52 protein-coding genes and 1 pseudogene (1 of these 53 running past the window's edge) are annotated in these 57,017 nt (G+C 69.1%); 32 read left to right on the top strand and 21 right to left on the bottom strand.

Features of this window, described 5'->3' with window-relative positions:
• A pseudogene (gene nhaA, locus Q0L11_RS00615) lies at positions 1-473 on the top strand (Na+/H+ antiporter NhaA); its annotated part reaches 325 nt to the left of the window's first position; the annotation flags it as partial.
• A 94-nt stretch (positions 474-567) separates the two neighbouring features.
• Here the strand turns inward: nhaA and Q0L11_RS00610 are convergent.
• Complete coding sequence (locus tag Q0L11_RS00610; protein WP_296594901.1) at positions 568-891, bottom strand: SDR family oxidoreductase; 324 nt, start codon at positions 889-891, stop codon at positions 568-570.
• On the opposite strand from Q0L11_RS00610, the gene Q0L11_RS00605 reads away from it, so the two are divergent.
• From Q0L11_RS00605 to Q0L11_RS00585, 5 genes are all read left to right on the top strand, one after another.
• Entirely contained in the window at positions 876-1,673 is a 798-nt protein-coding gene (locus tag Q0L11_RS00605; RefSeq protein WP_296594900.1) for an SDR family oxidoreductase, read from the top strand. The two genes, Q0L11_RS00610 and Q0L11_RS00605, sit on opposite strands and share 16 nt — an antisense overlap.
• A 106-nt stretch (positions 1,674-1,779) precedes the next feature.
• Positions 1,780-2,592, top strand: coding sequence for an SDR family oxidoreductase (locus tag Q0L11_RS00600; protein ID WP_296594899.1), 813 nt, complete (start codon positions 1,780-1,782; stop codon positions 2,590-2,592).
• Between the two features lie 3 nt (positions 2,593-2,595).
• On the top strand, positions 2,596-3,171 hold the full coding sequence (locus Q0L11_RS00595; RefSeq protein WP_296594898.1) for a YbhB/YbcL family Raf kinase inhibitor-like protein: 576 nt from the start codon (positions 2,596-2,598) through the stop codon (positions 3,169-3,171).
• Between the two features lie 11 nt (positions 3,172-3,182).
• Complete coding sequence (locus Q0L11_RS00590) at positions 3,183-4,940, top strand: thiamine pyrophosphate-dependent enzyme (protein WP_296594897.1); 1,758 nt, start codon at positions 3,183-3,185, stop codon at positions 4,938-4,940.
• 478 nt (positions 4,941-5,418) lie between these two features.
• On the top strand, positions 5,419-6,693 hold the full coding sequence (locus Q0L11_RS00585) for a DUF1254 domain-containing protein (RefSeq protein ID WP_296594896.1): 1,275 nt from the start codon (positions 5,419-5,421) through the stop codon (positions 6,691-6,693).
• Positions 6,694-6,712: 19 nt separating this feature from the next.
• Here the strand turns inward: Q0L11_RS00585 and Q0L11_RS00580 are convergent, their stop codons facing one another.
• Positions 6,713-7,618: a LysR family transcriptional regulator gene (locus tag Q0L11_RS00580; RefSeq protein WP_296594895.1), complete on the bottom strand. Its 906-nt coding sequence runs from the start codon at positions 7,616-7,618 to the stop codon at positions 6,713-6,715.
• A 278-nt stretch (positions 7,619-7,896) separates the two neighbouring features.
• Between Q0L11_RS00580 and Q0L11_RS00575 the strand changes: the two genes are divergently transcribed.
• The 10 genes from Q0L11_RS00575 (at position 7,897) to Q0L11_RS00530 (ending at position 19,794) form a co-directional block, all read left to right on the top strand.
• Complete coding sequence (locus Q0L11_RS00575; protein WP_296594894.1) at positions 7,897-10,248, top strand: TonB-dependent receptor; 2,352 nt, start codon at positions 7,897-7,899, stop codon at positions 10,246-10,248.
• Between the two features lie 22 nt (positions 10,249-10,270).
• A complete protein-coding gene (locus tag Q0L11_RS00570; RefSeq protein ID WP_296594893.1) occupies positions 10,271-11,614 on the top strand; it encodes a DUF1254 domain-containing protein in 1,344 nt (447 codons plus the stop codon).
• Between the two features lie 49 nt (positions 11,615-11,663).
• Positions 11,664-13,040 (top strand): DUF1254 domain-containing protein, encoded by a 1,377-nt coding sequence (locus Q0L11_RS00565; RefSeq protein WP_296594892.1) that lies wholly within the window; start codon positions 11,664-11,666, stop codon positions 13,038-13,040.
• Between the two features lie 443 nt (positions 13,041-13,483).
• Positions 13,484-14,143, top strand: coding sequence for a hydrolase (locus Q0L11_RS00560; RefSeq protein ID WP_296594891.1), 660 nt, complete (start codon positions 13,484-13,486; stop codon positions 14,141-14,143).
• 70 nt (positions 14,144-14,213) lie between these two features.
• Positions 14,214-15,035, top strand: a complete 822-nt coding sequence (locus Q0L11_RS00555) for an alpha/beta hydrolase (protein ID WP_296594890.1) — start codon at positions 14,214-14,216, stop codon at positions 15,033-15,035.
• Between the two features lie 18 nt (positions 15,036-15,053).
• Positions 15,054-15,314, top strand: a complete 261-nt coding sequence (locus Q0L11_RS00550) for a DUF1427 family protein (protein WP_296594889.1) — start codon at positions 15,054-15,056, stop codon at positions 15,312-15,314.
• Complete coding sequence (locus Q0L11_RS00545) at positions 15,311-17,254, top strand: amidohydrolase (protein WP_296594888.1); 1,944 nt, start codon at positions 15,311-15,313, stop codon at positions 17,252-17,254. Before Q0L11_RS00550 ends, Q0L11_RS00545 begins: the two co-directional genes overlap by 4 nt.
• A gap of 1 nt (position 17,255) precedes the next feature.
• On the top strand, positions 17,256-17,687 hold the full coding sequence (locus Q0L11_RS00540) for a DoxX family protein (RefSeq protein ID WP_296594887.1): 432 nt from the start codon (positions 17,256-17,258) through the stop codon (positions 17,685-17,687).
• Entirely contained in the window at positions 17,684-19,060 is a 1,377-nt protein-coding gene (locus Q0L11_RS00535; RefSeq protein WP_296594886.1) for an alginate export family protein, read from the top strand. Before Q0L11_RS00540 ends, Q0L11_RS00535 begins: the two co-directional genes overlap by 4 nt.
• A gap of 14 nt (positions 19,061-19,074) precedes the next feature.
• Positions 19,075-19,794, top strand: coding sequence for a YoaK family protein (locus Q0L11_RS00530; RefSeq protein ID WP_296594885.1), 720 nt, complete (start codon positions 19,075-19,077; stop codon positions 19,792-19,794).
• A gap of 3 nt (positions 19,795-19,797) precedes the next feature.
• Here Q0L11_RS00530 and Q0L11_RS00525 read toward each other — a convergent pair whose 3' ends face one another.
• Entirely contained in the window at positions 19,798-20,727 is a 930-nt protein-coding gene (locus Q0L11_RS00525) for a LysR family transcriptional regulator (RefSeq protein ID WP_296594884.1), read from the bottom strand.
• A 122-nt stretch (positions 20,728-20,849) separates the two neighbouring features.
• Between Q0L11_RS00525 and Q0L11_RS00520 the strand changes: the two genes are divergently transcribed.
• A complete protein-coding gene (locus Q0L11_RS00520; protein ID WP_296594883.1) occupies positions 20,850-21,548 on the top strand; it encodes a pirin family protein in 699 nt (232 codons plus the stop codon).
• Between the two features lie 424 nt (positions 21,549-21,972).
• On the opposite strand, the gene Q0L11_RS00515 is transcribed toward Q0L11_RS00520, so the two are convergent.
• From Q0L11_RS00515 to Q0L11_RS00505, 3 genes are all read right to left on the bottom strand, one after another.
• A complete protein-coding gene (locus Q0L11_RS00515) occupies positions 21,973-22,557 on the bottom strand; it encodes a DUF308 domain-containing protein (protein ID WP_296594882.1) in 585 nt (194 codons plus the stop codon).
• Positions 22,558-22,685: 128 nt separating this feature from the next.
• On the bottom strand, positions 22,686-23,261 hold the full coding sequence (locus tag Q0L11_RS00510; RefSeq protein WP_296594881.1) for a TetR/AcrR family transcriptional regulator: 576 nt from the start codon (positions 23,259-23,261) through the stop codon (positions 22,686-22,688).
• A 138-nt stretch (positions 23,262-23,399) separates the two neighbouring features.
• Complete coding sequence (locus Q0L11_RS00505) at positions 23,400-24,260, bottom strand: LysR family transcriptional regulator (RefSeq protein ID WP_296594880.1); 861 nt, start codon at positions 24,258-24,260, stop codon at positions 23,400-23,402.
• A gap of 85 nt (positions 24,261-24,345) precedes the next feature.
• On the opposite strand from Q0L11_RS00505, the gene Q0L11_RS00500 reads away from it, so the two are divergent.
• Genes Q0L11_RS00500 through Q0L11_RS00490 form a run of 3 tightly spaced genes read left to right on the top strand, consistent with a single transcriptional unit; the run spans position 24,346 to position 27,158 of the window.
• Entirely contained in the window at positions 24,346-25,251 is a 906-nt protein-coding gene (locus Q0L11_RS00500; protein ID WP_296594879.1) for an oxidoreductase, read from the top strand.
• Between the two features lie 12 nt (positions 25,252-25,263).
• Positions 25,264-25,563: an EthD family reductase gene (locus Q0L11_RS00495; RefSeq protein WP_296594878.1), complete on the top strand. Its 300-nt coding sequence runs from the start codon at positions 25,264-25,266 to the stop codon at positions 25,561-25,563.
• 44 nt (positions 25,564-25,607) lie between these two features.
• A complete protein-coding gene (locus Q0L11_RS00490; protein ID WP_296594877.1) occupies positions 25,608-27,158 on the top strand; it encodes an MFS transporter in 1,551 nt (516 codons plus the stop codon).
• A 166-nt stretch (positions 27,159-27,324) separates the two neighbouring features.
• Here Q0L11_RS00490 and Q0L11_RS00485 read toward each other — a convergent pair whose 3' ends face one another.
• Positions 27,325-28,416 (bottom strand): AraC family transcriptional regulator, encoded by a 1,092-nt coding sequence (locus Q0L11_RS00485; protein WP_296594876.1) that lies wholly within the window; start codon positions 28,414-28,416, stop codon positions 27,325-27,327.
• Positions 28,417-28,547: 131 nt separating this feature from the next.
• On the opposite strand from Q0L11_RS00485, the gene Q0L11_RS00480 reads away from it, so the two are divergent.
• From Q0L11_RS00480 to Q0L11_RS00450, 7 genes are all read left to right on the top strand, one after another.
• Positions 28,548-29,900: an MFS transporter gene (locus tag Q0L11_RS00480; protein ID WP_296594875.1), complete on the top strand. Its 1,353-nt coding sequence runs from the start codon at positions 28,548-28,550 to the stop codon at positions 29,898-29,900.
• A 90-nt stretch (positions 29,901-29,990) separates the two neighbouring features.
• Positions 29,991-32,243 carry a TonB-dependent receptor gene (locus Q0L11_RS00475; protein ID WP_296594874.1) on the top strand — a complete coding sequence of 751 codons (2,253 nt, stop codon included), beginning with the start codon at positions 29,991-29,993 and terminating at the stop codon, positions 32,241-32,243.
• A gap of 136 nt (positions 32,244-32,379) precedes the next feature.
• Complete coding sequence (locus Q0L11_RS00470) at positions 32,380-34,389, top strand: acetoacetate--CoA ligase (protein WP_296594873.1); 2,010 nt, start codon at positions 32,380-32,382, stop codon at positions 34,387-34,389.
• Positions 34,386-35,387 (top strand): alpha/beta hydrolase-fold protein, encoded by a 1,002-nt coding sequence (locus Q0L11_RS00465; RefSeq protein WP_296594872.1) that lies wholly within the window; start codon positions 34,386-34,388, stop codon positions 35,385-35,387. The genes Q0L11_RS00470 and Q0L11_RS00465 overlap by 4 nt, the downstream gene beginning before the upstream one ends.
• 58 nt (positions 35,388-35,445) lie before the next feature.
• Complete coding sequence (locus Q0L11_RS00460) at positions 35,446-37,014, top strand: tannase/feruloyl esterase family alpha/beta hydrolase (protein ID WP_296594871.1); 1,569 nt, start codon at positions 35,446-35,448, stop codon at positions 37,012-37,014.
• Positions 37,015-37,016: 2 nt separating this feature from the next.
• The gene (locus Q0L11_RS00455) at positions 37,017-38,069 is read left to right on the top strand and encodes a hypothetical protein (RefSeq protein ID WP_296594870.1); all 1,053 of its coding nucleotides are present in this window, start codon (positions 37,017-37,019) and stop codon (positions 38,067-38,069) included.
• A 308-nt stretch (positions 38,070-38,377) separates the two neighbouring features.
• Positions 38,378-38,824, top strand: coding sequence for a carboxymuconolactone decarboxylase family protein (locus Q0L11_RS00450; RefSeq protein WP_296594869.1), 447 nt, complete (start codon positions 38,378-38,380; stop codon positions 38,822-38,824).
• A 112-nt stretch (positions 38,825-38,936) separates the two neighbouring features.
• Here the strand turns inward: Q0L11_RS00450 and Q0L11_RS00445 are convergent, their stop codons facing one another.
• Positions 38,937-39,731: a cytochrome c gene (locus Q0L11_RS00445; RefSeq protein WP_296594868.1), complete on the bottom strand. Its 795-nt coding sequence runs from the start codon at positions 39,729-39,731 to the stop codon at positions 38,937-38,939.
• Between the two features lie 237 nt (positions 39,732-39,968).
• Complete coding sequence (locus Q0L11_RS00440) at positions 39,969-40,985, bottom strand: helix-turn-helix transcriptional regulator (protein ID WP_296594867.1); 1,017 nt, start codon at positions 40,983-40,985, stop codon at positions 39,969-39,971.
• Between the two features lie 196 nt (positions 40,986-41,181).
• On the opposite strand from Q0L11_RS00440, the gene Q0L11_RS00435 reads away from it, so the two are divergent.
• A complete protein-coding gene (locus Q0L11_RS00435; protein ID WP_296594866.1) occupies positions 41,182-41,757 on the top strand; it encodes a PEPxxWA-CTERM sorting domain-containing protein in 576 nt (191 codons plus the stop codon).
• An 884-nt stretch (positions 41,758-42,641) separates the two neighbouring features.
• Here the strand turns inward: Q0L11_RS00435 and Q0L11_RS00430 are convergent.
• Positions 42,642-43,046 carry a hypothetical protein gene (locus Q0L11_RS00430; protein ID WP_296594865.1) on the bottom strand — a complete coding sequence of 135 codons (405 nt, stop codon included), beginning with the start codon at positions 43,044-43,046 and terminating at the stop codon, positions 42,642-42,644.
• A gap of 94 nt (positions 43,047-43,140) precedes the next feature.
• On the opposite strand from Q0L11_RS00430, the gene Q0L11_RS00425 reads away from it, so the two are divergent.
• Positions 43,141-43,557: a hypothetical protein gene (locus Q0L11_RS00425; protein WP_296594864.1), complete on the top strand. Its 417-nt coding sequence runs from the start codon at positions 43,141-43,143 to the stop codon at positions 43,555-43,557.
• A 14-nt stretch (positions 43,558-43,571) separates the two neighbouring features.
• Positions 43,572-43,769 carry a helix-turn-helix transcriptional regulator gene (locus Q0L11_RS00420; RefSeq protein ID WP_296594919.1) on the top strand — a complete coding sequence of 66 codons (198 nt, stop codon included), beginning with the start codon at positions 43,572-43,574 and terminating at the stop codon, positions 43,767-43,769.
• A gap of 24 nt (positions 43,770-43,793) precedes the next feature.
• On the opposite strand, the gene Q0L11_RS00415 is transcribed toward Q0L11_RS00420, so the two are convergent.
• On the bottom strand, positions 43,794-44,333 hold the full coding sequence (locus tag Q0L11_RS00415; protein WP_296594863.1) for a helix-turn-helix transcriptional regulator: 540 nt from the start codon (positions 44,331-44,333) through the stop codon (positions 43,794-43,796).
• Positions 44,330-45,040 carry a cytochrome b/b6 domain-containing protein gene (locus Q0L11_RS00410; RefSeq protein WP_296594862.1) on the bottom strand — a complete coding sequence of 237 codons (711 nt, stop codon included), beginning with the start codon at positions 45,038-45,040 and terminating at the stop codon, positions 44,330-44,332. Before Q0L11_RS00410 ends, Q0L11_RS00415 begins: the two co-directional genes overlap by 4 nt.
• 195 nt (positions 45,041-45,235) lie before the next feature.
• Here Q0L11_RS00410 and Q0L11_RS00405 point away from each other — a divergent pair, with 195 nt between their 5' ends.
• Positions 45,236-47,791 carry a cation-translocating P-type ATPase gene (locus Q0L11_RS00405; protein ID WP_296594861.1) on the top strand — a complete coding sequence of 852 codons (2,556 nt, stop codon included), beginning with the start codon at positions 45,236-45,238 and terminating at the stop codon, positions 47,789-47,791.
• Here the strand turns inward: Q0L11_RS00405 and Q0L11_RS00400 are convergent.
• Genes Q0L11_RS00400 through Q0L11_RS00390 form a run of 3 tightly spaced genes read right to left on the bottom strand, consistent with a single transcriptional unit; the run spans position 47,767 to position 50,114 of the window.
• Positions 47,767-48,180, bottom strand: a complete 414-nt coding sequence (locus Q0L11_RS00400) for a nuclear transport factor 2 family protein (RefSeq protein ID WP_296594860.1) — start codon at positions 48,178-48,180, stop codon at positions 47,767-47,769. The genes Q0L11_RS00405 and Q0L11_RS00400 overlap by 25 nt on opposite strands.
• Positions 48,177-49,007, bottom strand: coding sequence for a PhzF family phenazine biosynthesis protein (locus tag Q0L11_RS00395; protein WP_296594859.1), 831 nt, complete (start codon positions 49,005-49,007; stop codon positions 48,177-48,179). Before Q0L11_RS00395 ends, Q0L11_RS00400 begins: the two co-directional genes overlap by 4 nt.
• A 36-nt stretch (positions 49,008-49,043) precedes the next feature.
• Positions 49,044-50,114, bottom strand: a complete 1,071-nt coding sequence (locus Q0L11_RS00390; protein WP_296594858.1) for an alpha/beta hydrolase — start codon at positions 50,112-50,114, stop codon at positions 49,044-49,046.
• Between the two features lie 191 nt (positions 50,115-50,305).
• On the opposite strand from Q0L11_RS00390, the gene Q0L11_RS00385 reads away from it, so the two are divergent.
• Complete coding sequence (locus tag Q0L11_RS00385) at positions 50,306-51,280, top strand: GlxA family transcriptional regulator (protein WP_296594857.1); 975 nt, start codon at positions 50,306-50,308, stop codon at positions 51,278-51,280.
• Positions 51,281-51,292: 12 nt separating this feature from the next.
• Here Q0L11_RS00385 and Q0L11_RS00380 read toward each other — a convergent pair whose 3' ends face one another.
• The 6 genes from Q0L11_RS00380 to Q0L11_RS00355 all read right to left on the bottom strand — a co-directional run.
• The gene (locus tag Q0L11_RS00380) at positions 51,293-52,024 is read right to left on the bottom strand and encodes a S8 family serine peptidase (protein ID WP_296594856.1); all 732 of its coding nucleotides are present in this window, start codon (positions 52,022-52,024) and stop codon (positions 51,293-51,295) included.
• Positions 52,017-53,699: an ABC transporter ATP-binding protein gene (locus tag Q0L11_RS00375; RefSeq protein ID WP_296594855.1), complete on the bottom strand. Its 1,683-nt coding sequence runs from the start codon at positions 53,697-53,699 to the stop codon at positions 52,017-52,019. The genes Q0L11_RS00380 and Q0L11_RS00375 overlap by 8 nt, the downstream gene beginning before the upstream one ends.
• Before the next feature lie 53 nt (positions 53,700-53,752).
• Entirely contained in the window at positions 53,753-54,742 is a 990-nt protein-coding gene (locus Q0L11_RS00370; RefSeq protein ID WP_296594854.1) for a hypothetical protein, read from the bottom strand.
• A 50-nt stretch (positions 54,743-54,792) separates the two neighbouring features.
• Entirely contained in the window at positions 54,793-55,881 is a 1,089-nt protein-coding gene (locus Q0L11_RS00365) for a hypothetical protein (RefSeq protein WP_296594853.1), read from the bottom strand.
• A 44-nt stretch (positions 55,882-55,925) separates the two neighbouring features.
• On the bottom strand, positions 55,926-56,267 hold the full coding sequence (qhpC, locus tag Q0L11_RS00360) for a quinohemoprotein amine dehydrogenase subunit gamma (protein WP_296594852.1): 342 nt from the start codon (positions 56,265-56,267) through the stop codon (positions 55,926-55,928).
• On the bottom strand, positions 56,264-57,017 hold a 754-nt coding region (locus tag Q0L11_RS00355), incomplete at its 5' end, for an SPASM domain-containing protein (protein WP_296594851.1). The genes Q0L11_RS00355 and qhpC, both read right to left, overlap by 4 nt.

The raw sequence follows: 57,017 nt of genomic DNA, 5'->3' as shown, positions 1-57,017 counted from the left end.
ACGACATGACCTCGCCGCTGCACCGGCTGGAGCACGCGCTCTCCCCCTGGGTGGCGTTCCTGATCGTGCCCGTCTTCGGCTTCGCTAACGCCAGCGTGTCGTTTGCCGGCCTCTCGCCGTCGGTCCTCATGGAGCCGGCGACCCTTGGCGTTGCGGCCGGACTGTTCCTCGGCAAGCAGGTCGGCGTCTTCCTCGCCGCGTGGCTCGCGATCCGGGTCGGCGTGGCGCGGCTGCCGGTGGCGGCGTCCTGGGCCCAGCTCTATGGGGTGAGTGTCCTGTGCGGCATCGGCTTCACCATGAGCCTCTTCATCGGCCTCCTTGCATTCCGCGACCCCGCGCTTCACGACCAGGTGAAGATCGGCGTCCTGGCCGGCTCCCTGGCGTCGGCGCTGGCCGGGGCCGCGCTGCTGAGCGTCGCCCGACGGAGGCCGCCGGCTGGCGAGAGCGCGGCTACGCAGGAGGCTGCCGGATAGGCCTCGGCAGAGCGCGCATGGGGCAGGCGAGGGGGGGCGGGGGCCACCCCCTCAGGCGCGTCCAACATCGAGCCGGAGCGTAGCGCCCGCGCGTCTAGGGACCGCCGCGCGCGCCGGTGGCGCCGTAGATGGCCCCGGATGTGTAGCTGTCCTCATTCGAAGCCAGGAGGACGTAGATCGAGGCGAGTTCGGCCGGCTGGCCGGGGCGGCCCATCGGGGTGTCGCCGCCGAACTGCGGCAGCTTCTCGGGAAGCTGCCCGCCGCCGGGCTGAAGCGGGGTCCAGATCGGACCCGGCGCGACCGCGTTGACGCGTATCCCCTGAGGCGCGAGCTGCTTCGCCAGCGACTTGGTCAGATTCATGATCCCGGCCTTGGTCATCGCGTAGTCGATGATCTCGGGCGGTGGATCGTAGGCCACGGCCGGACCATGGCGAGGACACCTACCGGGGCTCGGCCAGGCTGGAGGGGAAGCGCGCCGTCATCACCGGCGGCGACAGCGGGATCGGCAAGGCGGTGGCCATCGCCTTCGCGCGCGAGGGCGCGGACGTGCTGATCAGTTATCTCTGCGAGGACGAGGACGCGAAGGATACGGCGCGTCTTGTCGAGGCGGCCGGCCGCCGCTGCGTGCTGGTCCCGGGCGATCTCGCGGACAAGGCCCACTGCCGAGCGATCATCGACCGGGCCGTCGAGGACCTGGGCGGCATCGACATCCTGGTCAACAACGCCGCTCAGCAGATGACCTACGAGACCCTCGAGGACATTCCGGATGAGGAGTGGGAGCGGACCTTCGCGGTGAACATCACGGCCATGTTCCACCTCTGCAAGGCGGCGGTCCCGCACATGAAGCCGGGATCCTCGATCATCAACACCAGCTCCGTGAACTCGGAAAAGCCCCGGCCGACCCTGCTCGCCTACGCCACCACCAAAGGCGCGATCGCCAACTTCTCCGCCGGTCTCGCCCAGTTGCTGGGCGAGAAGGGCATCCGGGTGAACTCGGTGGCCCCAGGTCCGATCTGGACGCCGCTGATCCCGTCGACCATGCCCGCCGAGGAGGTGCGCTCGTTCGGAGAGGACACGCCGCTGAAGCGCGCCGGGCAGCCGAAGGAACTGGCCGGCATCTACGTGCTGCTGGCGTCGGACGAGGGCAGCTACATGAGCGGTGGCCGCTACGCCGTCACCGGCGGCGCGCCGATCCTCTAGGGTGCCGCGCCTCGCTGCGGCGGACCGGCGCACGACCTTTACGAATGATGGATCGCGGAACGCGCCGGTCCCGCGTTGGCTTGCTCCCCGCAGACAGGAGAGTCCCATGAGCGAAGCCCCTGAGGATGTCCGCCCGCTTGCCGTCGTCACCGGCGGCTCCAACGGCATCGGCTACGAACTGGCGCGGCAGTTCGCCGAGCACGGCTACGACCTGCTGCTCGCCGCCGAGAACGAACCGCACCTGCGGGAGGCGGCTGGCGCCCTCCAAAGCCTCGGCGGCGTGCGGGTGGAGATCTGCGCCGGGGATCTGTCGCAGGAAGAGGGCGTCCGCGCCCTTTACGAGCGGATTCGCGGCCTTGCCGCGCCCGTCGACGTCCTCTGCGTGAACGCGGGGGTGGGCCTGGGCGGCCCGTTCGCGGAGACGGATCTCGAGAAGGAGATCCGCATGATCAACCTGAACATCACCGGGGCCGTGGCGCTCACCAAGTTCGTGCTGAAGGACATGGTCGCCCGCGATCGGGGGAAGATCCTCTTCACCTCGTCGATCGCGGCCACCATGCCGGACCCATTCGAGGCGGTCTACGGCGGCACGAAGGTCTTCCTGCGCTGGTTCGGCGAGTCCCTGCGGAACGAGCTGAAAGACACGGGGGTGGGCGTCACCGTCCTGATGCCCAGCATCACCGATACGAACTTCTTCCAGCGCGCCGAGATGATGGACACCAAGGCAGGCCAGATGGAGCACAAGGACGATCCGGCGACGGTCGCCAAGGCCGCCTTCGAAGGCCTGATGGCCGACAGGGACAAGGTCATCCCGACCCTGAAAAACAAAGCCCTGGCCGCCGGCGCGGAGATGCTGCCGGACACGGCGGCGGCGCAGATGCACCGAGGGCTCTCGGAGCCCGGCTCGGGCCGGACGTAGCCGATGCTGGAGAAGCTCCCCGCCGGCGTCGGCCATGCCCTGCGCGGCGTCCGTGCAGGGTACGAGAAGGTGGTCAGCGAGGCCGCGGACTTCGCAGATGCGCCCGAGACCATCTCGCTGCTCAGCCCCGCCTTCGAGGACGGAACCTCAATCCCGTCCCGGTTCACGACCGATGGGGAGGCCATCTCGCCGCCGCTGACCTGGAACGGCGCGCCGGGCGGAGCGGTCGGCATGGTGCTGATCGTCGAGGACCCCGACGCCCCGACGCCCGAGCCGCTCGTCCACCTGCTCGCCTGGGACCTGCCGCCCGACCTGCGGACGCTGCCCGAGGGTCAGTTCCGCAGCCCGGGCCATGACGGCCTGGACGAAGTGCTCGGACGCAATTCGTACCTGCAGGCGGCTTGGCTTCCGCCCGACCCCCCGCGCGGGCACGGCCCGCACCTCTATGTCTTCCAGCTGTTCGCCCTCGACCGTGCGCTGTCGTTCGAGCGGCCGCCGCGCCGGACGGCCGTCGTCGCGGCGATGAAGGGCCACGTGCTCGCCAAGGGCGTCCTTGTCGGGACCTACGCGCGGGACTGAAGGAGCGTATGATGCCGCAGACCGCGTCCGACATCTTCGTCGAGGCCCTGATCGACTGGGGCGTGGAGGTGATCTTCGGCCTGCCGGGCGACGGCATCAACGGCGTCATGGAGGCGCTCCGCACACGCCAGGACCGCATCCGGTTCGTCCAGGCGCGTCATGAGGAAGCCGCCGCCTTCATGGCGGTCGCCTACGCCAAGTGGACCGGCAAGCTGGGGGTCTGCCTCGCCACCACCGGGCCCGGCGGCACGCACCTGCTCACGGGCCTCTACGACGCCAAGTTCGACCGCGCTCCGGTGCTGGCGATCACGGGGTTGCCGTACCACGACCTCATCGGCACCTACACGCAGCAGGACATCGACCATACCAAGGTGTTCCAGGACGTGGCCGCCTACACGACGGCCATCTACGGCGCCCAGCACGTGCGTCAGGCGACGGCGCTGGCCTGCCGCGCCGCGCTGGCCGATAGGGGCGTTGCGCACCTGGCCTTCCCGTCGGACGTGCAGGAGCAGTCGCTGGAGAACGACGAGCCGTCGCCCCGCCACAAGGCCGACCCGCGCGTGACCTACACCGAGAACGCCCGCTTGCCGGACGACGAGGCGATCGCCGGAGCGGCGGAGGTCCTGAACGCCGGGCGCAGGGTTGCGATCCTGGCGGGCCAGGGCGCGCTCGCCGCCGGCGCCGAGCTTGCGCGGACCGCCGAACTCCTGGGCGCGCCGATCGCGAAGGCGCTGCTGGGCAAGGCCGTCCTTCCCGACGACCATCCGTACGTCACGGGCGGCGTCGGCTACCTGGGCGCGCGACCGTCGCAGCAGGTGCTTGAAGCTTGCGACGCGCTGCTGATCGTGGGCTCGAACTTCCCCTACGTCGAATACTACCCCCAGCCGGACCAGGCGCGGGCGGTGCAGATCGACCTGGACCCGCGTCGGATCGGCCTGCGCTTCCCGGCCGAGGTCGGCGTGGTGGGTGACGCGGCCGCCAGCCTGCGGGCGCTGAATGACCGCCTGCAGGCCAGGACGGACCCAAGCTTCCTCGCGCAGGCGCAGGCCTGGAAGCGGGAATGGCTGGATGCGCTGGCGGAGGGGGCGCATCGCCCGGGCAAGCCGATGAAGCCGCAGCGTGTGGTGTTCGAGCTGAACCGCCGCCTGCCGCCGGACGCGATCATCGCCGCGGACAGCGGCTTCAACACCGCCCTCGCCGCCCAGTACCTGATGATCCGCGAGGGCCAGACGTTCGGCGTCTCCGGGACGCTGGCGTCGATGGGCTGCGGCCTGCCGTACGCGATCGGCGCCTGCATCGCCCATCCGGACCGGACGGCGGTGGCGGTGGTGGGCGACGGCGGGCTCAGCATGAGCCTGGCGGAGCTAGCCACCGCGGCCCGCTACCGCCTGCCGATCAAGGTGGTGGTGATCAACAACGGCTCGCTGGGCCAGATCAAGTGGGAGCAGATGCTGTTCCTGGGTAATCCGGAGTTCGGGTGCGAACTCGCGCCCGTGGACTTCGCCAAGGTGGCGGACGGACTGGGCGTGCGCGGCCTCCGCGTCGAAGATCCGGAGGCGATCGGCCCAGCATTGGAAGACGCCTTCGCCACCGAGGGTCCGGTCCTCATCGACGCCGTGGTGGACTCGGCGGAGATCATGCTGCCGCCGAAGCGGCGCGAGGCCTACATGGAGCACCTGGCGCAGGCTTTCAAAACCGGCACCGCCGGTCAGGACGCGATTCAGCAGCGCATGCGGGAGGAGCCGGCCGCGACGTCGCTGAAGCGGTGAGGCGTCCATTTCGAGGCCTGCACCCTCTCTCGTCATCGGTCAGACAACGCTCGGGCGGCAACCACCGCCCCTGAGGCGAAGCCGAATCTGCGCGGCGGGCGCTGAGGTGTCCGATCCGGGCGAACTTGCATGGGTCAGTCGGTCTGCCTTTCGCAGGTCGCGCGCTCGAGCGCGAACGCAGCGGAGAAGCCATGCAGAACCGTGGAAAGCAGGATGGCGAATGCGGTGAGCCGAAATGGCGATGATAGCTCGCAGCTATGATGACGCGTCACCGTCGCCAATGTCGGGCGAGTCCGAAGATTGTTAGCTCCGTCGCGAAGCCTCCAGGCGGTTCAGAACGGCGCAGCCGTCGCCCCAATGGACGAGGCGATAATTGTGGGAGCGGGACGTGAACCGTCGAAATTTGCTTGGTTCGGCAGTGGTTGTGGGCGCCGCTCTCGGCACGGGGGCGCGTGCGCAAGCCGCCGCGCCAAAGGCTTTGCCTGACACGAAAGCCCAAGGCCCCGCGGCGACGGGACTGAGAGCCGCCGCGGCCGAAGCCTGGCTCTACGGGTTGGCCTTGATCGAGATGGCGCTCACGCGCTCGGCGCAGTTCGACAATGGCCTGACGGTCGGCCGCTTCTCGCACAAGCGCGAACTTGCCGGGCCGGAGATGCGGTGGGTGACCACGCCCAACAACGACACGCTGTATTCGATCTGCTGGCTGGACCTGTCTCGCGGTCCGGCGAAGATCACCGTGCCGGCCACCGGCGACCGGTACTTCGCCGCGGCCATGATGGACATGTACAGCAACAACTATGCGGTCCTCAGCCCTCGGACCTTGGGCGGGCGCGGCGGGACCTTTACGATCGTCGGGCCGGGCCAGGCGAGTTCCGACCCTCTCGCGATCCGCTCCCCCACCCGCTGGAGCTGGGTCACCTTGCGCGTCCTGGTGGACGGCCCCGCCGACCTCGCTGCGGCGCACGCCGTTCAGGATGGGTTCGAGATGAACGCCCCGACGGCGCCGGCGCCGGAGCGGCCGGCGGCGCGTGACGCCGACTGGCCGACCTACTTCGCCTCGGTCCAGGCCTTGCTGAACGACAACGCGCCGCCGGCGACCGACACGGCGCTCCTCCGCCGGATCGCGCCGCTCGGCCTGGGCGTCGGGACGCGCTTCGACCCGAGCCGCTTCAGCTCGGCCGAGGCGGCTGAGATCGCGGCTGGCGTCGCCGATGCGCGCCGGTCTGTGATCGGCGTTCGCCGCGCGGGCCCGCTCATCGACGGCTGGGCCTATCCGAAGGATGGCTCGGGCGCCTTTGGCCAGGACTATCGGTACCGGGCTCAGGTCGCCCTGGGAGGTCTCGGCACCCTCACGCGCGTCGAGGCGATGTATGCCCGTCCTGTCAATGATAAGGGAACGAACGCGTTCGACAGCGACGCCGTGTGGCGGCTTCGGTTCGGCGCGGGGCGGCTTCCGCCGGTCAACGCGTTCTGGTCGCTGAGCCTCTATGAGGCCGAACCGAACGGCCAGTTCTTCTTCACCGAGAACGCGATTGGCCGCTACGCCATCGGAGATCGCACGCCCGGGCTCGTCTATGGCGCCGACGGCTCGCTGGACATCTGGATTTCGCGAAAGAATCCGGGCGGAGCCAGGACGGCGAACTGGCTCCCCGCGCCCGCGCAGCTGCCGTTCTCGCTCGTGATGCGGGCGTACCTTCCCAAGGACGACTTCCTGAACGGAACCTACCGCCTGCCGCCGCTCCAGCGGGCCTGACAAGGGGACGCGCCGCGCGTCAGCCGTCGTCGCGGGGTGGAGCGTTCGTGGCTGTCTTGGCGAGCTTCGCCGCGATCTTGATCATCGGCGACTTCCAGAGCGTGCGGGTCGTCAGCATCCAGCACGCGTAGACGACATCGAGGGTCGTATCGAGCTCGACCAACTGGCCTTTGTCGAGCTGCTCCCTGAACAGGAAGCGCGCGCCGACGGTCATCAGATCGGTGCGCATGGCGCGCTTGATGATCAGGTCGTAGTCGTGGCTGACGACGGCCGTGAAGTTGTCGGCCTCGGCTCGGGTGAGTTGCCCGGCCCAAGCCCTCAGCCCAGGCGTCAGGCCCGGCAGTCCCACCGGGTGCTGCAGAACCTCACGGGGCGAAAGCTTGGGGCGTCCGACCAAGGGGTGACCGGGACGGGCGACGAAGACGATCGGGTCCTCGAACAGCTTCTTGCGGACGAGGTCGCCGTAGTCGGCGGCGTATTCGGAATAGGCGAAGGCGATCTCGACCTTGCCCTGGCTGAGCACCTGAGCCACCCCCGCGCCGGTCTCCTGCACCGTCTGCACGAGCAGTTTGGGGAAGTGCTCGGATAGCAGATGCATGAACTCGGGGAGCGGCTTCAGGCGCGTCGCCGGGCCCACGGCGATCCGGAGGCGCCCGGTCTCCCCGCGCACCAGGTTGCGCAGATCGCGGGTGAGGGCGTCGGCGTCCTGAAGAATGCTTTCCGCCCGCTCGGCCACGAAGACGCCGTACGGCGTCGGACGCGCCGCGCCCTGGTGGCGCTCGAAGAGCTTGACGTTCAGCTGTTCCTCGAGCCGGGCGATGCTCTTGCTCAGCGTGGGCTGCGAAATCCGAAGCCTGCGGGCCGCGACGGTGAAGCCGCCGGCCCGGCACACCTCCAGCACCTGCTGCATATGTCTCAGCTCCATAGCCCTCCTATAGGTGGTCGCTGGCCTTTTGTGGAGCTTGGCGCGGGCGTGGTGGCCGCGGATTCCCACGCGGTCCGGCCCCAAGCCGCAGCTTCCGCTTGGTTGCTATCAGCCTGAAGTCATAAGGCTTCTCGCGCGTCCATCATGCACCCAGGCTATGATGGCGCGACGTCGCCCCGCGCTGACCGACGCCGATGTCGTGTCTAGGTCTCCCGCTCAAGAACGGCCTGGGCCTGCGGACATGACGCAGCCTCCCGGGAACAAGACCGAGGGGAAACATGACCAATTTCAAGCGCTCGCTGTTCGCCGCCGTTGCCGCCGCGGCGCCCCTGTTCGCGACGCCGGCCCTGGCCCAGACAGAAGCGGCGGCCGTCGACGAGGTCGTCGTCACGGCCCAGCGGCGCGAGCAGAACGTCCAGGACGTGCCGATCTCCGTCAGCGCTTTCAGCGAGCGCCAGCTCGAGGCCGCCAATGTGCGCGATGTCCGCGATCTGCGCCGGATCACGCCTAGCCTGTTCATCGCCACGTCGCCGCAGGTCAGCAACACGCGCGTCGCGATCCGGGGCATCGGCAGTTCCGGCAACACAGCCATCGAGCCCAGCGTCGCCGCCTTCATCGACGGGATCTACGTCCCGCGTGTCGGAGCGCTGCTCGGCGGCCTGAACGACGTCGCCGCCGTCGAGGTGCTGCGCGGCCCTCAGGGCACGCTCTTCGGACGCAACGCCTCGATGGGCGCGCTCAATATCCGGACCGGCCAGCCGACCCGGGAGTTCAGCGCCCTCGGAACGCTCAGCTACGGCAACTACGATCGCCGTCGCGCGACCGCGGTGGTCAATGCGCCGGTCGGCGAGACCATGGCCTTCCGGGTGTCGGGCCTGGCCGAGAGCTTCGACGGGTTTGGCCGCAACCAACTGGACGGCAAGCGGGTGGGTCCGTCGGACACCTTCGCGATCCGCGGAACCGGACGGCGGGACATCACGCCGGACCTCACCTGGACGCTCCGGGGCGACTACCAGCACGTGACCGGGACCGGCTCCCCGATCTCGTCGGTCCTGGCGTCGACGGTGACGCCGACGGCGCGAGCGAACTGGACCACGCGTCTCGACCCTGACGGGGCCGGGCCCCTGACCGCGAACCTCCCGGTGCTGGACGACACCTTCAGCCGCCGCGTCAACCAGAGCACGGCCGGCGATCTCGACGACCGCCAGTGGGGCGCGTCGAGCGAGCTGGTCCTGAGCCTGCCGGATGGTCCGACCTTCAAGCTGCTCAGCGGTTACCGCGATTGGTACGATCGCCAGTACGAGGCCAGCGCCGGCGCGGTGCCCTTGCCGCTGATCTCCCGGGATGGGTATTTCTCGTCGAAGATGCACTCGCAGGAACTGCAGGTGCTGTCGCCGCAGGACGGCCTCTTCAATGGGCGCCTGAGCTATATCGCGGGCCTGTACTTCTATCACGAGAAGTATGCGCTCGGAGAAACCTTCGGCCTGCCGCCGACCTACTGCACCGTCTTCCTGCGCAACACCTCGCCGCCCGCCACCGCGAACGCGCGGGTCGCCCAGTGCCTGGCCGGACCGAGCGCCATGGCCTCCGACGTCGACTTCGCGCAGAACACGACCAGCTACGCCGCCTACGGACAGTCGACGTTCAAGATCACCGACGCCTGGGATGTCACGGCCGGCATTCGCTGGACCCGGGACGACAAGGAGGGCAGCTTCTTCACGATTGTTCCGAACACGATCCTGATCGGCACCCGTGCGCCGGAAGCGACGCTGCTCAAGACGTCCAACGAGAAGGTCACCTACCGCCTGAACACGACGTTCAAGCCCACGGACGACATCATGCTGTTCGCGACCTATGCGACCGGCTTCAAGTCGGGCGGCTTCGACTCCGGGGGCGCGGCCCAGGCGCTCAACCAGCGTCGGGTCTTCCGCCCCGAGCTCACGAAGAACCTGGAGTTCGGCGTGAAGAGCGAGTGGCTGGATCGGAAGCTGGTGGCCAATGCGACCCTCTTCCGCACCGACATCGATGACTTCCAGTTCAGGAGCTACGACGGGATTTCGTTCAGCACCCGCAACTCCGGCTCGATCCGGCAGCAGGGCCTGGAATTCGACGTGACGGCGCGTCCGACCCGCAACCTCATGCTCGCCGTGGTCGGAACCCGCCTGGACTCAGAATACCGCAGCTTCGTCGGCGCGCCGGGGCTCCCGGGCTTCGGCGGCATTCAGGACCTCACCGGCCGTCGCCCCGGCTCCTCGCCGAAGTGGCAGGGCAACCTGACCGCCGAGTACGGACATGCGCTTGGCGTGGCCGACCTGCAGTTTTCCGCGCGCACGGATTTCAGCTTCACGAGTTCGCAGAACCTGAGCGCGGCGGGCGACGGCAATCCCCAGGCGATCCAGAAGGGCTACCAGGAATTGAGCGCGCGCCTGTCGGTGTTCCCGGAGGACCGCCGTTGGGAACTGGCGGTCTTCGGCGCCAACCTGACGGACGAAGACTACTGCACGGGCATCTATGCCCAGTTCAGCGACGCGGCCTTCGGTCTTCGCGACGCCGCGACGGGCGGCACGGTGCAGCGGTGCGTCGTGAATGCTCCCCGCACCATCGGTGTCGAGATCAAGGCCAGATACTAGGCGGCGGGCGCCGGAGGCGATGATGACCGTCACCTTCCGCAGCCGACGCGCCGCCCTGCTTCAGATCGCCGCGATGGGCGCCATCGCGCTCGCGGCCGGCGGGGCGCGCGGCGCACCGACGGCGCCCATCGAGCTGAAGCAGGCCGCCGCCGAAGCCTGGCTCTATGGCCTGCCGCTCATCGAGGCCGCCGCCAACCGTGCGCAGTTGCTCTCGTCGGTAGGGGCGAACCGGTTGCTGCATCATCGCAAGCTGGCCACCCCGGCGGACCGATGGGTGACCTCGCCCAACAACGACACGATCTACTCCAACGCGTGGATCAACCTCGCGCGTGGCCCGGTCACCATCGACCTGCCCGCGATCGGCGAGCGCTATGCGAGCTTCGCCTTCATGGACGCGACGGGACGCAACTTCACGGTGCTCGGCTCGCGCACCACGGGTCCGGCCGCGCGGCGCGTGACCCTCGTCGGGCCCGGCCAGGCCACGACGGACCCCTTCGCCGTGCGGGCGCCTTCGGTCTGGGTCTGGTTCCTCGCAAGGTTCCTCACCACCGGGCCGGACGACCTTCCGGCCGTGTGGCGTCTGCAGGATCGGCTGCGAATTTCCGGCGGCGCCGCGGCGCCGGACCACGCCCATGCGGCGAACGACGCGCCGTGGCCAGACTATTTCGCCAGCGTCCAGGCGCTGCTGAAGGAGAACCCGCCACCGCTCGTCGACGCGGCCTTCTTCCAGCGCATTTCGGCGCTCGGCCTGGGAGTGACCGGGGGCTTCGATGCGGCCCGGTTCGACGCGGGGGCGCGGCGTGAGATCGAAGCCGGGGTGACGGAGGCGCGCGCCGCGGCGCGGGCGCCCTGGCGCGGACAGACCGTGGACGGCTGGCTCTATCCGGACCTGCGGCCCGGCGGACCCGACCTTCTTCGCCGCGCGCAGGTGGCGATGAACGGCATCGGCGGTCTGCCGCCGGAAGAGGCGCTCTACCTGCGCGGGGTCGACGCGCAGGGCCGCAACGCCATCGCCGCCGACAAGAGCTGGCGGCTTCATTTTCCCGCGGGCGGCCTGCCGCCGGTGGACGGCTTCTGGTCGCTGAGCATGTACGAGGTGGCCGCAGATTCGAAACGCTACTTCGCCGAGAATCCGATTGATCGCTACTCGATCGGCGATCGCACGCCCGGCCTGCGCACGAACCCTGACGGGTCGCTCGACATCTGGCTGTCGCGTGCGGATCCGGGCGGGCCTCGGACGGCGAACTGGCTCCCACTGCCCGCCGGGCCCGCAGGTTCGCTCACCTTCCGCGCATATCTGCCGCAGGCCCGGTTCCTGAAGGGGGACTATCGCCTGCCGCCGATCCTGCCTGCGGCTGCGGCCTGAGGCACGAGGCGGGAGAGACTGCCGATCGCACCGGGCCGGAGACATTGCAGTGCAAAGACGGACATTCCTGACGGGCGCCGCACTCGCGGCCGCGAGCAGTGGCCTTGGGGCGTCCGCGCGCGCCGCCGCCATCGAAGCCACAACGATCGGCCGCGATACGCCCCTCGACCTTCGCGCGGCCGCCCGCGCCGCCTTCATCTACTTTCTGCCGCTCCTGGAGCTGAGCCGGTTCCATGCGGCGGATATCCGAACGCCGGAGGCCGCCAACGTTCTCACCTCGCACCGGACCCTCCGAGGACCCGAGTCGCGGCAGGTGACGACGCCGAACAACGACACACTCTACACGCGGGGTTGGCTCGACCTGTCGCGCGGCCCCGTGGACGTCGTCATTCCGCCGACCGGCGATCGCTACATCTGCGTCGCCTTCCGCGACATGTTCACGAACAACTTCGCCGTCCTGGGGACGCGGACGACCGGGGGAGGCGGCGGCGTGATCCGGGTCGTGGGTCCAGACGCGCCGCTACCCCCGGGCGCGCTGCGCTCGCCGCACTCGATGGTGTGGCTGTCCTTCCGCATCCTGGTCGACGGACCTCAGGACCTGGAGGCGGCGCGGAAGGTGCAAGACGCCATCGTCACGCGAGGTCCGCCGGGGCGGGTCATGGAGGCCCATGCGGGTCGCGATCTGGAGTGGGAGGCCTACTTCGCGCGCGCCCAACAGCTCATCGACCTCTTTCCGCCGCCCGTCACCGACCTGCGGTTCTTCCGGAGCATTGCCGCCCTCGGTGTCCGGCCCGGCGGCGCGTTTCATGCGGAGCAGTTCACCGAGCGTGATCGCCGACGGATCAGCGAGGGCTTCGCACAGGGGCGGCGCGATGTGCGCGACAGCCATGACTCGGCCGGCGCCGACGGCGATTCCGGCGTCGTCATCCGCGACGGCTGGCGCTATCCCGCGCGCAAGCTGGGCGTCTTCGACCAGGACTATTTCCTCCGCGCCGATTTCGCGCTGCATGGCATCGGCGCGTTGCCGAACGAGGAGGCGATGTATTTCGACGCCGTCGCGCCGGACGGCTCGCTGACGTTCGACAGCGACAGACTGTTTCGACTGCGGTTCGCGCCGGGCCGCCTTCCCCCGGTGAACGCCTTCTGGTCGCTGTCCATGTACGAGGCCACGCCCGAGCGTCAGTCGTTCTTCACCCCCAACAGCCTCAACCGCTACTCCATCGGCGACCGTACGCCGGGGTTGCGCCGCAACAGCGACGGCAGCCTCGATATCTGGATCGGGCGCAACGATCCCGGCGAGGCGCGCCGCGCGAACTGGCTGCCCGCGCCGCAACGCGGCCCCTTCACTATGATGATGCGCGCCTACCTGCCGAAGCCGCAGTTGTTGAACGGCCTCTACATGCTGCCCGCCATCGAAGCGACGTGATCGCGTCTTCCTGCTAGCGCTGCTGCTTCCTGTCCGTGAGCCGACGAGGCGCCGCCCAATGTCCGCTCGTCGGCCCGATCTCAATGTCCGCTTCTGGCGCCGAGCCGACATCTCAGCTGACGCTCGGTCGAACTGGCTGGGCTGCGCTCCCGAAGTGTCGGGGCGGAAGAATTGGATGATCGACTAGCGGCCTTAAAGTCCCGGTCATCCATGGCGCCGATAGGCGCGGGGCGCCAATCGGACGCGCGAGGTGTCGCCGCGGCGACGGCTGCACGGCGTGTGTGCACGATGTCGCCAGCGACCGCGGTCATTCTAATATTTCGAATGGAATGTCGGATTTTATCCAACTTCCTGCGTCGTTCGAGGACTCGTACCTATTGCCTCACGGCGAACGCAGGCCCTGGGGCGCGGCGGGGCCACTCGAAAGAGCCAGGAGAGACTACATGACCATCACCGCCACGCCGACCCCCGCCAAGGGCCTGATTTCTCCCACGAACCATGCCCTCGTCCTGATCGACTTCCAGTCGCAGATGGCCTTCGCCACCAAGTCGATCGACGCCACCCTGCTGCGCAACAACGCCGCCCTGATCTCGAACGCCGCCGCCGGCTTCAAGGTCCCCACCATCCTCACCACCGTCGCCGAGAAGAGCTTCTCGGGCCCGATGTTCAGCGAGATCACCGACGCCTTCCCGGGCCAGAAGCTGCTGGACCGCACCTCGATGAACACCTGGGAAGACGCGGCGGTAATCGACGAGGTCAACCGCATCGGCAAGGACCGCCTGGTGATCGCCGGCCTCTGGACGTCGGTCTGCATCGTCGGCCCGGCGCTCTCGGCGCTGGAGCAGGGGTTCGAGGTCTATGTGATCACCGACGCCTCTGGGGACATCTCGGACGAAGCCCACGAGCGCGCCGTCCAGCGGATGATCCAGGCCGGCGCCAAGCCGATGACCTCCCTGCAGTATTTGCTCGAGCTGCAACGCGACTGGGCCCGGGCTGAGACCTACGATTTCACCACCGGCGTCGCAAAGAGGCTGGGCGGCGCCTATGGCCTGGGCGTCACCTACGCCAAGACCATGTTCGGCGCCTCCGAAGGCGGCCACTGACCTGCTAACCGGGCGGGCTCGCGCGCCCGCCCGTCTCCCTTACATCCCCTCGAGATCAAGGACACGAGTCATGAGCTTCGTGACGACGAAAGACGGTACGCGCATCTTCTTCAAGGACTGGGGCCAGGGCCAACCGGTCGTCTTCTCCCACGGTTGGCCGCTCAGCGCCGACGCCTGGGACGGCCAGATGCTGTTCATGGCCCAGAACGGCTACCGGGTGATCGCCCATGACCGCCGCGGCCACGGCCGCTCCGACCAGCCGGCCACCGGCAACGACATGGACACCTACGCCGACGACCTCGCCGCGGTGATCGAGCATCTGGACCTGAAGGACGCCATCCTCGTCGGCCATTCGACCGGCGGGGGCGAGATCTCGCACTACATCGGCCGTCACGGCACGGGCCGGGTGGCCAAGGTGGTGCTGATCGGCGCGGTGCCCCCCATCATGGCCAAGACCGAGGCCTATCCGAACGGCCTGCCGATCCAGATCTTCGACGACATCCGCAAGTCCGTCTTCGACAACCGCTCGCAGTTCTACCTGGACCTGCCCATCGCGTTCTTCGGGTTCAACCGCGACGGCGTGCAGATCAACGAAGGCCTGCGCCAGTCCTTCTGGGCGCAGGGCATGCAGGGCTCGGCCCTCGGCCAGTACCTCTGCGTCCACGAGTTCTCGGAGGTCGACTACACCGAGGACCTAAAGAGGATCGACGTGCCCGCGCTTGTCATCCACGGGGACGACGACCAGATCGTCCCGATCGCCAACGCCGGCATGCTGTCGGCCAAGATCATCCCGAACGCGACACTCAAGATCTACGAGGGCGCGCCGCACGGCCTGACCGCCACCCACCAGGACCGCCTGAACGCCGACCTGCTGGCCTTCGCCCGCAGCTAGGCGATGGGAGAGCGGACGATGAAACCCTACCTGCTTTCACTGGGCGCGGGTCTGCTGATCGGTGTGATCTACAGCCTGCTCAACGTCCGCTCTCCGGCCCCGCCCGCCGTCGCCCTGCTGGGCCTCATGGGAATTCTCCTGGGTGAACAAGCTCTACCGGTCGCCAAACGGGTCCTAGGCGGGCACGACGTGGCGGCCTTCCTGAGAACGGAGTGCGCGCCCCGGGTGCTGGGCGCGCCGCCGCCCAGGTCCGAGCCCGCCGACAAGGACCACGCATGACCCCGCTCAGCCGCCGCCAGACCCTCGTCGCCGCCGCCGCGACCCTCGCCACCCAGGCCCACGCCGCCGACCGGAAACCCGCCATGACCAAAGATCTGATCCTGACGAACGCCAAGGTCACCACCCTCGACCGGAGCAACCCCCAGGCCCAGGCCGTGGTGATCCGCGACGGCAAGTTCCTGGCGGTGGGGTCGGAGGCCGAAGTCCGCGCCGCCGCGGCGCCCGACGCCACCGTCATCGACGCCAGGGGACGGCGGGTGATCCCGGGTCTGATCGACAGCCACATGCACATCATCCGCGGCGGTCTGAACTACAACATGGAGCTCCGCTGGGACGGCGTGCCCAGCCTCGCGGACGCCATGGCCATGTTGAAGAAGCAGGTTCAGATCACCCCCCCGAACCAGTGGGTGCGCGTGGTCGGCGGCTTCACCGAGCACCAGTTCGCCGAGAAGCGCCTGCCAACGATTGAGGAACTGAACGCCGCGGCGCCCGACACGCCGGTGTTCATCCTGCACCTCTACGATCGCGCCCTCCTGAACGCCGCCGCGCTCCGGGTGGTGGGCTACACCGAGGACACGCCCAACCCGCCGGGCGGCGAGATCGTCCGCGACGCGGCGGGCAATCCCACCGGCCTGCTGCTGGCCCGGCCCAACGCCACGATCCTCTATTCCACCCTGGCCAAGGGGCCGAAGCTGCCGCCCGAGTTTCAGCTGAACTCCACCCTCCATTTCATGCGCGAGATGAACCGCCTGGGCGTCACCGGCGTGATCGACGCCGGCGGCGGCTTCCAGAACTATCCCGAAGACTACGCGATCATCGAGAAGCTGCACGCCAACGACCAGCTGACGCTCCGGATCAGCTACAACCTCTTCACCCAGAAGCCGAAGGAAGAGCTGGCGGACTTCGCGGGCTGGTCGAAGCAGGTGAAGCCCGGCCAAGGCGACGACACCTATCGCCACAACGGAGCCGGCGAGATGCTGGTCTATTCCGCGGCCGACTTCGAGGATTTTCGGGTCGAACGGCCCGAGATGCCGGCGAGCATGGAAGGCGACCTCGAGCCGGTGATCCGGCTGCTGGCCGAGAACCGCTGGCCCTGGCGGCTGCACGCCACCTACGACCAGACCATCACCCGCGCGCTGGACGTGTTCGAGAAGGTGAACCGCGACGTTCCCTTCGACGGGCTCCACTGGTTCTTCGACCACGCCGAGACGATCAGCGATCGCAACATCGACCGGATCGCGGCGCTCGGCGGAGGCATCGCCGTGCAGCACCGCATGGCCTTCCAGGGCGAGTACTTCGTCGAGCGCTACGGCGAACGCGCCGCCGAGGCCACGCCGCCGATCCGCAGGATGCTGGCCGCCGGCGTGCCGGTGGGCGCCGGCACCGACGCCACCCGCGTGGCCAGCTACAATCCCTGGGTCTCGCTGTCATGGCTGGTGACCGGCAAGACCGTGGGCGGCCTTGGTCTCTACCCGCAGGCCAATCGCCTGGACCGCGAAAGCGCCCTGCGCCTCTGGACCGAGGCCAACACCTGGTTCTCGAACGAGCAGGGCAAGAAGGGGCAGATCAAGGCCGGCCAACTTGCGGACCTGGCGGTGCTGTCGGACGACTACTTCGGCGTGGCCGAGGACCAGATCGCCCACCTGGGCGCCGTGCTGACCCTGCTGGGCGGCCGGGTGGTGTACGGCGAGGGCGATTACGCGCCCCTCGCGCCTGACTTGCCCAAGCCGATGCCGGAGTGGTCGCCGGTCCGGGTGTTCGGCGGCTACCAGGACCGCGCAAGGCGCGGGACGGCCGCCCTGATGGCCGCGGCCTGCGGCTGCGCCAAGGCGTGCGGCGTCCACGGCCACGACCACGCCGCCGCGCTCGGCCGCGAGGCGCCGGCCGCCGACGCCCAGGCGTTCTGGGGCGCGTTCGGCTGCGGCTGCTGGGCGGTGTGAGATGGGCGCCCGCAATCCGCCCTCCTTGGTCGCCGCCATCCTGGACGCGCGGCCGGCGCTCTTCGCCGCCAAGCTGGCCCTGGTCAGCGCCTATGTCCTGGGCGGGGTGGTCAAGGCCGCCGACTTTCCGGCTGCCGTCGCCGAGCAGGCCCACTTCGGCCTCGACCCGCCGGCCCTGTTCGCGGCCCTGACCATCGTGGTCGAACTGGTGGGCAGCGCGCTGGTGATGACCCGTCACTGGGCCTGGCTGGGCGCCGGGATGCTGGGCGTCTTCACGGGCCTGGCCGCCCTCACGGCCAACGCCTTCTGGGCGATGCCGGCCGGCCACGACCGCTTCATGGCGACCAACGCCTTCTTCGAGCACCTGGGGCTGATCGGCGGCTTCGTGCTCGTGGCCATGCTGGCGCACCGCGAGACGCGGCCGGTCCTATGATCGCGCGTCGCATCCTTGCAGGTCTGGCGGCGAGCCTCAGCGCCGCGGCGGCCGTGCCGGCCGCCGCGGAACCCGGCGCGCCGCCGACCCTGACGACGACCCGTTTCGACGAGGATTGGTCGCGGCTCGCCGATCCGGCGGCCCGCACCGGTCGCTGGAGCGAGCCCTTCAAATACGTCCCGCTCGGCGGCGCTTCGACCTGGCTGACGACTGGCCTGGAGCTGCGGCTTCGCCAGGAGAGCTATAGCAACAATGAGTGGGGCGGCGCCGCCGCGCCAGACGACGGCTATATGTGGGTCCGCGCCTTGCCCTATGCCGATCTGCACCTGGGCCAGGTCCGCGCGTTCGTCCAACCGATCGCCGCCTACGCCGTCGGTGTCCAGCCCGCGGCAGGGCCCGTCGATCGCACCGGCCTCGATCTGCTGCAGGGCTTCGCGGAGGTCTCCGCGCCGCTGGGCGAGACCACCCTCGTCCTTCGAGCCGGCCGCCAGCTCATGCCGCTCGGCAGCGAACGCCTGGTAGGCGCGCGCTATGGTCCCAACGTCCCGCTGGCCTTCGACGCGGTTCGCGCCGACCTCCACGCGGGTCGGGCGAAGGTCAGCGTCTTCCGGGCGGAGCCCGTGCGCGCCGGCCCCGGGACCTTCGACGACGAGCGCGTCTCGGCCAAGGCCCTCTTGGGCGCCTACGCCACGCTGCCGAACCTCGACCTCTACTATCTGGGGTTCCGCCACCGCGACGCGACCTTCGGCGGCCGGACGGGCGACGAGCATCGCGACAGCTTCGGCGTCCGCAGCTTCGGGCGGGCCGGCGACTGGCGCTGGAACGTCGAAGGCGTGGTCCAGACCGGCCGTTTCGACGGCCGGAAGATCCGCGCCTGGACCGTGGGATCGGAAGGCGGCCGGCGTTTCCCGACTGCGCCGTTCAGCCCGGACCTGACCGTGCGCTTCAACGTCGTCAGCGGCGACACCGACCCCGCCGACGGCAAGCTCGGCACGTTCAACGCCCTCTTTCCCAAGGGCAAATACTTCGGCGAGCTGTCCCCTGTGGGGCCCTACAACATCGTCAGCCTGAACCCGGGCGTCGCGCTCGACCTCGGCAATGACCTCTCCCTTGGCCTGAGCGCCATGGTTTACTGGCGCTACGCACGGGCCGACGGCGTCTACGATGTGCCGGGGAACCTCGTGCGCGGCGCGAACGGCTCGCGCGCCCGCTTTATTGGCAAGGAGGTCGAGGCCACCCTCGACTGGCAGGCCACGCCCGAGCTCGAACTCTCGGCCTCCCTCTCGGCCTTCGAGGCGGGCGCCTTCATCCGCGAGACTGGACCCGCCGAGACCGTCGGCATGTTCGGACTCGAAGCCAATTTCCGCTTCTGACCGGGAGACCGCGCATGTCCCAGCCGCCCGCCCCCGCCGCTTCCGGCCGTGCCGCCGCGCCGCTGCCCTGGCTGCTGCTGCTGCTCTCTGTGACCACGGGTCTGGTGGACGCCATCAGCGTCCTGGGCCTCGGCAAGGTCTTCACCGCTAACATGACCGGCAACATCGTCTTCCTGGGCTTCGCCGCCTCCGGCGCGCCAGGGTTCAAGGTGGCGCCCTATGTCGTGGCGATCACCGCGTTCCTGGCCGGCGCCGCGGTCGCCGGCCGAACGGGAAAGGCGCACGCCGATCGCAGCCTGGCGCGCTGGCTACTCACGTCGGCGACGATCGAAGCGATCCTGTTGTGGGTGGCGGCGATCTTCGCCGTCGGCCTCGACATCGCAGCGGGGACGCCCGAAGCCAACGTCTACGCGATCATCGCGCTGACGGCGATCGCCATGGGCTACCGCAACGCCACGATCCGTCAGCTGAAGATCCCCGACCTGACGACGACAGTCCTGACCCTCACGCTCACCGGTCTCGCCGCCGACTCCACCGTCGCCGGCGGCTCGAACCCCAACTGGGCGCGGCGGATCGGCAGCGTCGTGGCGATCTTCGGCGGCGCGGCCCTGGGCGCCTTGCTGGTCACGCGCACCGGACTGGTGATCCCGCTGGTCCTGGCCGGTGGCTTGGTGTTGGCGGGCACCCTGGCCTGCGCCCTACACCCGGGCGCCCGGAACCCGGCCCACGTCTGAGGCTCAGATGTCGGTGAAGCCGGCTTCCTCCCGGTCGTCGGCGCCCATCCGGACGAACTGGTCCAGCAGCCAGGAGGCCGCGGGTCCGGGGGGCGCGTCCCGCCGCCAGACGCCGGCGAACCGATAGGTGCCCCCGGCGTGGTCGGGCATCTGCAGTCGAACCAGTGTCCCGGCCACGAGGTCCGGCTCGATCATCGGCAGCGGCATGTTCCCCCAGCCGACGCCCTCACGCAGCAGAGCATGCTTCGCGCCCAGGTCGGCCAGTCGCCAGGTCCGCGGGCTCATCACCGAGAAGTCCTGGCCCGCGGTAAACGGAGAGCGGTCGCTGAGTACGAGCTGCACGTAGTCGCGCCCGGCCCCTGGCGCGATCCGTTCCATCCGTCCCAGCGGATGGTCGGGCGCCGCCACCGGGACCATCGGCACCGAACCGGCGTTGACACACTCCACGCCCTCGACGCCCGCCGCCAGCGGACCCGAGACACCGACCCCAGCCTTGCGGTCCAGAACCAGGGCGGTGATGGCCCCCAGCGCCTCGACGTGCAGGCGCAGCGAGACCGTCGGAAACGCCTGGGCGAAGGTCCTCAGGATCTTCCCCAGCCGCTCCGCCGGCAGCATCACGTCGACGGCCAGGTCGACCTCGGCCTCAAGACCGTCCAGCAGCCCTTTCACCTTGGCGCGCAGGCTGTCGATCCCGTGCGCGATGGTGCGCGCCTCCGCCAGCAACGCCCGGCCTGCCACCGTCAGCTGCGGCTTGCGCGAGCCCTCGCGGTCGAACAGCACCACGCCCAGCTGGGCCTCGAGGTTGCCGATCCCGTAGCTGATCACGGAGACGGCGCGGTTCAGGCGGCGTCCCGCTCCCGCGAAACTGCCCGCGTCGACCACGGCCAGGAAGGTGCGCAACTGCTCGAAGGTGGGTGTGCCCGGGTTGGCCAATGTTCAACTCCATCGATCATTTTGTCCGATCTTATGCGACTGAACTGGAATGGCTGCCAGGGCTAGGTTCGCCCCATCGGATCACCCCGGCGCAAGGCCGGCCCCAACTTCGGAGCCACTCCATGATCGAACTTCGTCCCTATGAGAGCCTCGGCGGAGAGAACCACGGCTGGCTGGACGCCAAGCACCACTTCTCGTTCGCCAACTACCGCGATCCCAACCGCACCAACTGGGGTGCGCTGCGGGTCTGGAACGACGACACCATCGCCCCCAACACGGGGTTCCCACCGCACCCGCACCGCGACATGGAAATCATCACCTATGTCCGCGAGGGCGCCATCACCCACGAGGACAACCTGGGCAACAGGGGGCGCACCGAGGCTGGCGACGTTCAGGTAATGTCGGCCGGATCGGGCGTGACGCACTCCGAGTACAATCGCGAAGGTGTCACCACCAAGATCTTCCAGATATGGATCATTCCCTCGGAGAGCGGCGGGCAGCCCAGCTGGGGCGCGAAGCCTTTCCCCAAGGGCGATCGCAGCGGGCGCTTCGTGACCCTCGCCTCCGGCGTGACGGGTGATACGGACGCCTTGCCGATCCGGACCGACGCCCGCGTCCTGGGTGCGACCCTGAAGGCCGGGGAGACGGCGGAATACGCCATCGGCGCGGAGCGTAGGGCCTACGTCGTTCCGGCTGCGGGCTCGGTTCGTATCGGCGAGGTCACGGCGCAAGCCCGCGACGGCGTGGCCATCGCGGGCCTGGAGGCCTTCACGGTCACCGCCCTCGAGGACAGCGAGATCGTAATGGTCGACGCTGTCTGATCGCAACGCGGCCTCGCCGTGTCCGAACCTGCCGGAGGCGGACGACATTGCCAACATGGCGGTAGGCGACCGTCGGCCTAAGGTGAGGCGGCGCGTTCGATGCTCGCGCAAAGCCGACCTCTGCCGCCGTGGACGGTCGGCGCCGCTCGAGCCTCCGAAGCGGCTCTAACGTGTCGTTGAGAGTGTCGGCGGTCGAGCGTCTGCTTTCGGGCCCGGCCCCAATGTCTGCAAGTGGCGCGAAGGCGGCGCGATCGTTGAGCGACCCGTCCGCCAGCTTCATGGCGATGATTCCGCCGATGCCCTGCGCATCGGGGTGATCAGGGCGCGCTTGCCAAGTGACGGGCTGTGGATGCGCTCCTGGACAGGCTGTTGGAGGGCGGCCCCACGCCACTCGACGGCGGCGTGGGCGCGTCTGCGGTGGAGGCTATCCGGCAACGTGAGCGGGGCTGCGAGGCCTGGCCCACACGGTCAGCCAGATGGCCGACAGAAAGAAGTAGAAGGCGCCGAAGGCAGCGTAGGGCGCCACCGTGGTGACATCGAGGGGAAAGCCTGCGGCCGCCCGCTTGAAGAAGAAGGCGCCCGCCAAGACGGACTGGCCGCCGCTCAGCACCATGGCCCATTGGGCGCCCGCCACCTTCCACCGGCGAATTCCCGTGGCGAGCTGAAGCAGGCCCGAGAGGATCGCCCAGCCCCCGAAGACCTGGATCACGGCCGGTATGCCGATATTGAGCGCAACCGCGACGAATGCCGCTGTGATGACGCTGGTGGCGAGGTTGACGGTCTGGGTGGGGTTGGCCCGCAGGCCGCCGCTCCTGTGCGCATCGATCAGGTTCGCCAGCGCGTCCCAGGCGGGATAGGCCACGAACAGCACGGCCCCGAACAGGGGCGAGTTCCTGCCGATGGCGACGGCCAGGGCGATCCAGCCGATCGAGACGATCGCCCGCACGAAATAATAGGTCCGCAGCCACTGTGTCTGAGGCGAGGCGAGCGAGGACGGGGGGCGCGGCATGGCCAATCTCCTGTGTGGACTAGCTACCAGCAGGTAGCGAGCCTACCAACTAGTAGGTAGGCTGATGACTTACAATGGTCGACTGCCTCCCGCGTGTCAGAAGTTCCGAGAGCTCGCGCGGAGCGGCCTCAGCTCCGGTCGGTGCGCATCCGCGCCAGGAAGGCGTCGACGACGAAGTTGAACTTGCCGGGATCGCCGTAGGCGCGGGCCATCACCATCGCGCCATAAAGGGTGGTCTGGAAGAATTGAGCCGAGGTGTCGGGCTCGAGTTCCAGTTGGATCGCGCCCTGGCGGACGCCCAGCGCCATGACACGCTTGAGCCACTCGCCGAGGTCGTTGAAGTGCCCGCGCACGGCGACGCCCACTTCCTCGGGCAGGCCGGGCAGCTCGACCGCCAGAACGCCGGCCAGGCAGAACGGCTCCGACTGGTCCTCGATACAACGCTTCCAGTAGTTCACATACGCGAGCAGCTGCGCCATGGCGTCAGGCTCATCGTTCTCCAGCGCCGCGATCTGTTCGCGTATGGCCGCGCGCTGCTGTTCCACGACCGCGACCACCAGATCCACCTTGGAGGGGAAGTGATGGTGGATGCTCGCCTTGCGGATGCCGAGGCGCTCCGCCAGGTGCGCGTAGCTGAACCCGTTGTACCCGGCGTTCACGATGAGCCGACCGGCTTCATCAATCAGCTTGTCTGCGGTGCTCATGCGACGCGATCTACCTTCTGGTAGGTCGATATAGCCGCGTGGGCCGCCGGGACAAGGCGCGCCGGCTGCCATATCGAAGCGCTGGTCCGACGCTCAGACCTGTTCGCCAGATGGGCCGGTCGGCGATCGGGGCGGGGATCAGGCCGGCGGTGTCGCCAGGTGGTCGGTCACCGTGGCGATGAAGGCGCGAAGGCGCTGGAGCCGCCTCAGGTCCCGGTGATAGCCCATCCAGATATCGCGGCCCGGCGGGTCTGACGGCAGGCGTAGGCGGCGCAGGCCCGGCGCCTGGTCGCCCACGACCTGGGGCAGGACCGCGATCCCGACGCCTTGGCGGCAAAGCCACGCCTGCACGTTGCGATTGTTCGACGCCAGAACCGGGCGAGCGTTCGGAAAGCTTTCCCGCAGCCAGGCGATGTCGGGAAACTGTCCCGTCGAGGTGTCCATGGTGATGAGGCTGCAGCCGGTTCCGTCGCCGAAGACGGGCTCGGGGTGTTCCGCCGCCACGTAGGCGCCGTAGCTCAGACGGACCAGCCGTCGCTGGACGACGTCCGGCGCGTCGAACGGGACGATCCGAAAGGCGATGTCGGCCTCCCGCTGCGCCAGGCTGAACAGCCGCGTCCCGGTGAGAAGCTCGAGGTGGACATGGGGGTAGGTCTTCACGAAGGCGCCGATGATCGGCGGCAGAACATAGGCGCCGAACCAATCGGCCGACGAGATCCGCAAGCTGCCCTGAAGGTCCTGTTCGCCTCCCGCCAGACGCCGCTGCATCGCCAGGGCGCCGTCTTCCATCTGCTCGGCCAGGGCGGTGATGGCCAGGCCTTCCTCGGTCGGCACCAGCCCATCGGCGGTCCGCTGGAACAGCGTGTGGCCGGTGGCCTGCTCCAGCGCGCGAAGCCGGCGCCCGACGGTCGGATGACTCAGGCCCAGCCTCTTCGCCGCACCCGCCAGCGTCCCGGCCCGGGAGATGGCGAGGAAGATCCTGACATCGCTCCACTCCACCTCGTCACCCGTACAATAATGAACGCCTGCCGAACATTATTGTCGCTTCCTGAACAAATCCAACCACCTAAATTCCGTCTGCGCTTTGGAGCCGCGCAGCCTGACCGGGTGTCGCCGAGCCGCGCGCACGCAAATGCATCCGAAGGAGTGGATCGTGAAAACTTGGCTGATCACAGGCTGCTCGACCGGGCTGGGCCACGCGCTCGCCGAAGCCGTCGCCCGCCGCGGCGATCGTCTCGTCGCGACCGCGCGATCCACCAGATCGCTGGAGGCGCTGCGCGAGCGGCACCCTGACACGGTGCGCTGCACGCGCCTCGACGTCACCCATCCCGGCGACGCCGCCGCCGCGGTCGCGCTGGCGGAAGGCGCCTTCGGCGGCCTGGATGTCCTGGTCAACAATGCCGGCTTCGGCTTCATCGGGGCGATCGAGGAGGCCGAGCCGGACGAATACCGGCCTCTGTTCGAAGCCAACCTGTTCGGCCTCATCGAAACGACCCGCGCGGCGCTGCCGGCGCTGCGTAGGCGCCCGGGCTCGCGCATCCTCAACCTGTCCTCGGGCGCCGGCCTCTCCGGCACGGCGGGCTTCGGCTACTACAACGCCACCAAGTTCGCGGTGGAGGGCCTGTCCGAAGCGCTCGCGGACGAGCTTCGTCCCCTGGACGTCAAGGTCATCATCGCCGAGCCCGGCCCTTTCCGCACCGAGTTCCTGGGCCGCTCGATGGCCGCCGCCAGGCGCCGGATCGACGCCTATGCAGGCACGGCGCACGGCCGACTGCAGTATCGCGAAACCAACGACGGGCGGCAGGCGGGCGATCCGGCCAAGGCCGTCGCCGTCATGCTGCGCGCGGTCGATGCGGAAAACCCGCCGCTCCACCTCCCGCTCGGCCCCGCGGCGCACGCCATCGTCGAACGCAAGTTCGCGGCGTTCCGCGCGGATGTGGCGGCATGGCGGGACATCTCGATCGCTACCGATTTCGACAACCCGGCCTGAGCGGTTCTTCCGATGACCACCATGTTCGTGACCTATGCGGGTGACACCGACACCCCCTTCAACCGCGCCCACTGGATCAACGTCCACCTGCCGCTCGTGCGGGAATGCTGGGGACCCTACGGCCTGGAGCGCGTCGGCGGCTTTTTCCCGGGCGACGACGGCGTCGGCCTGATCGCCGTCGCCGCCTGCGTCTTCCGCGACAGACCGGCCATGGAGGCGGCGCTGGCCTCGCCGCGGACGGCGGAGGTCATGGCCGACGTCGAGCTGGTCACGGCCGTCAAGCCGCAGCGCAGCCTCGCCACGCCCCTGTAAGGGCGCGGCCCACCCGAAGCACGATCGCTGTGGCGGACGCCGCGATGCTCGCGCACGCCGTCCCTACCGACCCGGCGAAGTTCACCCTGGCAAGAGAAGGCGCCACCAGAATGAGCGCATTGCGACCCATACCGCGCGCGCCGTCGGCGTCGACGGACGACGACCCGCCGGACCCCCGCCGCTGGGCGATGTTCGTCCTCCTGCTCGTCGGGGCGTTCCTGCCGCCGCTGGACTTCTTCATCGTCAATGTCGCGCTCCCCTCGATCCAGAGGAACCTGGGCGCCTCGTCGTCGGCCGAACAGCTCGTCATTTCCTCCTATGCCGCGCTCTACGCGGTGACCCTGACGACCGGCGGGCGGCTTGGCGATCTCTACGGCCGCGGCCGCATGTTCTTCATCGGGCTCACCGGCTTCGCCTTCGCGTCGCTGATCTGCGGGTTCGCGGGGTCGCCGTGGGCGCTGGTCGCGGGACGCGCTTTGCAGGGCGCCACGGCGGCGATGATGGCGCCCCAGGCGCTCGCCTCGGTCCACGCGATCTTCCCCGAACGAGAAAAGCCGCTGGCGCTCGGCATCTACGGCGCGGTCTTCGGCCTGGCCTCGGTGATCGGCCAGGCCCTGGGTGGCGTCCTGATTTCGCTCGATCTCCTGGGCCTGGGCTGGCGGACGATCTTCCTGGTCAATCTGCCCGTGGCGGGGCTGGTCGTCCTCCTTGGTGTGCCGTTGCTGAAGGACACGCGGGCGCGCCATGCGAGCGGCCTCGATCTCGGCGGCGTGGCGCTCTCGATCGCCGCGCTCGGAACCCTGATCGTTCCGTTGATCGAGGGGCGCCAGGCCGGCTGGCCCTGGTGGTCATGGCTGTCGCTGGCCGCATCGCCGATGCTGGCGCTTGTCTTCTGGCGACACGAGGCGCGCCTCGCCCGCGTCGGCGGAGCGCCCCTTGTCGATCCGCGCGCGCTGGGGGCGCCGGGCTTGGGCCGCGCGCTGTTGATCGCGTTGCTGTTCTATGCGATCGGCGCCTTCTTCCTGTTGTTCTCGGTCTATCTGCAGGGCGCGCTACACATTTCCCCGCTGCGCGCGGGCCTCACATTCCTCCCCTTCGGGGCCGGCTTCCTGTTGGGTCCGCTGTCGACACCGTTTCTGCGGCGCATCTTCGGCGACTACGTCAATCCGATCGGCCTCGGCCTGGAGACAGCAGGCTTCGCCGGACTGGCCTGCCTCGTTGCCGCGACTTCGGTTGGCGCGGAGCCCAGGGCCGCTCTACTGTCGCCCATCCTGTGGGCTATCGGCTTCGGTCAGGGACTGGGATTGCCGACCCTGATGCGGATGGTCACTGGGCGCGTCGATCCGGCGCTTTCAGGGATGATCGCCGGGCTCGTCAGCTCCACCTTGCAGGTCGGCACTGCCCTCAGCGTGGCGGTCATCGGGGGGATCTTCTATTCGGTCCTTGGACCTCGTCATGATCCAGCGGCCATCACCGAAGCCTTCGTGGTTGCCCTGGTGTGCATCGGCGTCTGTCTCGGGGTCGGCGCAGCACTCGGCGTTACCCTGGCGCGACGACCTGCCTCTGCCGCGCCGCCTTCTCAGGCCCATTCCTGATCGGTCTGCGGCGGCGCAGATCGTCCACCGCACCGCGGTGCTGCGGGTGAGCGGGCCGAAGGTCGGCTATCTGCACCGATCCCAAGTTCTGCTTGTGGCGCTAAGCAGACAGCTCCGAGCAGCCTGTATCGCCCGCAATCGGGGACTGAGCCTGCGAGATGCGATCTCAACCGCGCCGCACCTCCGCAAAGGTTCGGCCAGTCCACCGTTTGACGGCGCGTCTTAGGTTGGAGCTGTCGCTGAAGCCAACCTTCCAGGCGATGTCGTCGGCGCTGATGCGGGTGGTCTGAAGGTATTCCAGCGTCAGGCGCTTGCGGACCTCGTCGGCGATGCTCGCGAAGCTATGTCCGGCGTCGTCGAGCCTGCGCCGCAGCGTACGCTCGGTCATGCCCAGGCGCTGGGCGACCGACGGCATGGACGGCGAGCGGTTCGGCGCGAGCATCAGGAGTTGGTAGACATCGCCGGCAACGCCCGTGGTCATGTTGGCCTCGCCCGCTAGGCGGTCGCAGGTGTCCTCGAGCATGGCGCGGGTGAGGCGATTTGCCAGCTCGGGGGCCTGCTCCAGGATGCTCGCCGGATAGTGCAGTTCGTGGCCCGCCTCACCAAAGCGGCACGGGCAGCCGAGGGCGGCCTCGTCGGCGGCCGTCCTGCCATTGTCGGCCAGGCCGAAGCACGCTTGCAGCGGACGAGTCTCGGGTCCGACCACGTCGCGCATGTGGGTGGAGGTCATCATCATCTGCTGGCGCAGCAGGAAGTTGCGGAGATCCTCGCTCATGAGGTCGCTGTAGATCTCGGTGAACGTCCAGATCGCGCGGTCGCCATCCTGCCGCCATCCCAGTTGCTGGATTGGCGTCGCGAGCGGCTGGTAGCGAACGGCGAAGTCGAAGAAGTCGCGCATCGTGGGCGAGCACATGAGGGCATAGCCGTACATGCCGTAGGCTGACAGGTGCAGGCGGGCGCCGATCTCATAGGCGACGTCGAGGTCGATCCCGCTTCGCACGGCGTTCTCGCATGCCGCCAGGTACTGGCGGATCGAGGTCAGCGTATGCGGGTCGCGAACGTCCGCGTCGCTCAGTCCCGTGCCCTCAAGCACCGCCGTAGCGCTCAGGCCGTGCGAGGCCAGGGTGTCGATCAGGGTGGCGATCTTGTACGGCGCGAAGGTCTTCTGATTGGGAAGCGGGCGCGGCAGCAGCGGACCGACCGTCGGCGCGTGGCCGGTCACCGATCCCGGCGGGGCGGGGTCGCGTCCTGGCGTCATGACATTCGTCTCGCGGCAACTTTGACCGGCAAAGACATATATGTGTCCGCCAAAGACCTCAAATCTCGGGCCGGCTTTCCTATTGTGACGTCACAGCCGGCGCAGATCGGCCGCGTAGGGAAGGACGTCACGTGACAGGGACCAACGCCGCGACGGCGCGCGGCTCGACGGTGAGACTGGCGCTTACCTCGTCCGTGGCCGCGGGCGTCGAATGGTACGATTTCTTCGTCTACGGGACAGCAGCGGCGCTGGTCTTTCCGCACGTCTTCTTCTCGCCCGGCCTGTCGCCGCTCGTGGCTCAGCTGGCCGCCTTCAGCACGTTTGCTGTGGGCTTCATCGCCAGGCCGCTCGGCGGCGTCGTTTTCGGGCATTTCGGCGATCTGCACGGGCGCAAGACCACCCTGGTGGCGGCGCTGATGATTATGGGCGTTTCCACGCTGCTCGTCGGCCTGCTGCCGACCTATTCGGCGGTGGGGATGTGGGCGCCCCTGATGCTGATCGCCCTGCGCTTCGTGCAGGGGTTCGCGGTCGGCGGGCAGTGGGGTGCGGCGGCGCTGATCGCCATCGAGAACGCGCCTGACGGTCGTCGCGGCCTGTTCGGCAGCTTCGTCCAGATCGGCGTCCCGTCCGGCGTGATCCTGGCCAATGTCGCCTTCATGCTCTCCGACGGGACAATGGACCGCGCGGCCTTCGAGGCGTGGGGCTGGCGGATTCCCTTCCTGCTGAGCGTCGTCGTGGTCAGCCTGGCCTTCTACGTGAACACGCGGATGCACGAGTCCCGCGAGTTCGTGGCGGCCGCGGCCAAGCGGGCGGAGAGCGCAGCGCCGGAGGCCCGGCGAGGCTCGCCGATCCTCCAGGTCATCGCGTCCAGCTGGCGGCGAATCCTCTTGGCAGGCGGGGCCTTCATCGCCAGCAACGCCTGCTTCTACGTCATCATCACCTGGGTGATCTCGTACGGGACGACGCAGCTCGGATTGTCGCGCGAGCTCATCCTGGGCGGCGTGATGTTCGGCAGCGTCTGCATGATCCCGGCGCTCCTGCTCGTCGCCGCCGCGTCTGACCGGTACGGCCGCTACGGCCTGTTCAGGCTGGGTTGCATGACGACCGGCCTGTGGTCGTTCGCCTTTTTCCCGCTGCTGGAATCGGGCACGCCGCTCGGCGTCGGCGCCGCCATTGCGGTCGGTCTGTGCTGTGTCGCCATGATGTATGGCCCGCAGGCGGCGCTGTTCGCCGAGCTGTTCCCGGCTGAGCTGCGGTATTCGGGAGCGTCGCTGGGCTACCAGATTGGCGTCCTGCTGGGCGGCGGCTTCGCGCCCATGATCGCCACGGCCCTGTTCGCCGGATCGCAGAACAGTCTGAGCGTGGGCGGCTACATGGCCGTGACCTGCCTCGTATCGCTGGTCTGCGTGTCCTGGCTGCATGGCCACCGCGAGGCCAGCGAACCCGTCACTTCCGTCAGAACAAGCCGTCGGCGCGGCGATTGAGAGTTCGCGGTCGGCAGGCCGCCAAACCACAGGGACCGAAGCCACAGACTTCGGACTGCAGCGATCGAACGATCGAGGGAGGGTAAGAGAATGAAGCGCAATTTGAGCCACCGAGCGGGCATGCTGGCCACTGGCGTCGCGGCTCTGTTGGGGGGCGCGGCCCTGCCGGCGATGGCCTGGGCCCAGGGCCAGCCGGACAAGAATGCCCTGGAGGAAGTCGTCGTCACGGCGGAGAAGCGGGCGGAGGGCCTGCAGAATATCCCCATCGCCATCACGGCGGTGACCGCCGCAACGCTGGAGAAGGCCGGCATCAGGGAAGTGGGCGACCTTGTCCAGCTGACGCCCAGCCTGCAGTTCGGCACCAAGTCCACCAACGTCTTCATCGCCATGCGTGGCATCGGCCAGGCGGGTCAGGACATCGGCAGCCAGTCGGGGGTGACGGTGTCTCTGGACGGCGTTCCGCTGCTCAACCACTTCATGATGAACCCGTCCTTCATGGACATCGAACGCGTGGAAGTCCTGCGCGGCCCACAGGGCACGATCGCCGGCCGCAACGCCACGGGGGGCGCCATCAACATCTACAGCAAGGGACCGGCCCGCGACGACGATGGCAGCCTCGTCTTCACGGCCGGCAACCGCTCGCGACTTGGTCTGAAAGGGCACGTCAACAAGGTGTTCTCTGACCAGCTTGCGGGGCGCCTCGCGTTCCAACGGGAGGAGGCCAAGGGCTGGCTCAAGAATGACTTCATCGGCAAGCGCAACGACGACACCGACGTTGCGCAGGTGCGCGGCCAGCTGCTGTTCACGCCGACAGAGGCGTTCAGCGTCCGCGCCCTGCTCGAATACACCAAGGACCGCAGCGATCCCGGCTTCAGCCAGATCCTACGCCGCGCCGATCCAGCCCGGCCGACGGTCCCGGAACTGCCGACCTACGCCTTCCCGCGCAACGACCCAAAGAACCTGACCTTCTACTTCAACGAGCCGAATCACCGGGACGTGGAGGATGTTCGGGCGACGGCGGTGGCCACTTGGAACATCGCGCCGAACGTGACCTTGACGTCGACCACGGGCTTCATCGATCACGACATCGACCTCACGGACCTGGACGTCGACGCCACGCCGGCGAACAGCTCGCGCTTCGACCTGATCGGCCTCTACGCCAAGCAGGTGACACAGGAGTTCACGCTGACGGCCGACCTCAGCGAGCGAGCGGACCTGGTGGCAGGCGCCTTCTACATGCGCGGCGATAGCAGCGAGCCGCTCTACCTCAGCCTCGCCACCTTCAAGAACTATCTCGTCTACCTGCCCGAGGAGACGCTGAAGTCGTACGCAGCCTACGCGCAGTTCCGGTATCAGATCACCGACCAGCTCCGCGCCACAGTCGGCGGGCGATACACGACCGATGACAAGTCCTATCAGATGGACTCCTCCGTCGGCGGCGCGCCGCGCCTGAGTTCGGACTCTGGCAAGTTCAGCGCGTTCACGCCGCGCGTCGTCCTCGACTACACGCCCACGGACGACACCCTCATCTACGCCAGCGTCTCGCGCGGCTTCAAATCGGGCGGCTTCAATACGCTGGGCGACGTCTCGCTGCCGGTAAACCGCTTCAATCCAGAGTACGTCTGGAACTATGAGGCTGGTCTGAAGGCCATGATGTTCGACCGCAAGCTGCGGATGGGACTGACCGGCTTCTACGCCGATTACACCAACCTGCAGCAGACCGTGTTCCGGCTGAACGACGCGACACAGGTCCGCTTCCCGCGGGTGGAGAATTCGACGGCGGCGAAGATCAAGGGCGTGGAATTCGAGGCTGAAGCCAACCCCGTTCGTGGTGTGCGGCTGACCGGCGCGGTCACCTACCTCGACGCCAAGTTCGGCTTCTTCTGCAACAACGATCCGCTGTACCCGACCGCGCCCACGTCGCCATCCTGCATCGGCGCGACACGGGACGGCGCGCCACTCCCGGCCGGGGCGGTTCAGCTGCGTGGCAACTCCCTGACCCAGGCGCCGGAGTGGCAGTACAACGTCTCCGCCCAGTACACCTTACCCGTCTCTGACACCGTGAACCTGACGGGGCGGGCGGATTACAAGTGGCAAAGCCGGACTTACTTCGACATCTACAACAATCGGCAGAACTCTCAGGGCGCCTATGGCCTGCTGAACCTCTCGGTCGAGGTCGCGGCGCAGGACCGCGCCTGGTCGGTGCTGGCCTGGGTGCGCAACGCGGCTGACAAGCGCTACGTCAGCCAGGGGTCCGCGGGATCGGGCGCCAATGCGGCGGTCACCGGCTCCATGGGCATGCCTCGAATGTTTGGCGTCACGCTGAGCCGCTACTTCCAGTAGCCCGACTGAATGAGCTCCGCCTCCTCGCGGCTGAGCTTACGGCCCTCCGCTTGACGGTTGGCTCTGTGGGTGTGGGCGGCGGCCCGCACCCACTGCTCCTGCCCGCCGCCGAGGCGCACTTCCACGGAATCTTGCCATGCCGGGCCACAAGGCCGACCCCATTCCCCAGCTCGCGCTCTATCGGGACTGGCTGGAGCGCGAATACCGTCTCGCGTTCCGGGACTACGAGTCGCTGTGGAGCTGGTCTACGACCGAGCCTGCCGCCTTCTGGGAGAGCATCTGGGCCTATGGCGGCATGCAGTCGCCGTCGCCCTACCGCGCGGTGGTGCGTGGCGAGATGCCCGATGCCGCCTGGTTCGAAGGCGCCCAGGTCAACTATGCCCGCCAGGTCTTCCGCCACGCGGAGCTGGCGCAGGCCGCGCGGCAGCCGGCGATCGTGGCGGAGGACGAGACGGGCCGTGTCGTCGAGGTGAGCTGGGCGGAGCTTCGCAGGCGCACCGCTTCGCTCGCCCTTGAGCTTCGCCGCATCGGCGTCGGACGAGGGGACCGGGTGGCGGCCTACCTGCCGAACGCGCCCGAGGCGGTGGTCGCCATGCTGGCCTGCGCCAGTCTGGGCGCGGTCTGGACCTTGTGCTCTCCGGACATGGGAACGCCCGCTGTCCTCGACCGCTTCCGCCAGGTATCGCCCAAGGCGCTGATCGCGATCGACGGCGTCTACTACGGGGGCCGGCCGCGCGACCGCGCCGCGACGGTGCAGGACATCCGCCGCGGCCTGCCGAGCCTGCAGGCGCTGTTCGTCATCCGCGCGGGACATGGCGACGCCGAGATCGACGGCGCCATAGATTTCGCGGTCGCCCAGGCGCGCGACGATGGCGAGGTCGCAAGCTTCGAGCCGGAGTGGCTACCGTTCGCTCATCCCTTATGGATCCTCTACTCCAGCGGCACGACGGGCCTGCCCAAGGCTCTCGTTCATGGGCATGGCGGCGTCCTGCTCGCCGCCTACGTCGGCAACATGCACCTCGACCTTGGGCCGAGCTACGCGCCCAATACGTTGGGAGAGCGGTTCCACTGGTATAGCGCCACCGGCTGGGTGATGTGGAACCAGCAGGTCGGCGGTCTCTTGAGCGGGACGACCATCTGTCTCTTCGATGGCTCGCCGGGCGGCGGCAGGGGCGCGGCGGACTGGAGCCCACTCTGGCGCTTCGCAGCTCGCCACGGCGTGACGTGGTTCGGGGCCGGAGCGGCCTTCTTCATCAATTGCCGCAAGGCTGATTTGGCCCTCGGCGACCTGGGCGATCTCAGCGCCGTGCGGGCCCTGGGCAGCACCGGGTCGCCGCTGCCGCCCGAGGTCGAGGCCTGGGGCGGGGCGGCGTTCGCCGCCCTCGGGCGCCCAGGCATCTGGTGGTGCAACATCTCGGGCGGGACCGACATCGCCGCGGCCTTCCTGTCGGGCAACCGCGAGCTGCCCGCGACGCCCGGACGGCTGCAATGCCGACATCTTGGCGCGGCCGTCGAAGCCTGGGACGAGGTCGGCCAGTCCGTCGTGGGACAGGTTGGCGAACTCGTCTGCACGCGACCCTTCCCCAGCATGCCGCTGTTCTTCTGGGGCGATGAGGACGGCAGCCGCTATCGGGCGTCGTACTTCGCCGCGTGGCCCGGTGTCTGGCGGCACGGGGATTGGCTGCAGATCGATGCGGATGGCGGGTGCCGCATCAGCGGCCGCAGCGACGCGACGATCAACCGGAACGGCCTGCGGATGGGGACGGCGGAACTCTATTCCGCGGTTGAGCGGCTTCCGGACGTCGCGGACAGCCTGGTGATCGACCTCGAGGATGGGGCGGGCGGCAGTGCGCTGTTGATGTTCGTGGTTCCGGTGGAGGGGCGCGCGTTGGATGCCGTGCTGGAAGCCGACATGGCCGCTGCGATCCGCGAGGCGCTGTCGCCCCGCTTCGTGCCCGACGCCTTCATCGCGGCGCCCGGCGTCCCGCGCACCCTGTCCGGTAAGAAGCAGGAGCTGCCGGTGAAGCGTCTCTTCCAGGGTTGGCCGGTGGCCAAGGTGATCAATCTGGATGGGATCGAAAACCCCGATGTGGTTGGCTGGTACCAAGCCCAGGCCGAGGCCTGGCGGACGAAGGCCCCCACATGATCAGGCGAAGAGATCTTGCGGCGCTGGCCGTCACCACCGCCGGCGCGCCGGCTGGCGCCGTGGCGGAGGAGGAGGGGAAGGGGCGGCTGAAGCTGGATCGGCTGCGATCCGTCCACATCTCCGGCGAGGTGCGGGTCGGCGTCTACCTGCCGAACGGCTATCGGGCGCGGCCAGACACGCCTTATCCGCTGATGCTTCTGCTGCACGGTGGCGACGGATCCGAGAAGGATATCGCGCGCTTTGCCAACGTCATCGATCGCGCCATGGCGGAGGGGCGGATCGCACCCACCGTGATCGCGACGCCAGCGGCCCGACGCTCGCTCTACATGGACTATCGCGACGGCTCCGAACGGTGGGAAAGCTTTATCGTCCGCGACCTGCTCCCCCACCTGCGCGCGACCCTTCCAGTCGCTCAGAGCCGCGAACGAACCTTCGTGGGCGGATGGTCCATGGGCGGGCTCGGCAGTCTCCGGCTGGCCTTCAAGCATCCAGAGATCTTTGGCGCCGTCGCGGCCGTGGAGCCGGCGGTCGAACCGGCCCTCGCCTGGAGCGAGGTCGGCCCCCGCGTCAAATTCTGGCGATCCGACGAGATATACGAAAGCCTGTTCGGCGCGCCGGTCGACGCCGCCTATTGGGCCGAGAACAACCCCGCGACGATCGCCCGGCGTGATCCCAGGCGCCTGATCGATCTGGGCGTCTACATCGAGGTCGGCGACCAGGACATGCTTTACCTGAACGAGGGGGTCGAGTTCCTCCACAGGGTGCTGTTCGACGCCGGGATCGCGCACGAATACCGCCTGGTCCGGGGCGCCGACCATGTGGGCCCGTCGCTTGGGCCGCGCCTTACCGACGCGCTGGGCTTCATTGGCCGCCAGATCGATCCGCCCGCCTGGATCGACCGGCAGGTGAGCGAAGCGCGCGCCGTCATGGACGAGCGCAAGCGCGCCGCCGGCCTGACGACGCAGACCCAAGACCACCGCCGCATCCGAGGCTCATGAGATGAACCCTATTCGGCCGACCCGACGCACTCTCGCCTCCGCAGCGGGCCTCCTGGCGATGACGCTCGCGGCGCCGGCCGCAGCCGCCACGTGCGAGGCGCTCAACGACGTCAGGCTTCCCAACACCGTGATCAAGAGCGCCGACGTGACGCCCGCGGGCGGGTTCGCCGGAATGGGTGCGGTCCGGACGCCGGACCTGCCGGCATTCTGCCGGGTGGTGGCCTCGGTGAGCACTGGCCCCGGCTCGGATGTCGGCGTGGAGATATGGCTGCCGCTCAGCAGCTGGCAGGGTGTCTTTCATGGCAATGGCAACGGTGGTTTCGGCGGCGTCCTGGCCGCTGGCTACGGCCCTATGACGGCGGGCCTGCGACGCGGCTACGCCACGGCCGTCACCGACACGGGAACGGCGCCGGCGACACCGCTGGAAGGCGACGCGCTGATCGGGCAGCCTCAGAAGTGGCGCGATTGGGGGCACCGCTCTACGCACGCGATGACGGTGACCGGCAAAGCCATCGCTGAGGCCTTCTATGGCGCGCCCGTGCGGCGCGCCTACTACACCGGCTGTTCGACAGGCGGACAGGAGGGGCTGATTGAGGCGCTCTACTATCCGCGGGACTACGACGGCATCCTCGTGGGTGCGCCGGTCATTAATCGGACCTGGGGCCATGCCGCCGTGTTGGCCAATGATCTCGCCGCCAATCTGCACCCAGGCCGTCGGCTTTCAGGGGTGAAGCTGCGGCTGCTCAGCAATGCGGCCCTCAAGGAGTGCGGCGGCGCCGGAAGCGGCCTCGTGAGCGACAGCTTCATCGGCGATCCGAAGGCCTGCAAGTTCGACCCCGCGGTTCTGCAGTGCCACGATAGCGATCTCGCCAACTGCCTTACGCCTGGCGAGGTGATGACGGCGCGGGCCTTCTATGCCGGCCCGACCGATCGGAAGGGGCGGCCGATGTTTTACGGCTGGCTGCCGGGCAGCGAGGCGACGGGTCTGTTCGACTGGAATTTCCTTCAGTCGCGTCCCAACGGACAGCCGCCCTTCGTCAGCCTCTTCAAGTGGGTGTTCGGTCGTGATTGGGACTGGTCGAAATTCCAGGTCGAAAGCGATATGGCCAAGGTCGACGCGGAGCTCGGGCCCATCGTCAACGACGCCACGCGCGGATCCCTGCGCGACTTCCGCGCCCGGGGCGGCAAGCTGATCATCTATCACGGCTGGGCCGACGCCCTGGTGCCGCCTGACCAGTCGGTGGCCTTCTATGACCGGGTGGCGCGGGAGGCGGGCGGCGTCGACGAGGCGCAGACCTTCGCGCGGCTGTTCATGGCGCCAGGGTTCTCGCACTGCGGCGGCGGCGAGGGGCCCGGGGTATTCAACGCGGCGAATGGTGGAGCGGTCCCACCGCCCTCGGCCAGCGCGCGGCACGACCTCTTCGCAGCGCTGACCGACTGGGTGGAAAAAGGTGCGGCGCCCAGCCAGGTGATCGCGACGCGCTATGTCGAGAACGCACCGGCCAAGGGCGTGGCCATGCAGCGGCCGCTGTGCGCCTATCCCGCCAGGGCATGGCGACGTGGCGACGGCGATGCGACGGACGCTGCAAGCTTCGTGTGCTCAATCAAGCGCCCATCGGGGAAATAGGCATGCTTTCGCGACGGGGCGCCGTCACCGGGCTAGGCCTCGCGGCGCTGGGCGGCCCGGCCTTCGCAGCGGGCGGCTATGGCGTGCGCCGACTGGTGGATCGGCCGATCATCGCGCCGGGCATGGATGGGCGGATGGGCTCGAACATCGAGGGCCCCTCGCTGATCGCCGCGCCGTCGTGGCTGCCGAACCGGCTCGGCCGCTACTACCTCTACTTCGCCGATCACAAGGGCGATTACATCCGGCTGGCCTATGCCGATGACCTGGAAGGGCCGTGGAAGGTCTATGCGCCCGGTACGCTTCACTTCGCCAAAGCCAAGCTGCCCGCGCACCTCGTCGGGACCCCCGAGGCCATCATGCGCCTCAAGGACTTGGCGCAGCGACGCGATCCCGTGGAGTTCGCCCATATCCCGACGCCGCTGGAGGACGCCAGCCTGCCCCATGTCGCTTCGCCCGACGTGCATGTGGACGAGGCCCACCGCCGGATCGTCATGTACTACCACGGGCTTGCCGAGTTCGGCGTCCAGCGTACACGCGTGGCGGTCTCCAGAGACGGCTTGAACTTCGAGGCGCTGGGCGGCCCGACGCTGGGGCCTGCCTACATGCGGGTGTTCGATCACCGAGGCTGGAAATACGCCATGGCGATGCCGGGACAATTCCTGCGCTCCAAGGACGGTCTCACGCCGTTCGAGGTCGGCACGACGTTGTTCAGGCCTGACCAACGGCACAGCGCCCTGTTGGTGCGCGGCGATACCCTTTACGTCTTCTGGACCCGTGTCGGCGACGCGCCCGAGCGAATCTACGCCTCGACGGTCGCGCTCACGCCCGACTGGAAGGCCTGGACGGCGAGCGAACCGGTCGAAGTCCTGCGGGCCAAGCGACCGTGGGAGGGCGGGGACTTGCCCGCCAGGCCGTCCCATCGCAGCGCCATCAACGCCGAGGTCAATCAGTTGCGCGATCCGGCGATCTTCGTTGAGTGCGGCCGAACGTTCCTCTTGTATGCCGTGAAGGGCGAGCGCGGTATCGGCATCGCCGAACTCTCGCTGCCATCGTAGGGGTGAGCCTCTGCAGTCCGGGAACCACAAAGGTCGGCTCCTAGCGTGATCCCGAAGGTCCGGTATTGGCGCCGAACAGTCCTCTGCCCCCGAGACGGTATCTGAGCCAGAGAGCGGACATCGCGAACCGCATGTGAGGGGGCGATGGCGGTCCTCACGGGCACGGCGGTTAAAGGTCCGCTGCCCGCACTGGTTCCCATGTCGCCTTTCTGGCGCAGCGCCGCCCTCTGCCGAGCGCCCGCAGCGCTTGATGTCACAGCAAGGATCTGCCGCGCGTCTTGGGATCAAAGCCTATGCCAGGAGATCCCATGCCGCGCTTGAACTGGTCCCATGTCGCCCCAGAGGGCGCCAAGGCGCTCTATGGCGTCCACCACTACGTGGTGAACCGCACGAGCCTCCCAGCGGAGCTGATTCACCTCGTGTTCCTTCGCGTGTCGCAGATCAACGGCTGCGCCCACTGCATCGATCTGCACAGCCGCGATCTGCGTAAGACCATGTCGGTCGACAAGATCGCGCTTGTGCCCGTCTGGGACGAAGTCGGGCAGCTCTTTTCCGAGATTGAGCGGGCTGCGCTCGCCTGGGCGGAGGAAGTGACCTGCGTGAGCGAAACTCATGCCTCGGACGAGGCCTACGCCGCGGCGTCAGCAGCGTTCCAACCGAAGGAACTTGTCGACCTCACAATCGCAATCGCCGCGATGAACGCCTTCAACCGATTGGGCGCGCCATTCCGAGTACCGGTCGCTGCTAGCGTCTGAGTCGTCTTGCGATCGGGCGTGGTCGGTGAGGCAGAGAGCCGCCGAAGGTCCGGTTATCGGTCCGATCCTGATGGCCGCTTGTGGCGCGTACTTCCGTCACCACGATATGCGCTCAGCCAGAGCGCGTCAGAGCCCAACGGGTCAGGTAGTCATATATCGCGTCAATATCCTCAACGGGCAGATGGCTGAAGCGCTTCCGTGCGGCCTCCGCCATGTCTTTGATATCGTGGCCCTCCAGCCCCTGGCCCCTGGATATCAAGGAGCGGAAGTCTTCCTTGGAATACGCCGTGACGGCGGCGAGATCGGGTGGATCGCCAGGCTGCGGAGGCGTGAAGCCGCGCAGGCTCGGGGCATGACACCCGGCGCAATAAGCCCGCGCCAGGTAACGGCCGCGCTCGTTCGGGGGCGTCGTGGGCTGCGGCGGATGCGCAAGGTCTGCAGCTAGCGTCGCAGACTCAGGCTTCACCTCGCCCGTGCGGACGAGCTCTTCAAAGGTCGGCGTTGTCTTGATGCGAGGATGTTGTGGGCCGGTTGGCGCAAGCGTGCGCAGAAACGCCAGCAGGTCTCGCAAATCGGCGTCCGACAGCACGGCATAGGGTGCGGCGTCCATATACCAGAGCCGAGAACCGTCAGGGCGTACGCCGGTTGTCAGGACCGTCCGGAACGCCGCGTCCGAGTAGAGGGGCAATGCGCGCGTCAGGTTGCTGGAATACAGAACCGCGACCTGATCGCTACGCGACACTTTGTGACCGGTGAAGTCAGCGCCGTGACAATCAGCGCATCCCAAGGCGCGGGCCAGGTCGCCACCTCGGGCGATCTGTTCGTTCTTATCGACGCTGCAGGCGGACAGACCAAGCCCCGCGATGGCGAGCGCTGAAGCCAGAAGACGTCTGATCGATGTACGCATATGCCCCCGACAACCGGAGCGTCGCGGGGTTCGCAGCGAATCGCAAGAGATGGGTAATGAGCCTGAACGTCCGCTCTGGGGTTCCGTCCCAAGTTCCGCAACTGGCGCACGCGCGACATATTAAATTCTTTGGCCGCCGGTCTGGCGTCGGCGTCTCTCGGACCGAACGCCGCAAACCTGTCCTCGCGAACTTGGCTTACGCCTACGAGCCTGCCGGCGTACTGAGTTTGCTTCGCCTCACCAAAGCGTGTCGCGCGGAGGCGTTGCCGTTTCAGACTCTGCGAGGGCTTGGCTCTCAGGAAAGTGCCGCGATAGCTCGACCTTGTTGTGGATGCCGAGCTTATCGTAAACGGTCGCCAGCTGGTTGCGGATGGTATGCTGGCTCACGCCAAGGCGTTCCGCGATCGCCGCCTGCGTGGCGCCGCTCGCGTAGAGCTGCGCCGCCCGGAGCTCTGCTGTTGTCAGCTGCGCCGTCGCCTCGGAGCCTATAAGGGTCAGCACGCACGACTGCGTGCTGCGAAGGACGCGCACATTCAGACTCCTGATGTAGGCGCTGTCGTCGGCTCGGGCCAACAAATCGCACAGCACGTCCGGCAGCCTTGGCCCGCGCCAGCCCGGAAACGCGGAGGCGATAACGGTGGCGAAGCCGTCGTCGGCCGCCTCTACGACGCCGTGATAGTCGGCGATCGCGCGGCCGCAGGCCGTGCGCTGCGTCTCCCCGGGCGGAAGGGGTATCTGCAGCATCTCCGACATCTGACGGTGCCGCCACGCGGCGATCATGTGCGGCAGAAGACGTTGGAACGCGTCGCGCTCGGTGTCCTTGAACGGTCGCGCCCGATCGTGGCCGTAGACGATGAGGTAATGCGACAGGCGCGTGATCGCATTGAACTGCGAGATGCCCATCACCTGCTCCATCCGGCCGCGGCGGCCGATGTCGCGGTAGACCTCGGACGCATAATAGTCGGCCATGTCACGCGTATCCTCGATCCGGTACGCGGTGCCCGGACGCGCGAGCGCCGCAACGCGCACCGTGTCGACGGCGGTGAAATGGCGGAGGTAGGCCGCGACGTCGACGGGGGCGCGGCGATGATACCAAAGGCTGTTTGTCTGGCTCGTCTCGTGAACGCCGGTGATCCAGATCGCGGAATCGAAGCCGATGGCAGGGCGCACCGTGTCGAACAGGTAGTCCTGGAACTGCGCCAGCGGATGATCGAAGACGCCGGCGTAGATCGCCGCGATGGCCTTATCGATCATCAAAGCGCCCCCTTACGCACGCGTACCGGCCCAACATCCGATCCAGGCTATGCCTCGAAAATGGGACGGTCCGCATAGTAAGTTCTTATCATGCCGACCTCGCGTCGCGCCGGCATTCTTCCTGTGACGTTCGCACTCACGATTTCACCCTGTCCGCCCTTTGGCCGGACAGGCCGTGTGGTTAGGAGGGATTCCAATGAAGATCAAATCCGCGGCGATCGGGGCGGTCGCGCTACTTACCCCGGGCCTGGCGCAGGCGACGCCCCTCACCTGGACGCTGAATAACGCCGTCTTCAGCGACGGCGGCGTGGCCACCGGCAGCTTCGTCTGGGACGCCGACACCCAGACGATCGGCGACTACGAGTTCAGCGTTTCGGGGGGCGACACCGACACGTTCCCCGCCGTCTCTTACGAGAGCGCGAGCGCTCCGGTCAATCCGTCGTACCAGGAGTTTTCCGACGGCCCGAACACGGTTCGCCTCTACCTGTTCATTCGCGACGCCAGCGCGACGCCGCGCGACTTCTACCTGTCCGTCGCCAACGAATTGACCGACGCGGGCGGCACGGTCGGACTGGACTTCGTCTCGGCGTTCGCGGCTGGCGAATGCTACAGTTGCGCGCCTTACCGCCCCTTCAAGAGCGGCACGGTGACGGCGCAGGGTATCACCGGTGGAGTGCCTGAGCCGGCCACCTGGGCGCTGATGGTGATGGGCTTCGGTTCCTTGGGGGGCGCATTGCGTCGGCGTCGCTCGAAGGACGCGATTGTCGCCTGAACACCGGTCACAGGCGGCGCCGCTCTCGGTCATAGCCGCTCGCATTTTTGACTGGGCCGCCTAGTTTCAAATCCAACTTACCTTTGCGGCAGCCTCCGCCCGGTAGACGACCCCGTACAAGCGGGCGCCCGCCCCAAGTGGATCGTCCTGAGGCTCCTTCTCCTTACGGGGAACTGGGTGGTCTATCGACACGGCGACGTCGCCACGACGATGTGGGCGGCGCTCTAGGCCACCGGCCCGGCCTATCTGACCGTGGCGGCGCGCGTGGCCACACTCGCGATGCCGCCCAAGCGCACTAAGACTCAGACAGGCAGCCCGGAGGTCCGCTATGAGTGGAGTTCCGCCATCGCCGCACGGCCAACAACCGGACTTCTTTCAGCGCGGCGCCGGGAATGTCCGCTCCACGGCCCGATCTCAAAGTCCGCTTGTGGCGCAAAGGAGCCCTGCTCAAGCTGGCTCCGGCGACGGAGACTCGGCCGGCGGCGCTCTAGAACAAGTTCCGAACTACGAAGTAAATCGCCTAGGCGCTGGGTCGGGGAACAGCAGCGAGCGGGTTTGGAGAGACAAACTCATCGTCGGGCGCAGGCATCGTTAGAATAGTGGTAGCGCGAATGGCTTGCCGCGCGCTGAGCTTCGGGCTCAATCAAGGTGCCTGGGAACGCATATTTGCGACCTATGGGAAAAATTCCCTTTCGATAAACATGATATATGTCATATAATTAGGTCGAATTTTCCATCCAGCACAACATCATGCGAGCGATCCGTTGGGGCGATCTTCCGAGACAGCCACAACATCATGGCGAAGATGGTGCTGGGGCTGTAGCCGCGGCTTTGAGAAACGACTGAACCCGGAGGCCCGGCGGTTCCCACCGCCGGGCTTTTGCCTATTTCGGCCCGACGAGGGCGTCGGCGAAGGCGTCGAAGCTGTCGAGCACCTTCGGATCGTCCTTCGCGATCTGGACGACCTGGCCGGGGATGAGCTTCAGGTGCTCCACCATCGCCGGGCCGCCGCCCTTGATCCGGGACTCACCGAACGCGCGGAAGATCTCGTACGCGCTGGCCTCGTAGGCCTTGAGGTCCAGGGGCGGGGCGCCCGGCCGGAGGGTGGCGACCGAGAGCTCGTAGAACCGATGCATGTGCGGATTGTCCACGAACTTCCGCGGGTCCTCGCCCTGGAGGTTGGCGCTCTGGCCGGCGGGCTGCGGCGAGCCGTGCTGGGCCTGGGCTGCCGTCGATGCGGCGGCGAGGGCGAGCAGGGCGGCGGCGAAGAGCTGGGCTGAGATTCGCATGATCGGCTCCGGGAACCTTGGCAGGACCGCCAAGTCTGGCATGATGTGAAAAATACCAGACATGATGTCAAAGATTCTTTCCATCGGAGCTGCGATGTCCTTCCGGGAAAAGTCCGCCTGGATCACCCTCGTCACCGTGGCGATCTGCTTCGGCGTCTATTTCGGCTCCATCGCCGTCGGCCGCGTGAGCCCGCGCGGCTTCGCCACCTTCCACTTCCTGCTGCTGTGCGTGGCGGCGCTGGTGGTGTTGCAGATCGGGGCGCATGCGGTAGCCGCGGCGATGGCGCCGAAGGACGCGCGGGCGCCGCGCGACGAGCGCGAGCGCCTCATCGCCTGGCGGGCGCAGAGCATCGGCTACCATGTGCTGATGGTGGGCGTGCTGGGCCTGGGCGCGCCGGGCCACTTCGGCCATCCGGTTCCCGACCTGCTCAACTTCGCGCTGCTGGACCTCGTGGTGGCGGCCATGGTGGTCGCCGTCGCGCAGATCGTGATGTACCGGCGCGGCGCCTGAGCATGGCCGTCCCGATCGCCAACCACATCCGCCGCCTGCGCTTCGCACACGGCGAAATGACCCAGAGCGAGCTGGCCGACCGCATCGGCATGACCCGGCAGACGATCGCCGCCATCGAGGCGGGGAAGTACTCTCCTTCGCTGGAAGCGGCGTTCCGCATCGCCCGGGTGTTCGGCGTCGGCGTGGAGGAGGTCTTCCAGTGGACCGAGTGAGCCGGCCTTCGTCCTTAAGGGACTCTAGCGGCCGGAGCCTGCCGTAGGCTCCTGCTCGGCGGGCGCCGTGCCCGGAACGGCGATCAGATCCTCGAGGAACAGGCTGGCGAGGGCCGAGCGCGAGCGCACGCCAGCCTTCTGGTAGACCCGCGCGAGCTGTGCGCGGACGGTGCCGGGCGCGGCGTTGCGCAGCCGGGCGATTTCGGCCACATCGCACCCCTTGAGCGCGAAGACCGCCACGTCGGCCTCGGCCGGGGTCAACCCCCATTCGCCCACGCGGACGCGGATGACCTCGGTCAGCGCCCCGGCCGCCACCGCGAGCGCGGCGCTCTTCCGGCGGCTGGCCGCCAGCAGGCGGCGGAGCTGCAGTACGCCGATCGCCACGCCGGCCAGGAGCGCCAGGGCCGCCACCGCCTCGATGAGCACATGGGGGCCCAGGCCTTCGAGGGCGACGTCGGCGGCGGCGTCGGCGACGAAGAACACCACCGCCACGGCCTGAAGCGCCACCACCGCGGCCACGATGGAGGCGCCAGGCTCGAGCTCGGACGACGGGCGGCGCGTCATGCCCCGTCGGACGGGCGCCGGCCGCCGGTGACCATCGCGGTCACCACCTGCCGGCCGCTGCGGCGCGTCTCGAAGGCGACGCCGAGGAGGTGCAGGGCCGCCAGCACGAACAGCAGGTTCGCCGCGACTTCGTGGATCTCGCCCATCGGTCCCTCTTCCCGCTCTTCGCCTTCGTCGGCGTCTGCGCGTTCGCCGCCTTCCGAACGTTCGCCCGCCTCGTGCTCGCGCGCTTCACCGGCCTCCTCCTCCTCCTGCAGCCTGGCCGGCGGACTGGCAAGGCCGTCGCTGCGGGAAGGGGTGGTCGCCTCGGCGGGCGAAGCGGGAGCGCCGGGCCAGCCTTTGGGCAGGCCGGTCATGCCGATGCCGGTGGCGATCACGACGGCCATCGTTCCCCACAACGCATAGACCATCAGCGCGCCCAGAGGATTGTGCGAGCGATGCGTGGTCGGCCGGCCCGCCGCGATGTCGCGCACGTGGCCGGCGGCCCGCCCGAGGCTGGGCGGGAACGATGCGAAGCGCGCCTCGCGCGGGCCGACAAAGCCCCACAGCCATCTCAGCAGCAGCAGGGCCGCGACGGCGTAGCCGACCGCCTGGTGGGCGGAGGAGCCTTCCTCGGTGACGAGGCCGTTGGCGACGATGCCGGCGGCGACGCCCCAGTGGGTGAGGCGCACGAGGGGATCCCAGCGGCCGGTCCGGCGTGTCGTCATGGTTCGTCTCCGTGAAATCGAGAGACCGAACCTCGGGGCGGGCCCGTCGGACCGCCATCGGCCGCGCGCTTATTCGGGCCCTGATAAGCGTGCGCTTACCGCCACGCGGGCGAGCCCCTTGCCCCGCCGCCCGGCTTTGCCCAGCGTCAAGGCGCGCGGACCGCCAGGATGGGAGGGGACGGCGACGGAGGGCCCATGACGATCGCCGGCATCGACGACCCCAGCGACCTGGCCGGCCTGTCGGAAGCCGAGGCGGCGCGGCGCCGTGCGCAGTTCGGCGCCAACGAGCTTCCGGCCCCGCGCCGCCGGCGCCTGGCGGCGATCGTCCTGGAAACGATGCGCGAGCCGTTGTTCCTGCTGATGTTCGGCGCGGCAGTCCTCTATCTCGCCCTGGGCGACCTGGGGGAGGGGGCGTTCCTGGTCGCGGCGGCCGCGGCGTCGGTGGCGCTGGTGATTGGGCAGGAGGCGCGCACGGAGCGGGCCCTGGCCGCGCTGCGCGAACTGGCCCAGCCGCAGGTGAGGGTGATCCGCGACGGCGAGGTGGCCGTGCGGCCGTCGCGCGACCTTGTGCCCGAAGACATCGTCCTGGTCGGCGAAGGCGACCGCGTCCCGGCGGACGGGCTGCTCGTAGCCGGCGACATCCTGAGCCTCGACGAGTCGGCGCTGACGGGCGAGTCGGCCCCGGTCGTGAAGCGACTGGCGGAGGCCGGGCAGGCGTTCGAGCCCGACGTCGAGCCGTTGTGGGACTCCACGCCGCACGTTTTCTGCGGCACGCTGGTGGTCCGCGGGCAGGGGGTGATGAAGGTCGCGCACACCGGCGGGCGCACGGCGCTCGGCCGGATCGGCGCGTCGCTGTCCGCCATCGCCCAGGAGCCGACGCCGCTGCAGAAGTCGGCCGAGCGGCTGGTGGCGCTGCTGGGCGGGGTGGCGCTGGCCTTCTGCCTGGTGATCGCGCTGGCCTACGGCGCCCTGCGGGGCGACTGGGTGGAGGGCGTCCTCTACGGCGTCACCGCCGCGATCGCCCTGGTGCCCGAAGAGTTCCCGATGGTGCTGGCCGTGTTCATGGCGCTGGGCGCCTGGCGGCTGGCGCGCGAACGGGTGCTGGTGCGGCGGAGCGCGGTGATCGAGGCGCTGGGCAGCGCCACGGTCCTGTGCGCCGACAAGACGGGCACCCTGACGCAGAACCGCATGGAGGTCGTGCGCCTGTGGCGGGAGGGGGCCGAGATCAGCCTCGACGACGCCGCCCAGGCCGGCGCTCCGGGCGCGCGCGATCTGCTGTGGCTCGGCGCGCTCGCCTCGGCCGTGCGGCCGGTGGATCCGATGGACAGCGCGATCCGCGCCCGCGCCGCCGCGCCGCCCGAAGGCGCGCCCACCGATCGGGACCCCGAACGCACCTGGCCGCTGCAGCCGGGGCTGCTGGCCATGACGCAGCTCTGGCGCCTGCCCGACGGCGGACGGCTCGCGGCGGCCAAGGGCGCGCCCGAGGCGATCATCGGCCTCTGCCGGATGGCGCCGCACGAGGCGGACGAGGTGATGGCGGCCGTGGGACGCCTCGCGGTCGCCGGCCTTCGCGTGCTCGCGGTGGCCTCCCACCGGACGACGCTCGACTTCCCAGATCGCCCGGAGGAGGTCGCGTTCGCGTTCGCCGGGCTGATCGGATTCCTGGACCCGCTGCGTGCCGACGTGCCGGCGGCGGTGGCCGAGGCCCGGGGCGCGGGCCTGCGGGTGGTGATGATCACCGGCGACCATCCGGCGACGGCGCTGGCCATCGCCCGGGCTGCGGGTCTCGACACCGGCGGGGGTGGGCTGGACGGCGCCGAGCTTTCGACCCTGCCGTTCCCGACGCTGCGGGAGAAGCTGCGCGAGGTGAACGTTTTCGCGCGGGTCGCGCCCGAGCAGAAGCTGCTGATCGTCGAGGCGCTGAAGGCTGACGGCGAGGTCGTGGCGATGACCGGCGACGGCGTCAACGACGCGCCGGCCCTGGAAGCGGCGCACATCGGCATCGCCATGGGCGGACGCGGCGTCGACGTGGCGCGGGAAGCGGCGGACCTCGTGCTGCTCGACGACGCCTTTCCGTCGATCGTCGCGGGGGTCCGGGCGGGGCGGCGAATCTTCGCCAACCTGCGGCGCGCCCTGATCTATGTCGCCGCCATCCACGTCCCCATCGCCGGGCTTGCGCTGGCCCCGATCCTGATCGGCGTCCCGCCGATCCTCTACCCCATGCACGTCGTGCTGCTGGAACTGGCCATCGACCCGATGTGCGCGCTCGCGTTCGAAGGTGAGCCGGGGGAAGCGGACGCTATGCGCCGCCCCCCGCGTCCGGCGGACGAGAGCCTGTTCGGCCTGCGCCAACTGGGCCTCGCCCTGGCGCAGGGCGCGAGCGTCCTCGGCTGCGCGCTGGGCCTCTATCTCTGGGCGCTGTCGGCCGGCCCCGAGGCGCAGGCGCGCGGCGCGGCGTTCATCGCGCTGGTGGTGGGCAACCTGGCCCTCGCCTTCACGGACTCGGCCGCGCGCGGCGGATCGCTCTTCGCCTGGCATCGGCTGGCCTATGGCCTGGTCGCCGCGCTGGCCCTCCTGGCGCTGACGGCAGGCCTGCTGCTGCCCGGGCTGCAGGCGATGTTCCGCATGGCGCTTCCGGATGCCGGCTTGCTCGGCGCGGCCGTCGGCGGAGCCATCGTCAGCGGGGCGTGGACACGCCTGCTGCGCGGGCGAGCGCCCAGCCGCCGTCAGGGCGGCGATAGCGCCCTGTAGAGCTCCAGGGCGCTGCGTTCGACCCAGCATTCCGAGAGCCGTCCGTCGCGCACGCTCCAGATGGCGATGCCGGTGAAGGCGATGGGCCGGCCGTCGGCGGGGAGGCCGAAGACGCCGGCGTTCGCGCCGCGCGTGATCCAGCGGGAGACGACGCGATCGCCGGCGGGGTTGGTGAAGACCTCCAGATGTTCGTTGGCGGCGCCGGCGATCGTAGCCTGCATGCCGGCGACCCAGTCCTTGAACGCGGCGCGGCCTTCGATGACCGTTCCGGCCGTGGTGATGCGGTAGTCCTCGGTCATCAGCTCGTCGATCGCATCGAGGTCGTGGGGCGGGGTCCAGACGCGGTGGAAGAACGCGCGGGCCAGGGTCTCGGCGAGAGGCTCCGTCATCGGGCGGCCTCCGGCGGGCGCACCCGCAGGACCGCCTCCGACACCGTGACGGCGCGGCCGCTCAGCACCACGCGTCCGCCCTCCAGGCGACCCGTGAGGTCGGCGCCGCGGCCCGGGTAGGCCTGTCGGAAGCGTATGGGGCTGCTGCCGAGCCGGGCCGCAAGGATGGGGGTGAGGATGGCGTGGAAGGAGCCGGTGGCCGGGTCTTCGCGGAAGCCGTAGCCGGGGGCGAAGAAGCGGTCGATGGCATCGAACCCGGCCGTGGCGGGGGCCAGGGCCGCCACGCCGACGTTGCCTTGCCCGCCGAGGTCCGCGGAGATGCGCCGCAGGTCCGAGAGACGGGGTTGAAGCCCGCCGATAACGCGCGGGTCGTTGTAGATGGCCACCAGGTATGGCGCCTGCCAGACCTCGTCCGGCTCGGCGCCGAGGGCCTCGCCGAGCCCTGCCGGCGTGGCGATCCGTTCGAACGGCGGGATCGGGAAGGACAGCTCGTAGCCGCCGTCGCCGGCGCGGGCCGTCACTTCGCCCGACGCGGTGTCGAACGCCAGGAGCCCGGCCGCGGAGCCCATCTCGGCAAGCAGCGCGTGGGCGCTGGCGAGGGTGGCGTGGCCGCACAGCGGGACCTCGGTCGAGGGCGTGAACCAGCGGATGCCGAAGCGGTCCGGCCGGTCCGTCCGGGCCAGGAACGCCGTCGCGCCCGCGTTGTTCTCAGCGGCCAGCCGCTGCATCCAGTCGTCGCTGGGCCAGGCGCCCATCGGCTCCAGCACACAGGCGGAGTTGCCCAGGAAGGGCTGGTCGGTGAAGGCGTCGATCGTCCACTGGCGCATCTGGAATTCCTTGGAGCGCTGGAGTTGTCGGTGGGGTCAGGAGCGGGGCAGGGCCGCCAGGACCTCGGAGATCGCGGCAGTGACCGACTCGGGCGCGTCGAGCTGGATGTAATGGCCGGTCCCGGGGACGACGCGATGACGCCCTGTCCGCGACAGGCGCGCGGTTTCCTGGTGGAGGGCTATGCCGGCGGCCTGGCTCGCCACGTCGAGCTGGTCTTGCCGGTCGAAGTCGCCGTGCGTCAGGACGACCAGTGGCTTGCGGCCGAAGGCGCCGCGCCGGAACAGACCCTCGTAGACCGGGTCGGCGCGCTCGTCCGCATAGACGCTGTTGGAGATCTCGGAGGCCTGCGCAGCCTGGTAGGCGGCGGTCGCCTGGATCCGGGCGCGGGCTGCCGCGACGTCCGGGCCGAGCTGCGGGCGCACGGGATCGGTGCAGCGGCGATAGGTTGGCGAGCCGGGATCGAGGGGCTTGTCCCGAGCGGCCTCGGCGCACCGGTCGTAGCGATCGGTCAGCCAGGCGAACATGGTCAGGTCGAGGAGCTCGGACCGCGCCGCGAGCGAAGGGCCGAACCGCCCGCGCAGGAGCATGCGGACCCGCTGGGCGGTCCGGTCCTCGGCGGGATCGATCAGCACCAGTCCCGCAACGTCTTCGGGATAGAGCGCGGCATAGAGCTTCGCGTCGAAGCCGCCCAGCGAGTGGCCCACCAGCACGAGCGGCGTCTTCAGCTTGGCGGCGGCGATGAGGGCGTGCAGGTCCTGGACGATGGCCAGGGGCGTGCGGGGCAGCGGGGCGGGGTCGCTGTAGCCCAGGCCGGCGCGGTCGTAGGCGCAGGCGCGCGCCTGCTGCGCCACCACGGGCTGTACGAGGGCCCAGACGTCGGACCAGTCGCTTCCGCCGGCCTCGAACAGGACGGTGCGCGGGCCGTCTCCCATGCAGAACAGGTTGAGCCGCCGCCCGCCCACGTCGACCGGCTCATGCGGCTGCGCGGACGCCCGGGCGAAATCGGCTGAGGGGGCGGTCTCCGCCGCTTCGGCGGACCATACGGGCCCGAGGAAGGCGACGGCCACGGCGACGAGGCATCGGTGGATCATTCGGGGGCGGATCATTCGGCGGCGGAGCTCCGGCTGGAGCGCGTGAGGCTGTCTCGCCGAGGCGGGACCGACCAGCGGCAAGCCGGCCAAAATCAGGGCCACATCGGCCATCGGTGTGGCGAAATCAGCTCGAATGACGGCGAGTTCGCCACTTTAAGCCGTCGCCGCGGACCCGTATGACCGGGTGACCCAAAGCGGAGCGGACCTTGCCAGCCACCACCGTCATCGCCCTCGAAGGCGCGCTCGCCTCCAGCGTGACCATCACCCTGGACGTGCTGGCGATGGCCAACCGCATCTGCCACGAGCGGGGTCGACAGGGCGTGTTCGACGTTCGCCTCGCGGGCTCGGGCGCGCAGGCCTTCCGTCCGTTCCTGGCGTTTCCCGAGGCGGCGCACGATGCGCCCGACCTGTTGGTGATCCCGGCCCAGGGCTTCTCGAAATCGCCGTCCTACGCCGACCGGCTGGCCGGGCCCGACGTCGCGGAGGCGCGGCGGATGGTCTTGGACGCCGCGACGTCGGGCGCGGACGTCACCAGTTCCTGCACCGGCGGCCTCCTGCTCGCCAGCACCGGCCTTCTCGATGGGCGGCGGGCGACCACGGCGTGGTGGCTGGCGCCGGTCTTCCGCGAGATGTTCCCCGAGGTCCGGCTCGACACCCGCGAATTGGTGCTGACGGACGGCCCGTTCACGACCGCGGGCGCGGCCATGGCCCAGATGGATCTCACGGTTGGCCTCGTCGCCCGGTACGCGGGGGGTGACATCGCCGACGCCTGCGCCCGGCGGATGGTGCTGGACGAGCGCCGCTCCCAGACGCCCTACCTGGCGCTCGGGCTGCTGGCGGCGGCGGACGAGTCCGTATCACGGGCCGCCGCCTACGCCCGAAGTCGGCTGATGGACCCGGTCGGCGTCAACGACCTGGCCGGCGCCGCCGGGCTGGCGCCTCGCACGTTCTCCCGGCGGGTCGTGCGGGCGACGGGCCTTTCCCCCGTGCAGTTCCTCCAGCGGCTACGGATGGAGCGGGCGGTGGAACTGATCGAGACGACGACGTTGCCGTTCGAGGCGGTGGCCTATCAGGTGGGCTATGCCGATCCCTCAGCGTTGCGCGGTATCCTGCGCCGCAGCCTCGGCGTGGGTCCCCGCGAGATCCGGGCCCGGGCGAGGCCGCAGGCGCCCGGCGCCTGAAGGGGCCGCCCGTCATGCGCGCGGGGCGGCGTACATCAGCGCTCGCACCTGCTCGACGCGTCGGGGTGCTGCGGCGCCGGCGGGGAGGCTCTCGCAGGCCCGGGCGGCAAAGCCGCTGACCTGGGCGACGGCGAAGCTGACCCCGTAGAGGTTCCGCCGCGGCGGGACGCCGGGGATCGGCCGCGGATAGCCGGAGGCCAGGATGAGCGACGCATCGCCCACCTCCTTCACGGCGTAGCCCGAGCGCGGGCAGTCCCAGTCGACGTCGACGCCGATGACCTGCCGGAGGGAGCCGGGATAGCAGGCCTGGCCGTTCGCCTCCCGGGCCGCGACGACGACGACGCCGGCGGCGACCGCCTCCTCCACCACGGCGGCGAAGGCGTCGCGATGCGCCGCGTTGATCGAGCCGAGGCTGAGGTTGATGACGTCCGCTCGGCGCGCGATGGACCACCGCATGGCGGCGATGAGCGCGGCGGCGCTCGTCTTCAGCGCGTCGCGGAACACCCGTACCGGAAGGCAGAGCGCGTTCGGCGCTTTCTCCTGGAGAGCGGCCGTCACCGCCGTGCCGTGGCCGAGCCGGTCCAGCCAGACGTCGTCGCCCTCGACCACGGCGCCGTCGGGGAGGACCATGATTCCCGGGGCGAGCCGGGCGGCGTCGATGTGGTCATGTCCCGGGTGCACGCCGCTGTCGATCACCGCGACGACGACGCCCCGCCCGGAGAGGCCGGACAGGGGCTCATCCACAGGCGGCTTCCCGCACGCGCCGCGTCGTCGCCCGGCCGCCGTCCAGGGTTACGACGAGGTCGGCCATCTGCGCGAGGGCCGGCTTGTGCGTGATCACCACGATCGTGGCGTCGGGCAGGGCTTCGCGCAGCCCCCGGGCGACCAGCTTCTCCGTCTCGCCGTCCAGCGCCGAGGTGGGCTCGTCGAGGATGATGACGCTGGGCTTGCGCAGTAGGGCGCGTGCGAGGGCGACGCGCTGGCGTTCGCCGGCGGAGAGCGCCAGCCCCCGCTCGCCGGTCCGTGTCGCGAGGCCGTCCGGCAGGCGGGCCAGCAGGTCGCCGAGGCCGGCCATGCGCGCGGCCGCCTCGACCTGCTCCGGGCTCGCCTCCGGCAGGGCGAAGGCGATGTTGGCGGCGATGGTGTCGTTGAAGAGATAGGGCGACTGGTCCACCAGGATCAGCTCGCGCCGCAGGTCCGCCAGGCGCAGGTCGCGGACGTCGGCGCCGTCGATCACGATGCGGCCGGTCTGGGGGTCGAGATAGCGGACCATGAGGTCGGCCAGGGTCGACTTGCCCACGCCGCTGGGGCCGAGGATCGCGCAGAAGGCGCCGTGCGGGATCTCCAGGTCGACATCGACCAGCACCGGGTGGCGGTCGTAGCGCATGGAGACGCCCTCGAAGCGTATCCCCTGGCGCACCCGCTCGAAGCCCGAGGCGTCCGGCCGTTCGGTGACGTCGGCCGGTGTGTCGAACAGCTCGAAGATCCGGGCGAGCGAGACCCGCGTCGAGGCGAGGCCCGAGGTCAGGCCCATGAGCGTCTGGATGGGGGCGAACAGCCGGCCCTGGTAGGTCATGAAGGCGACCAGCGTGCCGATGGTCATCCGCCCGTCGATGATCATATAGCCGCCATAGAGAATGACGGCCGAGGTCGAGGCCGTCAGCAGGGCGCCGGGCAGCGCCCCGGCCATGAACGACGTCACCTGCATGCGCAGCATGGCCCGGACGAAGGCGTTGTTGCTGCGCTCGAAGCGACGAACCTCGTGTTCGCCGGCGCCCAGGGACGCGACCACGCGCATGCCCATCACCGTATCGACCAGCAGGCTGCCCAGGTCCGCGCCGCGCTCGCGCATCTCCCGCGTGATGAGCGTGAGCTTGTGCTGATAGTGCAGGAAGACCAGCACGCAGGCCGGGATGAGCACGACGCCGACGAGGAACAGCTTCCAGTCCAGCCAGAGCATCAGGCCGACGCTGCCGGCCAGCATCAGGACGTTGCTGAGCACCGAGAGCAGAGTGTCGGCGGTGACGCGCTGAACGTCGCTCACGTCGCTGTTCATCCGCGACATCAGATCGCCCAGCCGGAAGCCGCCGTAGAAGCGGGGCGACAGCGTCTGCAGGTGGCGCAGCAGGGCGACGCGGATGTCGAACAGCATGGCCGCGGACGAGGAGACGTAGCGGTAGCTGGCGAAGATGTTGAGCGCGTAGCCGGCGATGCCGAACGCCACCATCAGCAGGGCGATCTGGACCAGGGCGGTCATGTCGCGCGGGACCAGCGCCTTATCGATCAACAGCTTGGACAGATAGGGCTGCGCCAGGCTGAGCGATGTGCCGAGCAGGCTGACCACCAGCACGAGCAGCAGCGGCCGCAGGTAGGGGCGCAGGAACGGAAGGAGCCGGCCGTACGTCCGCCAGCTCGCCACCGGCGGCGGCGGGACGGACGGCGCGGCGGCCGGCGTGGGGGCGACAGGGTCGGTCAGGCGGCCGCTCCGCGGGCGACGAGGCGGAAGTCGTGCAGCTCGTAGCGCGGCTCGGGCATCCTCGCCAGCCGCGCCGTGCACCAGTCGAACCCTTCGGCCAGGCCCGCGAGCTGTGCGCGCCACCATTCGCCCTGCCCGCCGCTGGCGTAGAACTGGGCGCACAGGCGCAGATGGCGCCGCATCGCGGCGATCAGCATCGACTCGAAGTGCAGGCGCAGCGCCTCCGGGTCGCCGCCCTCGCGCATCGCGCCGATGACCGCGCAGGCCAGGATGGCCTCGCGCACGGCCTGGGCCGTGCCGTCGCCGCAGATCGGGTCAAAGGCGATGGCCGCCGAGCCGCAGGCCAGCCAGTCCGGCCCCTGGAGGCGGGTGAGCATGCGAGGGCTGGTCTCGAAGGCCGCGGAGGGCTCGCCGGCCAGCTCGACGCGGGGGGCGACGTGGCGGCTCTCCGCGAGCAGGACCGCGGCCGGCGCGCCGACGCAGAGCAGCCAGGCCGCGCCCGAGCCGGAGGGGATGAGGAACAGCCACCCGGCCTCGACGGCTTCGATCCAGCAGGCGGATCCTTCGGTCTCGTCGAGAAGGCGGACCTGGGCGGCGACCGTGCGCCGGGAGCCGAAAGTCCGCAGCTCGCCGGCGGGGAAGGGCTGGGCGGTTTGCAGGGTCAGCCAAGGGCGGCCGCCACGGCCCGGCGCGCCGCCCAGCGCCGCATCGAGATCGCCCTCCGATACGACGACGGCGCCGTGCGGCAGCGTGACCGGCTCGCGGGTTCCCCAGGCCACGACGCGGTGGGTGATGCGGGGCCTGTCCGCGAACAGCTCGGGTCGTTCGAACACGTTGCGCAACAGGTTCAGCGCGGTGTCGCTCAGGAGGATCGCCGGGACCGGCGCCCGCGCGCCCACGGTCTGGCTCGTCGCGATGCCGGCGCGGGTCAGCAGGTGCGCGCAGCAGTTCGCCGCGATCCCGCCGCCGCGGATCGCGACGGCCAAGTCTTGTCCGCTAGAGGCGCGCACGTCCGCCCGCCCCGACGCGACGACGCTCACCGGATGACGACCATTCCCGACATCGTGGTGTCATGGGTCAGCTCCCAATCCGCCTCCGGCTTCAGCGTCTTGGCGTCGTAGACCGCGACGTCGAAGCCCGCGCCGTAGATGTAGAGCTTCCGGCCATCGCCCGAAATGTTGAAGTAGAAGCGCCGGCGGCAGGGGAATTCCGACTTGTCGAGCGCCTTGTTGTTCTTGAGGTCGAAGCGCCAGAATTCGCAGCGCTGGTTGCCCAGGTCGCCGTTGATCGCGACGGTGTAACCCTCCTTGCCGTCGGGCGAGACCTCCAGGCCCGACAGCGCCTTGGGCGAGGGGCCGATGGGCGTGAAGCTGAACTGGCGGGTGTCGAGATCGAGCCGCGCGATCCCGAACGTCTTGCTGTGGATGTACGGGTCCTCGGTCTCGAACAGCGAGACGAACTGGCCCGGCGTCTGCAGACGCTCAAGGCCGCCGCCGAAGCTGATGTCCTGCATGCCCGGGAAGTCAGGCTTGCCCAGATCGATGTGGTCGACGGTCTTCAGGTCGGCCGTGTTCACGACGATGATCTTGTCGCGGAACACGTACAGCGTCTTGCCGTCGGGCGAGAGCATCAGGTTGCCGCGGTAGCTGAACTTCTGGTCGTCGGCGTCGAGGTCGGCGGTCCGCACGACCTGCTTCGTCTGCAGGTCGACGACCATGAACTGCGGCTTGCCGACCCGATAGGAGTCGATGGTCTTCTCGATCCGCGTGCCCAGGATGTAGAAGTAGCGGCCCGTGCGGTCGGGGACGCCGCCGTTGAAGCGGTAGCGGACGGTCGGCGTGTTCAGGCTGAAGCTGCTGACGACCTTGCGGGTCGCCACGTCCACGACCTCGATCCCGCTGGTGGTGATGGTGGTCACGTAGAGCAGCTTGCGGTCGTCGGAGAGCCGCATGCTCATCGGCAGGCCGGTCTTGAGGTCGATCTCCTGGGTGACCGCGCCCTTGGCCTCGTCGATGACCATGAGCTGGCTGGGATAGCCCCCCAGGAACATGGTTCCCGCCTGCGCCGGGCTCAGTGCGGCGGCGGCCGAACACATGGCGATGAAACCTAGCCACAGCGTCTTCATGCGACGGGCTCTTCCTCGAATTTGGGACGGGAGGTGCGGAGGGGTCAGGGGAAGACCAGATCCAACTTGCGCCAGTCCTTCGTGGCGATGGCGCAGTTGCTGGCCCAGTCGGGCGAATAGTTGACGTGGTCGGCCACCTGCACCGGCCAGAAGCAGGTGACGTAGCAGTCGTAGATGTCGCGCTCGACCGGCTGGCAGAGGCCTGCCGTGCCGCCGCCCGCATCGACTTCCCAACCGGGCGAGAACGAGAGCGTGCAGCCCATGGGCACGTGCGGCTTGGGCTTGGCGTCCGGCTGCTGCTGGAGGGCCACGACGTCTTCCTCGGTCAGCGACGCGGCCTGGTCGATCCGCTCCGCCTTTTTGTTGATCGGCCGAAGATGCTTCATGACAGGGCCTTCCGTTCAGCGAAGCGTTCGAGGAACTGCGGGTTCTGCGCGCTCACCGCGCCGTAGATGCGCAGGCAGGTGTCCGTCCATTGGCGGATCCAGTCGCAGTAGTGGAGATTGGCGTGGCCGGTGTCGCCGTAGCGGACGAAGGCCTCGTGGTGGCAGCCTCCCGCGCAAAGCGGCCGGGCCCAGCAGGTCTGGCACTCGTACTTCGCGCTGACGTGGCCGCGCGCCAGGAAGTCCTCGCGCTTGCCCGAGTCGACGCCGGTGGAGACGTGTCCGAGGGTGTGGGTGTCGGCGTCGGTGAACCGGTGGCAGGGCGAGAGGTCGCCCGACGGGCTCACGCCCAGCAGGCCGAGACCGGCGCCGCACGGGTGGGACTTGTTCACCCCCTGGATCAGCTCGCCGATCGTCTCGCTGACGTTCGAGAAGCCGTGCCGCTGGCCCCGCAGCGCATATTCCAGCCACTCGTCGGCGAGCTGGTGGAATTCGGCGAGCACGCCGTCCATCGCCGCGTCATCGATCGCATAGGCCTGGTCGCCGTTGCTGGTGACCGGCGCGAAGCCCACCTCGTCGAAGCCGAGGTCGTCCTTCAGGTGGCGGTAGATGCGCACCACGTCGGTGACGCCGTCGGTGAGCGTGACCCGGGCGGTGATCGCGCGGGTGTTGTGCCGGGAGATCAGCTTGCGCAGCTTCGGCTCGATGATGCGGTAGGTGCCGCGGCCGCGCTTGTCGACGCGGCGCAGGTCC

This window comes from Phenylobacterium sp. (assembly GCF_024508875.1).
GTDB lineage: Bacteria > Pseudomonadota > Alphaproteobacteria > Caulobacterales > Caulobacteraceae > Phenylobacterium.
This window is presented reverse-complemented; position numbering and strand designations above follow the sequence as displayed.

Coding starts and splice junctions, on each gene's coding strand:
- Q0L11_RS00600 (WP_296594899.1), top strand. CDS start 1,780: ATGAGCGAAGCCCCTGAGGATGTCCGCCCGCTTGCCGTCGTCACCGGC.
- Q0L11_RS00530 (WP_296594885.1), top strand. CDS start 19,075: ATGTCCCAGCCGCCCGCCCCCGCCGCTTCCGGCCGTGCCGCCGCGCCG.
- Q0L11_RS00475 (WP_296594874.1), top strand. CDS start 29,991: ATGAAGCGCAATTTGAGCCACCGAGCGGGCATGCTGGCCACTGGCGTC.
- Q0L11_RS00570 (WP_296594893.1), top strand. CDS start 10,271: ATGACCGTCACCTTCCGCAGCCGACGCGCCGCCCTGCTTCAGATCGCC.
- Q0L11_RS00460 (WP_296594871.1), top strand. CDS start 35,446: ATGACGCTCGCGGCGCCGGCCGCAGCCGCCACGTGCGAGGCGCTCAAC.
- Q0L11_RS00590 (WP_296594897.1), top strand. CDS start 3,183: ATGCCGCAGACCGCGTCCGACATCTTCGTCGAGGCCCTGATCGACTGG.
- Q0L11_RS00365 (WP_296594853.1), bottom strand. CDS start 55,881: ATGAAGACGCTGTGGCTAGGTTTCATCGCCATGTGTTCGGCCGCCGCC.
- Q0L11_RS00465 (WP_296594872.1), top strand. CDS start 34,386: ATGATCAGGCGAAGAGATCTTGCGGCGCTGGCCGTCACCACCGCCGGC.
- Q0L11_RS00595 (WP_296594898.1), top strand. CDS start 2,596: ATGCTGGAGAAGCTCCCCGCCGGCGTCGGCCATGCCCTGCGCGGCGTC.
- Q0L11_RS00575 (WP_296594894.1), top strand. CDS start 7,897: ATGACCAATTTCAAGCGCTCGCTGTTCGCCGCCGTTGCCGCCGCGGCG.
- Q0L11_RS00535 (WP_296594886.1), top strand. CDS start 17,684: ATGATCGCGCGTCGCATCCTTGCAGGTCTGGCGGCGAGCCTCAGCGCC.
- Q0L11_RS00550 (WP_296594889.1), top strand. CDS start 15,054: ATGAAACCCTACCTGCTTTCACTGGGCGCGGGTCTGCTGATCGGTGTG.
- qhpC (WP_296594852.1), bottom strand. CDS start 56,267: ATGAAGCATCTTCGGCCGATCAACAAAAAGGCGGAGCGGATCGACCAG.
- Q0L11_RS00580 (WP_296594895.1), bottom strand. CDS start 7,618: ATGGAGCTGAGACATATGCAGCAGGTGCTGGAGGTGTGCCGGGCCGGC.
- Q0L11_RS00490 (WP_296594877.1), top strand. CDS start 25,608: ATGCTCGCGCACGCCGTCCCTACCGACCCGGCGAAGTTCACCCTGGCA.
- Q0L11_RS00495 (WP_296594878.1), top strand. CDS start 25,264: ATGACCACCATGTTCGTGACCTATGCGGGTGACACCGACACCCCCTTC.
- Q0L11_RS00445 (WP_296594868.1), bottom strand. CDS start 39,731: ATGCGTACATCGATCAGACGTCTTCTGGCTTCAGCGCTCGCCATCGCG.
- Q0L11_RS00395 (WP_296594859.1), bottom strand. CDS start 49,007: ATGCGCCAGTGGACGATCGACGCCTTCACCGACCAGCCCTTCCTGGGC.
- Q0L11_RS00485 (WP_296594876.1), bottom strand. CDS start 28,416: ATGACGCCAGGACGCGACCCCGCCCCGCCGGGATCGGTGACCGGCCAC.
- Q0L11_RS00390 (WP_296594858.1), bottom strand. CDS start 50,114: ATGATCCGCCCCCGAATGATCCACCGATGCCTCGTCGCCGTGGCCGTC.
- Q0L11_RS00540 (WP_296594887.1), top strand. CDS start 17,256: ATGGGCGCCCGCAATCCGCCCTCCTTGGTCGCCGCCATCCTGGACGCG.
- Q0L11_RS00455 (WP_296594870.1), top strand. CDS start 37,017: ATGCTTTCGCGACGGGGCGCCGTCACCGGGCTAGGCCTCGCGGCGCTG.
- Q0L11_RS00515 (WP_296594882.1), bottom strand. CDS start 22,557: ATGCCGCGCCCCCCGTCCTCGCTCGCCTCGCCTCAGACACAGTGGCTG.
- Q0L11_RS00440 (WP_296594867.1), bottom strand. CDS start 40,985: ATGATCGATAAGGCCATCGCGGCGATCTACGCCGGCGTCTTCGATCAT.
- Q0L11_RS00450 (WP_296594869.1), top strand. CDS start 38,378: ATGCCGCGCTTGAACTGGTCCCATGTCGCCCCAGAGGGCGCCAAGGCG.
- Q0L11_RS00425 (WP_296594864.1), top strand. CDS start 43,141: ATGTCCTTCCGGGAAAAGTCCGCCTGGATCACCCTCGTCACCGTGGCG.
- Q0L11_RS00405 (WP_296594861.1), top strand. CDS start 45,236: ATGACGATCGCCGGCATCGACGACCCCAGCGACCTGGCCGGCCTGTCG.
- Q0L11_RS00470 (WP_296594873.1), top strand. CDS start 32,380: ATGCCGGGCCACAAGGCCGACCCCATTCCCCAGCTCGCGCTCTATCGG.
- Q0L11_RS00410 (WP_296594862.1), bottom strand. CDS start 45,040: ATGACGACACGCCGGACCGGCCGCTGGGATCCCCTCGTGCGCCTCACC.
- Q0L11_RS00545 (WP_296594888.1), top strand. CDS start 15,311: ATGACCCCGCTCAGCCGCCGCCAGACCCTCGTCGCCGCCGCCGCGACC.
- Q0L11_RS00555 (WP_296594890.1), top strand. CDS start 14,214: ATGAGCTTCGTGACGACGAAAGACGGTACGCGCATCTTCTTCAAGGAC.
- Q0L11_RS00520 (WP_296594883.1), top strand. CDS start 20,850: ATGATCGAACTTCGTCCCTATGAGAGCCTCGGCGGAGAGAACCACGGC.
- Q0L11_RS00435 (WP_296594866.1), top strand. CDS start 41,182: ATGAAGATCAAATCCGCGGCGATCGGGGCGGTCGCGCTACTTACCCCG.
- Q0L11_RS00560 (WP_296594891.1), top strand. CDS start 13,484: ATGACCATCACCGCCACGCCGACCCCCGCCAAGGGCCTGATTTCTCCC.
- Q0L11_RS00510 (WP_296594881.1), bottom strand. CDS start 23,261: ATGAGCACCGCAGACAAGCTGATTGATGAAGCCGGTCGGCTCATCGTG.
- Q0L11_RS00415 (WP_296594863.1), bottom strand. CDS start 44,333: ATGACGCGCCGCCCGTCGTCCGAGCTCGAGCCTGGCGCCTCCATCGTG.
- Q0L11_RS00400 (WP_296594860.1), bottom strand. CDS start 48,180: ATGACGGAGCCTCTCGCCGAGACCCTGGCCCGCGCGTTCTTCCACCGC.
- Q0L11_RS00430 (WP_296594865.1), bottom strand. CDS start 43,046: ATGCGAATCTCAGCCCAGCTCTTCGCCGCCGCCCTGCTCGCCCTCGCC.